The organism is Flavobacterium omnivorum (assembly GCF_900099915.1).
GTDB lineage: Bacteria > Bacteroidota > Bacteroidia > Flavobacteriales > Flavobacteriaceae > Flavobacterium > Flavobacterium omnivorum.
In genome coordinates this window covers 1-57,671 of record NZ_FNDB01000008.1, presented here as the reverse complement: position 1 = coordinate 57,671, position 57,671 = coordinate 1, and the positions used below count along the sequence as shown (strand labels likewise).

The window sequence follows — 57,671 nt, the reverse complement described above, 5'->3', positions numbered from 1 at the left end:
GATAATCGCTCGCGTATCCGTCATAAATCCTTCTAAAAGCTTGACAGGATATTGATTGATATTGAATAAAGGTTCCTCTTGTGGCAATCCAATCACAGGAGATGCAAACTTGTTCCGAATGCTATCACCAATATCCCCGTTCCACAGCTGATCATCAATAATTACAGAAATTGTGTTGATTTTACCAGTTGTTTTACGTGGCACTAGATTATTCTCTTTTTTACAAGAAAATAAAAGCAGAGAAACAAAAAGAAATAGAAAATGGGCTTTATTCATTACGATTCGATTATAAAGTAAAACCCAAATTTATAGAAGTTAATTGATTTATCCGTTAATTTTTAACTTCATTCCAGGCTTGATTTCTTCACTGCTAATACCATTCCATTTTTTTAAGTCAGAAGTGGTTACGCCTGGATATTTTTTGGCTATGCTAAATAAAGAGTCTCCTTTTTTGACATAATAATTAGAAGGTGATTTTTTAGAGGAAGCCGTTATATTTGATTTACTCTTGAAGGAATTGACAGTGGCCTTGTCAGTGATAATGGCAATTTCATCTTTGGCAACAATTAATGTTTTTCCAATAGTAATCGTATTGTTTGGCAACTTATTCCACTGTTTTAAATCCACGACGGAAGCTCCAAATTTACTAGCAATAGCTCCTAAATTATCTCCTTTCAAAACTATATATTCAACATCTTTGCGCTCTGGGTTCAAAGCTGATTCTGGTTTTGACTCCAGTTCGTTATTCACTATTTGCAAGGAAGCCCCTATTTGAACTGCATCGCTCGTAAGCCCATTCCAGGTTTGAAGATCTGCTACTGTAACATCATATTTAGTCGCAATGCTCCCTAGATTATCTCCTTTTTGAACCAAATAAGGTTTTACTTCCTCCGTTGCAGAAGTACTTGAAGCACTATTTACTTTTTCTTCTTTATTATTTTTTGTTTCGGCGGCCAAGACCATTTGGCTTTTTAAGATGCTATTATTTTCTTTAGGTTCTGCTGTTGTTGATTTAATTAAAGGCTGTCCTGCACTAATCTTCAAGTTTTTGCCATAGGCAAGCGCGTTACTATTAAGGTTATTCCATTTCTTTAGTTCGGAAATAGAAACACCATATTTAGAAGCAATGCTAGTTAGATTATCGCCTCGTTTTACTTTATAGTACGCTATTTTACCAGCTGTATTACTTTGATTAAAGGTAATTGGAGTATTTTTGACCACTGCTTTTGAAGTTTGGAACGGTCGTTCTCGCTTTTCCAATTCATGTTGTGTGTACGCATAAATCTGATCCTCATTAGACGCAAAAACAGCAATTTTTTCTTGAGGTAATCTTAAATAATGATTTTGGTCATGATAAAACGGAATCACATTCAGTTTATAAGATGGGTTTAGTACTTGCAACTGAACTACGGGAACATCCAACAAATCAGATATTTGTTTGAAAGTCATTTGCTTCTTAATCATTATGGTATCTGTAGCAAAATGTTGCACAGTGGCTCTGTTAGGAACAATTCCGTGTTCTTTATGGTATTCATAAATATACATCGTTGCTAAGAAAGCCGGAACATATCCTTGTGTTTCTTTAGGCAGATTTTTTCTGATGTTCCAATAATTTTGCTGACCGCCGGATCGTCTGATTGCTTTTGAAACATTCCCAGGACCTGAATTATAGGACGCCAAAACCAAATCCCAGTCACCAAATATCCGGTACATGTTAGTCATATATTGAGCCGCGGCTTCACTGGCTTTCAAAGGATCGCTGCGTTCATCTACATAGGAATCAATCTTTAACCCATATTGTTTTCCGGTTTGATACATAAATTGCCATAATCCGGTTGCTCCCATTCTAGAAACTGCTTTAGGATTTAGAGCGGATTCCACAACAGCTAAATATTTTATTTCTAAAGGGACATTTTGTTTGGCTAAAGCTTCTTCAAACACAGGGAAATAATACTCTGAAACCGCCATTAAACGTTCAAAGGATTTTTTTCGATACTTCAAAAATGATTTGATGATGTTTTCTAATCCTTGATTGTATTCAATGTTGAAAGGCGATTTCGCATCCATTGCGGCCAATCTTTCTTTGAGAAGTTCCGTTGACAATTCATACTCAATTTTCTCATCGATATTGACATTCTTAATATCATCCGAAATGGAATTGTACAAATCTAAATTAGTTAATTCCTTCATCCACAAGCTATCTACGCAGGCGGCTAAATCGTCTTTTACGAACGTTTTTTTGATGGAATCTAAGTAGGATAATTTTGTTTCGAATCTTGAAGTTTCTTTATTTTCGAAACTTTCTTGAGCAAACAATTGCGACGATAACAGCAGCAAAAGTGATAATGTGGTATTTTTTATATTCATATTTTTACGATCAAAGACCTATATTACAAATGATTACAAAGCTTGTTTTTACAAACTTAATAGGTTTAAACTAAAAATTTCTTTAAATATTGTTAAAAATGCAATCTTAGATGCATTTGTGAATAATTAACGTTGATTTGAAAGGTAAAACCGCTTTAAAAAAATAAAATACTTAAATTTCACAAAAAAACCTCAGCAATATATACTATCGCTAAGGTTATTCGTTTAATCCTGATTACCGTTTTTTTTATTTTTAATTAGTACCAATAAAACGGTTTATAATGATTTTCCAATACAAGAATTAGTCTAAAATAGCAGCAATTCCAGGCAAAGTTCTTCCTTCCAGCATTTCTAACATCGCTCCTCCACCGGTAGAAACATAGCTCACTTTATCTTCCAATCCAAATTGTTTTACTGCCGCAACTGAATCACCTCCGCCTACAAGAGAAAAGGCTCCTTTTGCAGTAGCTTCTGCAATAAAATTACCCAAAGCAATGGTTCCGTTTGCAAAATTCTCCATTTCAAAAACACCTAGTGGTCCGTTCCAAAGGATCGTTTTAGATTCCATAATCACTTTTTTGAAGTTTTCCAATGATTTTGGACCTGCATCCAAACCTTGCCAACCGTCAGGAATTTCTTTTACATCAACGATTTGTGTTTCGGCATCATTTGAAAATGCGTTGGCAGCAACAACATCAACCGGAATGTGAATTTGAACTCCTTTTTCCTTAGCCAATCTCAAGATTTCCAATGCCAATTCTTGTTTGTCATCTTCACAGATGGAATCTCCAATTTTACCACCTAATGCTTTTACAAAAGTAAAAGTCATTCCACCACCAATAATCATGTGGTCTACTTTATCAAGAATATTTTCAATCACCGTAATTTTCGAAGACACTTTAGATCCACCAAGAATTGCCGTTACTGGTTTTTCACTGTTTTTCAATACTTTGTTCAAGCTTTCGATTTCTTTGGCCAATAAAAATCCAAAACATTTTTCTGTTGGAAAGAACTGCGCAATAATTGTAGTTGAAGCATGTGCTCTGTGAGCGGTACCAAAAGCATCGTTTACATAAATATCTCCAAGTGACGCTAATTCTTTGGCGAAAGCAACATCACCCGCTTCTTCTTCGCTATGGAAACGTAAATTTTCCAATAATAAAACTGCACCAGGCTGCAATTTTTCAGCTGCTTCTTTGGCTTCAGCTCCAATACAATTTGATACAAATTGAACAGGAACTCCCAAAATTTCGGAAGTCGTTTTTAAAATGTGTTTCAAAGAATACTTTTCTTCAACGCTTTTTGGTCTGCCTAAATGCGACATCAAAATCACGCTTCCTCCTTGCGCAAGAATTGCGTCTATCGTAGGTTTTGCTGCTTCGATACGAGTGGCGTCAGTTACTTTGAAATTTTCGTCCAATGGCACATTAAAATCAACACGTATTATGGCTTTTTTACTTTTAAAATCGAAATCATTTAAAGTTTTCATCAGTATGTCTTTTAGTTTATTTTTTTTGAAAGAGTAACAAATATAGAACTTTTAAATTATTAATAAATTAGAGAAAACCATATAAAATAAATTTTAAGCAACGAAATCGTTGTAAATTAATAAATAATGCTTCTTTTTAATACTTTATGTGTTTTTTGTTCGAAATAAAGACAAATTAAATTTCAAAAATAAATGCGTTAATTGCCACTTCACGACACTTGCTAGTGGTGAAACTTTGCTTGCTAAAATTTTAGACTAAACCATTTTCTACTATCTTTGCTTCATGCAATTTTCAGAAATTTTAGGACAAGAACACATAAAAAGTCATTTGACAAAAAGTGCTGATTTGGGTAGAATACCACATGCACAATTGTTTGTTGGCCCTGAAGGAAGCGGTACCTTGCCTATGGCGATTGCGTATGCGCAGTACATTATTTGCAGCAATCAAAACGCGGAAAACTCGGGATCAAATGAAGCGTGTAACATCAAATTCCAGAAAATTTCACATCCTGATTTACATTTTATATATCCAACGGTAAGCACCGACGAGGTAAAAACCAAACCTAAAAGCATTGATTTTATAACGGAGTTTCGTCAGTTTTTAGAGCAAAATCCCTATGGAAGTTTGTTTGATTGGTACCAACTGCTGGGTGTAAAAAACAAACAAGGCGAAATCAGGGTCGATGATGCTCAGGAAATCTTGAAATCACTAGCGTTGAAATCTTACGAAGGCGGATACAAAATAATGATTATTTGGATGGCCGATAAGTTGAATATTGCCGCATCTAATAAATTGCTGAAATTACTAGAAGAACCTACGGACAGAACGGTTTTTATCCTGATTTCAGAAAACGAAGAAGATATAATTCAAACCATTCGTTCCCGATGCCAAGTGTTGCATTTTAATGGATTAAGCGAAAAAGTAATCGCAGAAGCTTTAGTCTCAAAAGAAAATATAGAATCAAAAACCGCCATAAAAATAGCGCATCAGGCACAAGGAAATTTCAACAAAGCATTACAATTACTGCAACCGGACAGCGAATCCGTTTTTTTTGAAAAATGGTTTGTCGATTGGGTTCGGGCTGCTTTTAGAGCTAAAGGAAACGCCGCAGCAATTCAGGATTTGATTCAATGGAGTGAGCAAATTGCTGGTTTAGGAAGAGAAACCCAAAAGAAATTTTTACATTTTTGTATCGACATGTTCCGACAGGCATTGCTGCTGAATTACCAAACGCCAAGTTTAGTTTACATGGAACCGCAAGTAGAAAAGTTCAAGCTGGAGAATTTTGCGCCTTTTGTAAATGGCAATAACATCAATGCTATTTTTAAAGAACTTTCGGAAGCCATGTATCACATTGAGCGCAACGGAAATCCCAAAATTATTTTAACTGATTTATCAATAAAACTAACCCGTTTAATTCACCAAAAATAAAAAAATGAACAACATTACTTCAATTTTGATTTTAATTTTCCTAGCCATTACTTTTCTACAATCCGGTTATGACAAACTGTTTTATTGGAAAGACAATGTAGATTGGTTAAAAGGACACTTCGCTAAAACACCATTAAAAAATCAAGTACCACTGGCTTTACTAAACATTTTAATTTTAGAATTAATTTCCGGGATTTTATGTGTGGTGGGTTGCATCGAATTACTGGTAAACAATGGAAGAATATTTGGTTTCTACGGAGCTGTTTTTTCTTGTGTCACGCTATTAATGTTGCTATTTGGTCAAAGATTAGCTAAGGATTATGATGGCGCGAGAACCATTGTCATCTATTTTATCCCTGCGATATTAGCCGTATATTGGTTGAATTAAAAATAAAAAGTTTCCGCATACAAAACAACACTATCCTCTTACATAAAAATATGACTCCAAAACATCCTTCTGAATCCTTAACGACACTAACTGATTTGGTTTTGCCAAGTGAGACTAATCCTTTGAATAATCTTTTTGGTGGCGAATTATTGGCCCGTATGGATCGTGCAGCCAGCATTGCGGCAAGAAGACATTCCCGAAGAATTGTGGTTACGGCATCTGTAAACCACGTAGCCTTTAATAGAGCCATTCCACTAGGAAGTGTGGTTACGGTCGAAGCCAAAGTTTCGCGCGCTTTCAAAAGTTCGATGGAAATATACATTGATATTTGGGTGGAAGACCGCGAATCTGGTAATAAAACCAAAGCCAATGAAGCGATTTACACTTTTGTAGCCGTGGATGATACCGGCAGACCCGTTGAAGTGCCCCAGATTGTTCCAGAAACCGAACTGGAAAAGCAACGTTTTGAAGCCGCACTGCGACGCAAACAATTAAGTTTAGTTTTGGCCGGAAAAATGAATCCGCATGACGCAACCGAATTAAAAGCATTGTTCATGTAGCAACATTTTAACGTGTTATTTTTATTTTAAAATATTCTTGAAAGAGAAAATTTACATTAAAAAAAGAAGTATTTTTACGAAAACAAATATTCTCACACAATTGGAATTTTCAGGATAATTAGTCATCCTGTCAGTTTCTTACAGTTATAAAATAATACAAATAGATGAAAGAAAAGGTAAAAGAGAAGATGAGTACAGAAAAAGAATCTAAATTAAAAGCGCTACAACTTACGCTGGATAAACTAGACAAAACCTACGGAAAAGGTACCGTAATGAAAATGGGCGATAAAGCCATTGTCGAAGTAGAAACTATTTCTTCAGGATCTTTAGGAATCGATTTAGCCTTAGGAGTTGGTGGCTATCCAAGAGGACGAATCATTGAAATATATGGTCCGGAATCTTCTGGAAAGACCACATTGACACTTCACGCTATTGCTGAAGCTCAAAAAGCAGGTGGAATTGCAGCTTTTATTGATGCAGAACATGCTTTCGATAGAAATTATGCAGAGAAATTAGGTGTGGATATCGAAAACTTAATCATCTCACAACCAGACAATGGAGAACAAGCTTTAGAAATTGCAGAGAACTTGATTCGTTCTGGAGCAATTGACATTGTTGTAATTGACTCGGTTGCTGCATTGACTCCAAAAAGTGAGATTGAAGGTGAAATGGGAGATTCTAAAATGGGATTACACGCCCGTTTGATGTCTCAAGCATTGCGTAAATTAACAGGAACCATCAGCAAGACAAACTGTACTGTTTTCTTTATCAATCAATTAAGAGAGAAAATCGGAGTAATGTTTGGAAATCCAGAAACAACAACTGGAGGAAATGCATTAAAGTTTTACGCTTCGGTTCGTTTAGATATCCGTCGTTCTACTCAAATTAAAGATGGTGATAACGTACTTGGAAACAGAACCAAAGTAAAAGTGGTGAAAAACAAAGTGGCTCCACCGTTTAAAATCGCTGAATTTGACATCATGTACGGAGAAGGAATTTCAAAAACTGGAGAGATTTTAGATCTAGCTGTCGAATTTGAAATCATCAAAAAAGCGGGATCTTGGTTCAGTTATGGTGAAACCAAATTAGGTCAAGGTCGTGATGCGGTTAAGTCTTTAATAAAAGATAATCCAGAATTAGCAGATGAATTAGAAGGAAAAATTAAAGCACATATCAAAGAATTAGCTGCTTTGTAAATCCAACTTACTTGTAAAAAAAAGATGCCGAAATAAATTATTTCGGCATTTTTTATAGCCTAAAATGAAACCTTCCTAAAGCTATATTCTTAAAAATAAATTAGAATCATTTACGCTTTTTGATTCAAAATCAAATCATAAAAAAACAAAAAAAAGAGTTATTAAACAAAGAAAAAAAATAATTCCTAAATATAGCCAGCAACTTAAAAAATCAGAAGAAGCTGTCCTCTTTGGACAGCCTTTTCAATAAAAATAGACATAATGCAGCTTTTTTGCAAAATCAAACCTTTAAAAAACAATAATTTAGTATTTTAATACTGCTTGCATTCAACTAAAAATTAATTGCTAACGCAACCTTTTAAAAAAATTGTATCTAAATAATAAATCTTCTTACCCCATTTTGTGTAAAATGGGCTTTATTTACTTAAAAAATGAAAAAAATGAAAAAATTTATCACACTCACCCTATTTCTATTGACATTTATATCTTGCAGTACGGACAATGATCTTCCTAACTACACGTACGAAGTTCTTCCTGTAGCAAGCTATACATTGCCTCAAAGTTTCAAATTAGGAGAAACCTATGAAATAAAATTGAAGTACCAGAGACCTTCAGATTGTTATTCTTTTCAGGGAATCTATTACGATAAGAATTTAAATATCCGAACTATTGCCATTCAGTCAGCCGTAAACAAGGACCAGGTGTGCACTCAAGTCCTTCCAGCAGAATCAGAAGTTTCTTTTAATTTTTTCGTAACCAACACTGGTTCCTATATTTTCAAGTTTTACAAAGGAGAAGACGCTAATGGTGTTAATATTTTTGAGGAAGTGGAAGTTCCTGTTACTAACTAATTTTTGACTAAAATTGTGGGGTTAGACCAATTAATTACTGACTGTAAAAAAAACTGCCCTAAAGCACAAGAACAACTATACCAGCTATTTTCTAAAAAACTATTTGGAGTTTGCCTAAAATACTCCATTAACTATGCCGACGCAGAAGACAATTTACAAGATGGTTTTTTAATTATTTATGACAAAATAAAACAATTCAATTTTAAAGGCTCTTTCGAAGGTTGGGCAAAGAGAATAATAATTAACAATGCCCTTCAAAAATTTAGAGACGTTCGGTTTATGGAGATAGTAGATGACACTGTTACTGACGAAGAAGTTGAAATCGATGATGAGAACATCTCTATTGATTATTTAATGCAGATTATTCAGGAATTGCCAGATCAATACCGCCTGGTTTTCAATCTTTACGTCTTGGATGGGTATTCCCATAAAGAGGTCGCAGAAATGCTTAAAATAACCACTGGGACAACTAAATCCAATCTCGCCAGAGCTCGGATGATTTTAAAAGAAAAAATTGAAAATTATTCCCGAATTAAAACAAAGTAGGCGACAAAATGAACGATAAAAAAAATATAGACCGGTTTTTTCAGGAGCAATTCAAAGATTTTGAATCCAATCCGAATGAGCAAGTTTGGAAAAATATCCAAACAGCTTTGAATGAAAAGAAGAGCCGAAAAGTACTGCCGCTCTGGATAAAATTCTCCGGCATTGCAGCGACTTTTCTTATGGGGATATTTGCATTAAATACTATTATAAACGACAAAATTAAAACTAATAATCCAGTGGTTATCGAATCAAAAGTTCCAAAGACCAACGTAAATGAAAAGGAATCTATCCCTAATAAATCCATAAAAGAGCAACCTTCATTTGACACAAAAACAACTCCTCAAGTAGTCGAAAATACGAGTAAAACAAAGCAATCAAACGAAAAAGAGAGTATAAATACTACTGGATTTAAAATTAATTCGAACAAAGAAAAAAATCAAAAGGAAGCTGTTGTTTATTTGCAAACAAATAATTTGTCGCTAAAACATCCCGCAACAACGCTTGAAAACCAAAAAGCTAGAGCTGTCACCAAGGCAAAAACAGACGACCTATTTGAGAAAAGCCAACAACTACAGCTAGAAAAAACGAGTATAACTGCCCTTGAAAACACTAGAATTGCTTTACTAAACACTAAAAAAGAACCCTCAATTGCTAGTGCAATTCCAAACGAATTAGATGAAATTCTTAAAAAGAAAACCGATCAAAAAAAAGAGGTTGTAAAGATACCCCAGCAGGACAAATGGCAAATTACACCTAACATCGCGGCTGTTTATTTGAACTCAAATTCAGGTGGTTCCGCTATTGATGCACAATTTTCAGAAAACCAAAAAACAGCAGAAAACAGCTTAAGTTTTGGCGTAGGAATCCATTATGCCGTTTCTAAGAAAATAGCCTTGCGTTCTGGGATAAACAAACTTTCATTGGGTTATAACACAAATAACATTATATACTCAACAGGCTTGACCAACAATAATCTGGCGAATATTGCTTACACTTCAACTGCTTTAATAGAAATTAATAATGAAGCTACTTTAAGCATGTTATCTACGTTCGAAAAAGATATACAAAAAACAAATACGGGTGCATTAAACCAGAAAATGGGCTATTATGAAGTTCCTTTGGAACTTTCATATTCCGTTTTAGATAAGAAGTTTGGAATTAATATTATCGGAGGAGTAAGCACCTTGTTTCTTAACCAAAATAAAATATCGCTGGTATCAGAGGAAACGAATCTAAAATTAGGTGAGGCCACTAATTTAAACCAAATTCATTTTAGCACTAATGTTGGTTTTGGATTTAAATACAAAATTGTAAAGTCGTTCCAAATCAATTTTGAACCCATGCTCAAGTACCAAGTTAATACGTTTTCAAGCAATTCTGGCAACTTCAAGCCATTATTCATTGGTTTGTACTCTGGAATCAGCTATGGCTTTTAATTGGATCAGAATCGAAAGCTATGAGTTGATTGTGTATGATGTCGCGCACTTCTTCACGAATTTCTTTGCGGTCAACACCCGTTTTTCCTAAAGTTTCTACGTGTGAATGCATTTTGACACGCATAATTCCTGGGCTTCCGCTGAAGAAAGTATAGGAAAATCTCTTTTTGTTATCGGCAAAAGTAATGGGAACAATAGGAATTTCATGTTCTATCGCCAAGCGAAAAGCACCGTCTTTAAAAGTATCCAATACTACGGATTCATCATCCGGAACGCCACCTTCGGGGAAAATACAAATGCTTAATCCTTGATTGATTCTTTTTTGAGCGCGGTTAAAAACTTCCAGTCTGCTCTTGGAAGAACTTCTATCCACTAAAATACAGGTTCTTTTATAGAAAAATCCAAACAAAGGAATTTTTGACAATTCTTTTTTACCCACAAAAACAAACGGATTTCTTGTTAGGGCAAGCATCAACATAATATCAGCCATTGAGGTGTGATTGGCAACAATCATGTAACTTTTTTGGTATTCCATCTCTTGGCTTTTATCTATCTTATAATAAAAACCCATACCGAAAAGAATGAATTTTGCCCAGATACGAGCCATCTTAAAAAAATAAGGATAGCCGTTTTCCGTTAAAATAGACAATACCAGAAAGGGAAACATCACCAATATAGGAATGGTCATTAAAATATAAAACCACACCCGCCACAGTACCCAAAAAATAATTTTCAATCCTCTCATAAGTTCAAAAGTAAGAAATCAGAAGTTATCATGAGTATAAATTTTCGATGTTTTTTTAAACATAAAAGTCATATACGTTTTTAAATTGTCGGTTAATTTTATTTCGGTTTTTCAAATTCATTACGGTTTTATCGACTTATATGACTTATGACTCAAAAGAAAATTTTGCGAATGCTAGTTGGAAATCGTTGATTTTTAAAATTTGCGAATTTGCGGTAAAAAATGAAAAACTTTACGAACTTTGCGTGGAAGAAAAAAATACAATGGCAAAAATACTTACAGGCGTTCAAAGTACTGGAACACCACATTTAGGAAACTTACTTGGCGCAATCATTCCCGCAATAGCATTATCGAATAAACCTGAAAACGAATCGTTTCTTTTCATTGCTGATTTACATTCGATCACGCAAATAAAAAACGGTGAAACCTTACGAAACAATACGTACAGCACTGCTGCCGCTTGGTTGGCTTGTGGTTTAGATGTAAACAAAGTAGTTTTCTACAGACAATCAGACGTGCCACAAACAGCGGAATTGTCTTGGTATTTAAGTTGTTTTTTTCCATTCCAACGGTTGACATTAGCGCATTCTTTCAAAGACAAAGCAGACCGTTTAGAGGACGTTAATGCCGGATTGTTTTCCTATCCAATGCTTATGGCTGCTGATATTTTATTATATGATGCGGAATTTGTGCCCGTAGGAAAAGACCAATTGCAACATTTAGAAATCACTCGCGATGTGGCTTCCCGTTTTAACCACCAAATGGGAGAAACTTTTGTAATTCCAGAAGCGATTGTACAACAAGACGGCTTACTAATTTCAGGAACCAATGGTGGAAAAATGAGTAAATCAGCCAATAATATAATCAATGTTTTTCTAGACGATAAAGCCTTGCGCAAGCAAGTGATGAGCATAGAAACCGATAGTACGCCGCTTGAAGATCCTAAAAATCCAGAGACGTGCAATGCTTTTGCTATTTACGCCCTTTTGGCAAATGAAGAACAAATAGCATCCATGACTGCCAATTATTTAGGTGGAAATTATGGTTACGGACACGCCAAACAAGCCTTATTTGAGTTGATAACAGAAACATTCAAAACCGAAAGAGAAAAATACAATTACTACATCAATAACCTTGTTGAAGTAGATGCGCTTTTGAAAATTGGTGCTGAGAAAGCTTCGGCAGTTGCCAATGGCGTTTTAGGAAGAGTGAGAGAAAAACTGGGGTTTGAGGTGTAATAATAACTATAAATTAACCGCAGATTCGCAGATTATGAATACTTAAAATCTGTAAATCTGCGGTCTATTATCATTTATATCGCCTCAAACAATTTCCCTGGTAACGGTCGTATCACGCCTTTCAATTCCATATTCAACAGCATTCCTGAGATTTTGTAGATGGGGAAATCACAACGCAAAGCAATAATATCCATCAATTCTTTCCCTGTTTTTAAGAGGTAATCATACACTTTTTGTTCATCATCATCAAGAGTGACAAACAATTGTTTTTGTACCGGTTTGGCGTCTTTCTGAATATCCCAATTCAGGATATACACTAAATCTGCAGCGCTCGTCAAAACATTTGCTTTTTGGGTTTTGATGAGATTGTTGCACCCTTGGCTGTATTTATCCGTAACACGTCCCGGAACCGCAAAAACATCACGGTTGTAATCATTTGCCATATTCGCCGTAATTAAAGATCCGCCTCTATCCGCTGATTCAATGACAATCGTTGCTTCACTCATTCCCGCTACGATACGGTTTCTTCGAACGAAATTTTCTTTATCGGGATTTGAGGAACTCCAAAACTCCGTCATAAAACCACCATTTTCTTCCACTTTAGCTACATATTTTTTATGGGTTTTCGGATATATTTGGTTCAAACCATGCGCTACCACGCCTATCGTTTGTAAGTTGTTTTCCATTGCCAGTTGATGCGCCACAATATCGACGCCATAGGCAAAACCGCTTACGATTATTGGATCGAGTGGCGCTAAATCTTCAATCAATTTTCGGCAGAACTCCATTCCGTAAGACGTGATTTGGCGCGTTCCAACAATACTAATTATTCTTCTGTTTTTTAAATTGATATTTCCAGAGGTAAACAATAAAAGAGGTCCATCAATACAATGTTTCAGTCGTTCTGGATAATTTTCGTCTTGAAAGAAAGCGACATTAATTTCATTTTCTTTTATAAATTCCAATTCATGAGTTGCTTTTTCAAAAACCGATTTATCTTTTAAATTTTTCAGCAAAATGGAACCCACTCCATCAATTCCAGCAAGTTGCGCAGCCTCAGTATTAAAAACGGCTTCTGCAGAGCCAAAATGAGTCAGCAGTTTTTTGGCCATGATGTCTCCCACGCCCTCTATTCTTTGCAATGCCAATAAATAAAATAAATCCTGCTCTTTCATGCTAATTATTTGAAGGTGAAATGTATAAATTTTTATGCGGATTGTTAATAAAAATTGTGAATAAAATTTTGATAACTATTTTCGTTGTATAACTTTGTAATTATGAAAATCGAACTATACATCGCGCAGCTTTTATACCGTTATCAATGTGTAACCGTTCCGGGTTTCGGAGCTTTTTTGACCGAAATTCAATCGGCTAAACTAAACGAAAGCTCGAATTCGTTTTCTCCTCCTAAAAAAATGATTGCTTTCAATGCGAATCTAAAGAACAATGATGGTTTATTAGCCAATCATATCGCTTTAGCGGAGAAAACATCATATGAATATGCCGTAAGCGCGATTCAATACGAAGTTTTTAATTGGAAAAAAGCCTTAGAAGAAAACGAACTTTTTTCTATAAAAAATGTTGGAGATCTTCGTTTGAACGCAGATAAAAACATTGTTTTTACTCCCTACGATCAAACTAATTATTTGATAAGTTCTTTCGGGTTGGCTCCTTTTGTTTCTCCACTGGTAAAAAGAGAAAACTTTGAAAAAGTAGTAGAAGCTATTGAAGAAAAAGCAACCATCACAATGGTTCCTGAACATAGCAGAACAGCGAATCCGTATTTAAAATACGCCGCTATTATGGTGTTAGGATTAGGAATCGCAGGTAGCGTAGGTTATCCAATGTACCAAAACCAAATCGCCTCAGAAACGATTCTGGTTAAAACTGCCGTTCAAAAACAAGTACAAAACAAAATTCAAGAAGCTACTTTCTTTATCGAAAGTCCTGTTCCAGCGGTAACTCTCGCTGTAAAGTCGACTGCCGAAATAAAAATGCCGTACCACATTATGGCAGGTGTTTATAGAGAAGAGAAAAACGCTAACAAAACGTTGCGCATTTTAATGCGTTTAGGATATGATGCTAAACGTATCGCTCCTAACAAAAACGGATATTTCCCTGTCTTATACGGAAGCTACGCTACTTTTTCAGAAGCGGAGAAAGCCAAAAAAGAAATTAATGAAAAGCACAATCCAGAAGCTTGGATTTTGATTCAATCCTTATAAAAACTAAAAATCCCTATTCTTACCGAATAGGGATTTTTAGTTTTAGCTATTAGTGGTCTTAATTCAAACTCGCTTTATACATCCTCGCTTCTTCCCAAGAGAATTTTTGTCCGTGTTTTTCCATTAATGCATTAAGTGATTCTTCGCGGTATCCTGCAAAAGCGGCTGCCAAATCCTGTAGTTTATCCTCAGGCAAAACGGCTGAAATGGCTACTGCTTTGGTTTGTATCAACTTGACGAAATGCGAATAAATGGTTTGTTTGGTCAGCACTCTGATAGTTGCAATATCCGCAATTGATTTCTTATCTACCCACAGTTCGTAGGTTTCCTGAACGGTAGATTTCTTGGGTACGGTTGTTTTTGCTTTTTTTGAAGTGTAGCGCTCCACGTCTTTTTCGTCATCAATCAAGATGATGTTTAGTTCTTTGAATTGATTTTGAATCGCTTCCGTTTTACGGCTGATGTAATTTTTTATATCTGAAGACGTCAATTTCTCTTTCGAAATGGTTTCTCCAGCCACAACGGTTTCTATCAATAATTTGGCTTTCATTAATCGCAACACGGCTTTGGTTTGTACCTCTTCCAAAAAAATCAATTCGTCATAAAACATTTTAGCTTTTTTGATGCGTTTTACTTCTTCAATTTTCCAAAGAATTTCAAAAACTAAGTCATCCATTGGCTTCAAGAAATAACTAAAAGCCGCTTGAATCCGTTCCGAAACATGATTTAAATCAACTGTTTCAGGAGCAAAAAGCTTGTTCAATTGCGAAATGAATTTTTTGGATGGATCCAAAAGCTGATCTACTTGTTCCGATTGCTTTTTAGCCCAAACCCCATGTTTGGATTTCCCTGAAACTTCAGAGCTTTCGTTGTAACTGAATCGGTGATTGCGCCATTCTTGAGCCAAGTCACTCCAATCAAACGTGTTGACCAAATAGTTATGAATAAAATTTTTGGTTTCAAAATTCAACGCATTGGCTAAAAACGAATCCGATGCTTTGTTCAACGCATAATCCATCACATCCTGATCGTTTGAAATACCATTCATGCGCAGCGGAGAAAGCAAAATAAGCCCTTCTAACGAGCGTAAACGCGATAATGCAACGTATGCTTGTCCAGGCAGAAAAACTTGCGAAACATCAAGTGCAGCTTTGTCAAATGTTAATCCTTGGCTTTTGTGCACCGTAATCGCCCAAGCTAACTTAATGGGATAATGCACAAAAGTACCTAAAACCTCTTCTTCTATTTCCTTTGTGGTTTGATCTACCTTATAACGAATATTTTGCCATTCGTATTTTTCAACTTCTATAGTTTTGTTTTCTTCGGGGAAATGAACCAGGATTTCTTGGCTTCCCAAAGATTTGATAATCCCCATTTTTCCATTAAAATAGTGCTTGTCAAAGGACAAATCATTTTTCACAAACATGATTTGCGCACCCACTTTTAACTTCAACTCTTGTTCCACGGGGAAAATTTTATCTGGAAAATCACCTGTTATTGCAGGATTATAGCATACTAATTTTCCTTCCAGATCTTGTAAAGCCTGAGCATTCATGGAATCGGCTTTGTTGTTGTGTGTGGTTAATGTAATGTATCCTTTGTTTGCTTTTAAATCAAAATCGGGTTTTACGTATTGGTTTAATGTTTGAATATCTTGTAGCGAAATCTGGTTGTTGCGCAGATTATTCAAAACTGAAATAAACGTATCGTCGGTCTGGCGAAAAATCTTGGACAATTCAATATATAAAGGAGGATTTTGCTGCACGACATGCGAATGGAAAAAGAATTTTCCTTTGTAATAGGTTTTCAGCGTACGCCATTCCTCATCCCGAATTACCGGTGGCAATTGCAATAAATCGCCAATATACAAGACTTGAACACCGCCAAAAGGAGTATTTCTTTTACGTACCGATTGCATCATGTAATCCATGGCATCGAGTAAATCAGCACGAAGCATACTGACTTCATCTATAATCAACAATTCCATATTTCGAATCACCGATTTCTTTAAACCACTCATTTTGAAATGCCTACGCAACGTAGCTTTGGTTTCAAATTTGGTGCTTTCAGAAAATTGGGGCGATGAATTATCTGGAATAAATCCGCCAAAAGGCAGCTGAAACATCGAGTGAATTGTGACACCTCCCGCGTTCAACGCAGCAATTCCCGTAGGTGCTACAACTACCGTGTTTTTATGCGTGGTTTGGATAATTTCCCGTAAAAGGGTGGTTTTTCCCGTTCCTGCTTTCCCGGTGAGGAAAACAGATCGTTGGGTTTGATTGATGAATCGTAAGGTGTAAGCGGCGGCTTCTGAGATAGTTTGCATTAGGCGTGTATATATAAAGCTAAAGTATTGAATTTTAGGAATACATTTTATAGTTTACGAAACTATTTGTCTGTTGAATTGGTTTGATTAGCCACGATAGCAACGGAAATCCTCGAGGTTTGGCAAGTGATTTTTTTCTAGCCAGAAAAGAGCGACTGCAAGAAGCTCCTTTTATGGTGTAGAAAAAACAATTGCTAACCAAGAGATATTAGTGTATAGCGGGAAATAGCTTCAAAAAAAAAAGCCTTCAATCTATAGATAGATGAAGGCAGCTTTTTGAATTAATAGAAAATAAATTATTTCTTAGCTTCTGCTTTTTCTTCTGTTTTAGCAGGTGCTTTATATTTATCGTTCAATCCTTTGATGATTTCTTTTGTGATATCAAATTTGTCTTCAGCGTATAATATTGATGCTGCGTCACCTGTTCCGTAGATGTAGGCATATCCTTTTTCTTTTCCGTACGCTTTGATGAATTTTTTCACGCCACTTACCAATGAATCCATTTCTTTTCCGCTTTCAACCTGTAATTCCTGAGATAATGCTTGTTGTGCATATCCTAATTGTTTTTCTTTTTTTTGCAATTCAGCTCCTTTTTTTTGCGCCCATTCTTGCCCATTAGCTTGTGCTTGCGCTTGAAAACTGGCTGCTTCTTGTTTAAACCTTGCGATTTCTGCTTCTAGCTGTCTGCCTTTTTCCTCTGCTTTTGTTTTGTATTTTGCTTCAAGGTCTTTTGCCTCTGTATATTCTTTCATTAATTCAGAAGTGTCTACGTAAGCTGTTTTTACTTCTTTAGCTGCTTCGGCTGGTTTGTTGCAAGCAAATAGAGAAATTGATAATGCGATAATTACTAATGCTTTTGTACTCATATTTTTAATATTTCTGTTTTGGTATTCGTGAATCTTCGATTTCATTTTGGTTAATTTCTAATATTTAAGTATTGGTGACAAAAATATAAAAAAATAGATAGTATTGACATAAAGTTTGAAAAATGCTACTTTTTTATGATATAAGATTTTATTATTACAATTAATGAATGGATAATGAACGTCTATTAAAAACAACCCTCATATCTTTTAAATAAACGAATTAGTTTAAAAGTTAGACAATCACATTCAATTACATTAAAAAATACGCTTAAATGCACTTAAAATGATTTTTGATTGTTTTTTAGGATGTAAATGTGTGAAGAATACTCAAAATTCTTCTTCGCTTCCCAATTCGACTGCAATCCGACAAAAAAAGCTTTTATATAATTCATTTTACCGGTTTTGTATTTTTCCGAAAGTAAGCTCACATAAAATGAGTCGAATTTCATAGGAAGCACTTTTTCTAAACTCATTGCTTCTTTTTCGAAAAGCATTTTTATAGCCGTTTTAGAAAAATGCCAAAAATGAATTGGCACATCATAAGCGGCCCAAAACTTCCCGTAATGTTTTGCGTCGAAAGATTTGAAATTTGGAACAGCAATGATCAACGTTCCGTTTGGTTTTAATAATCGTTTCAATTCTTTGATTTGGTTTTCCAAATTTGGAACGTGTTCCAAAACATGCCACATCGAAATCACATCAAAAGACTGATTTTCTAATTCGCTAGTTTCTCCAACAAATGAAACCCCTTTCTTTTTCGCAATCGCTTTTGCTTTTTCACTTGGCTCCACTCCTATCGTGTGCCAACCATTTTCTTTGGCCACAGATAAAAAATCTCCAGTTCCTGCACCAATGTCTAAAACACTTCCTTTATTCGGTAGCAAAGAATTGATTAAATTCAACTTATTTTTAAGCGCAATGCTTTTTACAAAATGATATACTTTTTCAAACAAAGACCTTTTGCTATCTGTGTGCGAAATGTAATCCACACTTTCGTAGTACTTTCCTAAATTTTCTAAACTGGGTTGCGGAGTCGTAATCAGCATGTCCAATTTTGCATCATGATACAAGTCGAAAATTTCCTGAGAAACAGAATAATCTTTAACGGTTAAAAAAGGCTGTTGGTTTGAAATGTCCATATTGTTAGTTTTCAGTTTCCAGTCGCAGTTTGCAGCTGAATCCCTTTAAATATAATGCAAATTTGATTTTGTTTCACGTGGAACGTCTTGTAAAGTATTCGTTTTTTTACTGAACACTGAGACTATGAACTGATTCCTTTCTCAACGTCCCATATAAATCAACAATACCGAAACATCACTTGGAGATACCCCACTAATCCTTGAAGCTTGAGAAATGGTCACCGGACGAATCTTGCTTAATTTTTGTTTTGCTTCAATGGACATGGACTTGATTTTCTCATAATCAAAATTCTCAGGGATTTTTACATCTTCCAATCGAAGCAGTTTATCCGCATTGTTTCTTTCTTTTTCGATATAACCAGAATACTTTACCTGGATTTCGGCTTGTTCCAGAATTTCTTGGTCTACATCATTTGCTGCAACATACGCAGCAACTTTTTCAAATTTCATCATGTCATCCAAATCGATCTGCGGACGCGAAAATACTTTAAACATTTTATCTCCTTGCGTAATTAAAGCCGTAGCTTTTGATTCTAATATAGGATTTGCTTCTGCAACCGAAACGCTCGTTTCTTTGAAGAAAGCAACCATCTTTTCAGATTCATTTAATTTGTGTTCCATTCTACGTAAACGCGCTTCTGATGCCAAACCTATTTCATGTGACATTGGCGTTAATCTGAAATCGGCATTATCCTGACGCAACAACGTTCTGTATTCTGCACGAGACGTAAACATTCGATAAGGTTCTTCTGTTCCTTTGGTGATTAAATCATCGATTAAAACACCAATATACGCTTCGTCTCTTTTTAAGATTAATGGTGCTTTTTCATGTACTTTTAAATGTGCATTTATTCCAGCCATCAATCCTTGAGAAGCTGCTTCTTCATAACCGGTAGTTCCGTTTATTTGTCCGGCAAAATACAAACCTTCAACAAGCTTTGTTTCCAAAGTGTGTTTCAATTGTGTGGGCGGGAAATAATCGTATTCGATTGCATAACCCGGACGAAAGAATTTTACTTTCTCAAATCCTGCAACGGAACTCAACGCTTTGAATTGAATATCCTCAGGAAGAGAAGTTGAAAAACCATTTACATAAACCTCACATGTATTCCATCCTTCCGGTTCCACAAATAATTGGTGTCTTTCTTTATCAGCAAAACGATTAATTTTATCTTCAATCGAAGGGCAATATCTTGGTCCAAGACTTTTTATTCTTCCATTAAACATTGGAGAACGATCAAAACCTTCTCTCAAAATATCGTGGACTTCAAGAGACGTGTATGTCATGTGACAAGATCTCTGATGAATTAACGGAGTAGTTACATCCGAATAAGAAAATTTATCCGGCTTGGCATCTCCTTTTTCTTCATTCATTTTGGAATAATCCAAAGAACGTCCATCTACTCTTGGAGGAGTTCCCGTTTTCATTCGGCCAGATTCAAAACCTGCCGCTACTAAATCTTCAGTAACTCCATGCGAAGCACTCTCGCCTGCCCTTCCTCCACCAAATTGCTTTTCGCCAATATGAATCAAACCATTGAGGAAAGTTCCATTGGTCAACACAACCGATTTAGATCGGATTTCTAACCCCAGCGAAGTTCGGATTCCTTTTATTTTTCCGTTTTCAATAATCAAACCTTTCACCATCTCCTGATAAAAATCAAGATTTGGAGTTCCTTCCAACATCATTCTCCATTCCTCAGCAAAACGCATACGGTCACTTTGAACACGTGGCGACCACATGGCTGGACCCTTAGATTTGTTCAGCATTTTGAACTGGATTGCAGTCCTATCCGAAACAATTCCTGAGTATCCTCCAAGCGCATCAATCTCTCGCACAATTTGTCCTTTGGCAATTCCGCCCATCGCTGGATTGCATGACATCTGCGCAATATTTTGCAAACTCATGGTTACCAATAAAGTTTTGGATCCCAAATTTGCAGCAGCAGCAGCAGCCTCAGATCCGGCATGTCCCGCACCAACAACAATTACATCATATTCCTCTAAAAACATCTTCTTGTATAATTTATACCCATTTTGAAGGGTTCTGATTTTGTAATCTATATTTTGTTCCACGTGAAACAATAAACAATTTATATAATTAAAATTCCATCCTGTTCCACGTGGAACACAACGAAAACAGCGACGCATCAATTCCTACAGTTCCACGTGGAACAATGCGATTTTTTCATCTTCTTTGTTACGCATCAAAAGCTCTTCAGATTCTCCTTTGTCTTTGTAACCACAGTAATGTAATATCCCGTGAACTAAAACCCGCTTCAATTCGTCTTCAAAAGATACATTAAAATCGGCTGCGTTGTCTTTTACTCGTTCAACCGAAATAAAAACATCTCCACTAATTTCATTTCCCATCGTGTAATCAAAACTAATAACATCTGTTAAGGTATCATGATTGAGGTATTCTAAATTTATCTTATGGAGGTATTTATCATCACAAAAGATATAGCTTATCTCCCCTTCTTTCTTCTTTTCTGAAATGATAACTGCAGATAACCAAGAAGCAATCGCTTCTTCGTTGTCTAAATTAAAGTCGGTTTCGTAATTAAAATTGATCATTTTTTATTAAAATATTCTTGAACCTTTTGATTAAAATTCGAGCGCAAAGGTAAGGATTGTCTATTTAATATTTCTATGCTATTCAAATAATCTAATAAACCAGCTGGCAACGCATTAGATTGATTGTTAAACTGCTTTTTGTTAGTCTCAGATTGACGTTTATTTTCCTGTCCCTGTTGCTGAATGGCAGAATTTAATTTCAATAATTCCTGTTTTACATTCAGTATCTTTTGCAACGTTTCACTCTTAAAACCTTTATTCAACAATTGCTTTTCAATTTGCTTCATCTGTTCCAAAGCGCTTTGTCCATTACCACCCAATCCTACTTTGTTCAATTCGTTTTGCAATGCTTCACGTAATTGCTTTTGCTCTTTATAAATTTCCATAATAGCTTGCGCATCACCTTCGCCACCCTCACCCTCTTGACCTGATTCGCCAGGTTTTCCTTGTTTTCCGTTTTGTCCTTTTTGACCGTCACCAGGCTTCTCTCCTTTCTTGATTCTCTCTTTTATTTTATCGCCAAGACCTTCTTGTTTTTTAATAATATCCGGCAATTGCATTCCTTGACCTGGCTTTGGTTTTCCGGAACCCATTCCTGACATTTGCATTTGCATATTGTTAAGCATATCACTAAGAAAATCTGCTAATTTGTTAGCCGCAGAAATGGTATATTGTTGATGCGACAAACCTTTTGGTACTTGAGCATCTGTTAAACTGGACAAAGACTTATCTACGTTGTAAACTACATTGCCAATCTCTTTAGTAATATCCTCCGCAATTTTAGGATTACGCAACGACATCGCAAACAAACTATCATCAACATGCTTGAACTGTTGTTTTAAATCCTGCTGGATTTTGATGTTTTTATTGAATGCCGGAGAACCTGATTTGTGCTTTTTAAATTGATTCATCAACTCTTCTTGTGACAAAGAAAAAGCCAATAAGTTGTCCAATATTTGTCTCATCATTGCAACATCTTCTTGCAACTGTTCCATCTCACCTTGCTCCAAAGTTTGTGCCATTTTTTGTGCCATCTCTTTCATCTTTTTAGAAGCACTTTTTTGATTATTTTTAGCTTTATCTTTCTTCTCTTTCTTCAATTCCTCAGAAGCTTTCTTTAAGTCTTCATCAATACTTCTTTCTTTAGCATCGTCTTTTGGTAAATCCAAAGGTGATTTTAATTCCTTATTTTCTTTATCTAAAACATTTAAATCTTCTTGAATTTTGTCAAACTCCGCATTGATGTCTTCTTGTTTGTCCAATTTATTTTCCTTTTCATCATTCGATAATTTATCTTGCTTTTCAGAAAGCTTGTCCAGTTTGTCTCCTAATTGTTCAGCTTTCTTTTCTACATAAAATCGCTTAGTCAACTCTACCAACTGTTCTAAATTCTTAGTTTGGTTTTTACTGTTTTGTTTGAACTTATCCAACTTAGACAATAAATCTTCATTTTGAATTTTATCGTTCAGTTCTTTCAGCACGTCTAAAAGGTTTTGATTTTTCTCCAATTCTTTTTCCGCTTTGTCCATTCGTTTTTGAAGTTCTTCTTTTAATTCATCCTTTTTATCGGTTTTGAATTGCTCCAAATTATCGTTCATTTTTTTAGTGAATTCCTTCATCATTTCATCCTGTTTCATTTGCCGTTTGATGAAATCATTTACTTTTTGCTGATCTTTGAAATCCAGATTTTCTTTTTCTTTTCCGGTTTTTTGCAACTTTTCCATTTCAGAAATTTGTTTGTCTTGGTTTTTTAAAGACTTCTCTAAACTGTTGATGTTGTCATTTTGCTGTTGCAATATCTGATTTTCCTTTTCTTCATCTGTCGAAACACGATTAGAAAAAACAGAAGACTTCGTGCTTTTAAAATTATGGATTGCATCATTATCAAAAACTTCAAAATAATAATCATAAGACACGCCTTGCTCTACCGGAAGATTACTTGGAAAAGAAAACACGAATTGATCAAAAGCACTTTTATTAATAACAATTGTTCCACGTTTAGCAGTTTGTGGTTTCTCTCTTTCGTAATAAACAATCTGCAATTTAGACAAGCCATAATCATCCGAGATTTGACCTAAAACATAGTTCTTAGACACCTTTAAACTGTCCGGTGCGTTGTTCACATTGATCGCTGGGAACTGATCTTTGACAATAGTAAGCTGATAATTGAGTTTTTCGTAGTTTTTTACCTTATCATTTGAAGTAAGAATTTGATAATCTGTATTTTGAACTATATTTTTAGATAAAACAAAAGCGTTTTCTGTTTTCGAAAAAGTAGCTTTAGAAATTCCATCCATCCACTCCACGTTTTGTGTCGCTTGTGTATTTATTTTCCAAGTCACACGCGTTCCTTCCGGAATAACCGCATTTCCTGTTCCTTTGATTGTTTCCTGTTTTTTATTCAAATACGATGGGAAATTCAATTGCATTTCAAAATTAGCAATCGATGGAACGGTTATGACTTTCAATTCATAATCAGCTGAAGAAATCGCATTTCCCTCCACGTGGAACAAAATATTTTCTGAAGGCTTTGCCATCTTAAATTGAAACTCTCCCGCTTTAGTCGATTCCATAAAATAACTTTCGTCATCAATAAAAATCATCGCATTCTCTGGAACTACTTTTCCCTCTGTTTTAAGGCGAAGGATAAAATCCTTTCCTTGTTCGGTTTGTAAATTTGAATTAAGAACTACAAATTTAAATGGAGCAGGTGGCAAAAAACTCGAATTGAAGTGCACTACTCTATTCAAACTTTGAGAAATTATAGTACTGTTTCCCGAAACAAAGAAAAACGCCAAGAGCAGTATTGGAATAACTGCTAAAGGAAAATACTTTTTGTTACCCGTGTAATTGATAGCATTTCCAAAAGGGATTGCCTGCAACGTATTGGCTTTTTGTTCAATGGATGCCACTAATAATTCTGATTTGACTTGCTGGTCTTTCAAATTAGCTAATTGTAAAAAGTTAGTCAGCTTATCACTCACTTCTGTAAAATGATTTCCAATAATTGTAGAAGCCTGATTGTAATCGATTCCTTTTTGAAGTTTAAATAATTTAAAAATGGGGAACAAAATAAAACGAAACAACAAATACACTTCTACTCCAACAAAAGTCCAAAACAAAATGGTTCTTCCCATTGGCTTGAGCCAAAGAAAATATTCGACAAAAAGCGTAAATAGAAAATACAACAATCCTAAACCGATAAAGAAAATAGTTCCACGTATCAGTTCGTTGGTATAAAACTTCCTGATGAAAGCTTCTAATTTTTGATAAATAAATTGCTGATTTTCCAAAATTTATACTTTGTTTTTTGTAACCAATAAAAGTAATAATTTATATGAAATGAACATCAGAAATAAGTACTCTAAATACAAAACTTAATATGTGAATTACACATGAACGATGAAAAACAATAAATAGCTACATGTGAATAAAGAAATGTTAAAAATCATCAAACTCATTAATCTTACATTATCTCATTTTCAGATAATCCAATTGAGTAATCGAATTTGTATCTTCGCAAAAAATTTACAGCAATGTCTAAACAAGTTCGGGTGCGTTTTGCACCAAGTCCAACAGGACCTTTACATATTGGCGGAGTTCGTACCGCATTGTTCAATTATTTGTTTGCCAAAAAAAACAATGGCGTATTCTTCCTGAGAATTGAAGATACGGATCAAAACCGTTTTGTTCCCGGTGCCGAAGAATATATCATGGAAGCGCTGGAATGGTTGGGAATTGCGCCAGATGAAACTATTGGTAAAAATGAAAAATTTGGTCCATACCGTCAAAGCGAAAGAAAAGATTTGTACCAACAATACGCTACTGAATTAATCAATTCCGGAAATGCGTATTATGCTTTTGATACAGCAGAAGCTTTGGATGCAGCAAGAAAATTAGAAGAAGAACAAGGAAAAACATTTATATACAACCATACTAACAGAGAAAAACTGGACACTTCACTAGTGATTTCTGCAGACGAAACTGTTAAAAGAATTGCTGCTGGCGAACATTATGTCATCCGTTTTAAGACTCCTGTGAATGAAACGTTGCATTTGCATGACATTATTCGTGGTGATGTAAAGTTTGAAACGAATCTTTTGGATGATAAAGTGTTGTTTAAAAGTGACGGAATGCCAACGTACCATTTGGCTAATATTGTGGATGATCATTTAATGGAAACATCTCACGTAATTCGTGGTGAAGAATGGTTGCCATCAATGCCTTTACACGTTTTATTATACAGAGCATATGGTTGGGAAGCTCCAGAATTTGCACATTTACCATTGATTATGAAACCAGTTGGTAACGGAAAATTATCCAAACGTGATGGTGATAAAATGGGATTTCCAGTATTTCCATTAGATTGGAAAACAGCAGAAGGCGTTTCATCAGGCTATAGAGAAAAAGGATTTTTCCCGGAAGCCGTAATCAACTTTTTGGCTTTGTTGGGATGGAATGACGGCACGGACAAAGAAATATTTTCATTAGAAGAATTAGTAGCAGCATTTGACTTGAACAGAGTTCATAAAGCTGGAGCTAAATTTGATCCAGAAAAAAATAAATGGTTCAATCACCAGTATTTAATCAAGCAGGAAGATGCAACTTTGGCGAAAGCCTATGCTCCTATTTTGGCTGAAAAAGGCATCTCCACTGCGCTCGATTTGACAGATGGAAAACTTATAAAAATAGTTTCTTTAATCAAGGAACGCGCACATTTTGTTTCTGAATTTTGGGAAATGAGTGATTTCTTTTTTGTAGCTCCAACCGCTTACGATGAAAAAGCAAGTAAAAACTGGAAAGCAGAAACACCAGCCTTGATGCAAGAATTAATTTCTGTTGTGGAGGAAATTACTGATTTCACTTCAGTAAACATCGAAACGATAGTGAAATACTGGATGACGAAAAATGAAATTGGAATGGGGAAAGTAATGCAACCTTTTCGCTTGAGTTTAGTTGGTGCACTGAAAGGTCCTCACCTATTTGATATCGTTGAAGTCATTGGGAAAGAAGAAACGATTAAGAGAATTCAAAAAGCAATAGCGACTCTTTAAACTAATAAAGCTTCTAGCCTTCAAAAGGCTAGAAGCTTTTTACTTTATAAACTTCAAAAGTTATAAATTTTACAAATAAATAATCAAATTCCCGTTTAGTATTCCAGGATTTCCCTTGAAATTGACTCCTAAATTCTTGTTGTTTAAGTTTTCAAGCATGTTATTGACTCCATATTGATACGAAACATTAGCTCTGAGATGACGAACACCAAACGTGATTCCAACCGTTGGATAAAAATTAAAATTAGAAATCTCCCTAATATCTTTGGCTAGCAAAGTTGTACCAGTAATGACATTGTTTTCATCAGAGTTATCTATATTTAATTTTCCATTTACTTGAACAATTGGGCCAAACTCAATACTCAAATGATTTTCAACAAGTTCATAACTTACTTGTAAAGACACTTGAGCTGACGCCAATTTATAATTAACATCTTCCTGTGCCAAAGTAAAAGTGTTTGTTGCAACAGAAAAATTATTCTCACTAAATTGAATGTTATACACCATGTCCCAATTATTATAGAAATTTCCCCGCATAGAAAGTCCCACATTCCAACCCAAGTCTGGTTTCGCATAAAAATTGTTAGTATTTAAGGAAAATTGATTGCCTCCAAAACTAATTCCAATCCTATTTGAATCCCTATATCTGTATTGGGAAAAGGCGGATACAGATACTAAAATAAGAAATAGGACAAGTGTTAACTTTCTCATATAATTAAGATTTACGAGGACAAACCTAAAGTTTTTTTGTAAATTGTGAGATAAATTTTAACTAAAAACAAAAAAAATTATGAATATTACGTTAATTATCCTACTGGTCTTTGGATTATTTATCTTACTATCCTCCTTTTTTACAGTAAAACAGCAAACGGCTGTAGTTGTAGAACGATTTGGTAAATTTTTAAGTATCAGACAATCAGGCTTGCATCTAAAAATTCCTTTAATTGACAGAATTGCTGGACGCGTCAATCTAAAAATCCAACAATTAGATGTTATCATTGAGACAAAAACCAAAGACAATGTTTTTGTAAAACTTAAGGTTTCCGTTCAATTTATGGTTATCAAAGAAACCGTTTATGATGCCTTTTATAAATTAGAATATCCACACGATCAAATTACTTCTTATGTGTTTGATGTAGTACGTGCTGAAGTTCCAAAATTAAAACTAGATGATGTCTTTGAACGAAAAGATGATATAGCCATCGCAGTAAAAAGAGAATTAAATGAGGCCATGACTACGTATGGGTATACCATTATCAATACTTTGGTAACGGATATTGACCCGGATATTCAAGTAAAAAATGCAATGAATAGAATTAATGCTGCTGATAGAGAAAAAACAGTAGCTGAATTTGAAGCAGAAGCATCCAGAATTAGAATTGTAGCCAAAGCGGAAGCGGAAGCAGAGAGCAAACGATTACAAGGACAAGGTATTGCGAACCAAAGAAGAGAAATTGCTAAAGGTTTAGTAGAAAGTGTTGATGTTTTGAACAGAGTGGGTATAAACTCCCAAGAAGCTTCAGCATTAATTGTAGTAACACAACATTATGATACATTACAAGCTATTGGCGCTGACGCAAATTCCAATCTGATTTTATTGCCTAATTCTCCACAAGCCGGAAGTGACATGCTCAACAATATGATTGCATCTTTTAGCGCTTCCAACCAAGTAGGTGAAATGATGAAAAATAAAAATGGGAAAAGAAGTACTCGAAAAGAAGATACTACCGATTATCAATTGCCAGAAACCCCAGAAACTCCAGATAATGAGGAATAAATACTTTAATAATCATAAAAAAAGAGGCTTAAACGCCTCTTTTTCTTTTTGCAAACCAATTTTTGACAAATGGAACTGCTTTGTTTAGTAGAAAAGGCACCGCTGTAGAGACGAGAGCTCCATAAGGAATTGCAGCACTGTAACTGCCTATTAGGTCGCTTACAATATTTTGTGGTGTAAAACTTTCTTTTGTTTTCTTTACTCCAAAAACTAATTTTTGATAACTAATCTCTTTTTCAATTTTTAAAATTTCTAATTCTCTATCTATTTGAGCATAAGAGGAATATTTTTTGGTTTCCATAATTTATTCGTTAAAAAATATTTCAGAAAATTTCTCGAGTATTGGTCCTTCAATAACTTTATCTTTAATTAAAAACAAGAGAATTGTAACCACGAGGTAGATTCCGCCAATTATTAAAAATCCCAAGGGATAACTTTCTAAAGATTGACCTATAGCCATGGCTCCTGCGATGGAGAAAAATAATAAAACCATAGCCAAACACAAAAAAATCAAAGAAAATTTGAAAATCATAGTGGTCGATTTCATCGCAACTTTAAAACCCCATAATTTATAATAAGATACATTACTTTGTATATAAGCATGAATCTGGTCTTGAATTTCCTCTGTATTCTCTTTTAATTCTTCAAAAGCCATGTAGTTCGTTTTAAGATTTAGTAAATGGGTAAAACCATATTATTTTTGAAGTTTAGCATTTTGCCTTTTTAACTCCGCTAATTTTTCTTCTAAAAAAGAAATTACCTCTTCAGTTTTGTGACTCATATTGGAAATCATATCCTCGTATGTTTCTTCTAAATCAAATTTAGCAGATGTCAACTTATCATTAAATTGCGAAGAGACCGTGTCAAATTTATTTTGCAAATCGTTTTTGGCATCATCATAACCATCTTTTAATTTTTCTCTGGTTTTTGAACCTTTATCTGGTGCATACAAAATTCCCAATCCAGCTCCAATAACTACTCCAGTTAAAACGGCAACTAATGTATTCCCTGTAGTATTCGACATAATTCTAAAGTTTAAAAGTTTGTTTCATAAAGATACAGATTTATTAACAACATCCCGTTAACAACTCGTTAAAGTGCAAATTTATAGGTCAAAAACCAAATAAAAGCGTGCTAAACCACCTATATTTTAATTTTATACTTATTTATATAAATTCAAAAAAGCAAGCTTAAAATCAACTTATGCGCTTCGTTTTTAATTGGAAAATAATATGAAAAAACCAATTGTTATAAGAATTTTAAATAATAGAAAAAGCCCTCTAAAAAGAGAGCTTTTAATTGATAAAACCTATACTTATTTGTATAACTTATATTTTAAGATTGTTTAATAATTGCAGTACTTTTTCATTTTTCTCCTTTGTTTTTAACTCTATAAGCTGATGCTCCAAAAGACTAAAATGATTCAAGTCATTTTGTAAATTTTCAATGGCCAAAATTCTAACGGCACACAATTGACTTTTCAATGACATAGAATATAATTTAGTCAACGCCTCTTCTTCGATATCTTTTACTTTTACTTTATCAGAATAATGTAAAATCAAATTAGAAAACAACAAGGAGTTATTGTCATTCTTAACATTTTTGACGATGGTGTGAATAATTAAACTGTAATTGTCGATACTTTTTATGTTAGCAACAATGGTGTTTAAAATCAAATTGGCATTATTTTCGTCTTTTTCCTTCACATATTTATTGATTTCCTTTTGGGTATTCATCAATACATTTTCTTCTTTCTTGCCTTTTTCTTCCCACGCGTCTTTTAAACCTACGGTTTTATTAAAGATAATTTTGATTTCGGTTGAATCTTTATCCACATTGAAGTAACCCAAGCGTTGAAACTGGAATTTGTCCCCCGATTGTACCGAAGCTAAACTTGGTTCTACAAATCCATTTACAATTTGTAACGAGTTAGGATTCATAAATTCCAAGAAATTTTTCTCCTTATGACTGTCTGGTGCTTCATCAATAAACAAGCGATCATAAAGACGCACTTCGGCTTCTAAAGCGTGTTGAATTGAAACCCAATGCAGGGTTCCAGCCACTTTTCGTTGACTCGCTTCACTCCCACTCCCACTTTGACTGTCTTCATCATAGGTTACATGAATCTCCGTAATAGTTCCCGCAGCATCTTTTATAACACTTTCTCCTTTGATTATATAGGCATTTTTAAGCCTTACTTCATGTCCTAAACTCAGGCGAAAAAATTTAGGGGGAGCTTCTTCTAAAAAATCTTCCCTTTCAATGTATAATTCTCTTGAAAAAGGAACTTTTCTAAATCCTGCGCTTTCGTCTTCCTGATTATTTTCGGCTTCTAACCATTCTTCTTTATCTTCCGGATAATTAGTGATTACTAATTTTATTGGATCTAAAACCGCCATCACTCTTGGAGCAGTTTTATTTAAGTCTTCACGCAAACAAAATTCCAATAGCGAGAAATCAATGATATTTTCTCTTTTAGCAACACCAATAATATCACAAAACTTACGTATAGAATTCGCCGTATAACCTCTTCTTCTCAATCCTGAAATCGTTGGCATTCTTGGATCATCCCAACCATTTACGATTTTTTCTTGAACCAATTGTAATAGTTTTCGTTTACTCATTACGGTGTAATTCAAGTTCAAACGGGCAAATTCATATTGATGTGGTCTCACTTTTGAATCATCATAAATTTGATCCAAAAACCAATCGTAAAGTTCCCGATGCATCACAAATTCAAGTGTACAAATAGAATGCGAAATTTGTTCGATATAATCACTTTCGCCATGCGCATAATCATACATTGGATAGATATTCCAATCCTTCCCAGTTCTATGATGCTCACGGTGTAAAATACGATACATCAATGGATCACGCATCAACATATTAGTAGATTTCATATCTATTTTAGCACGTAAAACATGACTTCCTTCTGGGAAATCGCCATTTTTCATCCCTTCGAATAAAGTAAGATTTTCTTCCACTGACCGGTTTCTATAAGGACCGTCAACTCCAGGTTGTGTTGGTGTTCCTTTTTGAACAGCCATATCTTCTGACGATTGACTATCAATGTAGGCCTTTCCGTTCTTAATCATGGCAAGAGCCCAATCGTATAACTGTTGAAAATAATCAGAAGAGTATAATTCTTCGGTCCAATTAAAACCCAACCATTTTAAATCTTCTTTGATGGCGTCTACATATTCCTGCTCTTCTTTGGCTGGATTAGTATCATCAAAACGAAGGTTTACTGGCGCATTGTATTTTAATCCTAAACCAAAATTTAAACAAATCGATTTAGCATGTCCAATGTGTAAATACCCATTAGGCTCTGGCGGAAAACGAAAACGTAATTTATCTTGAGGAAAACCGTTTGATAAACTGTCTTCAATAATTTGTTCTATAAAATGGAGTGATTTTTCTTCAGTTGACATTTTTTTGTTTTATTTTAGCAAAGATAAAAAAGTTTACAGTTTTCAGTTTACAGTTTACAGTTTTCTTTAGAACTGAATTCAGTACATGATTACTCTCACTAAAATAGTTAAGAAATGGGCATTATAAAACTTAAAAATATCAGAACGTACTCCTATCACGGTTGTTTGATTGAAGAAGGTAAAATTGGTTCTGACTACACCGTAAATTTAGAAGTTAAGACCGATCTGAGAAAATCCAGCCTTTCGGATGATTTAAAAGATACAGTGGATTATGTACTTTTGAATACCATTGTTGTAGAAGAAATGGCTATTCGTTCTGATTTATTAGAACATGTAGGACACCGAATTGTGACACGAATTTTTGAAGAAATTCCTGAAATTTCCAGAATTATTGTAGCAGTTTCTAAACTAAACCCTCCTATTGGTGGTGATGTTGAAGCAGTTACTATAGAAATGGAGGAGTATAGGAGTTAGCATAAAAATATTTTTTAAAACTTTTAAACTTTATACTTTAAAACTCTAAACTTTTTAAGTACTTTTGCCGTCCATTCAACGATGGCGTCGTGGCCGAGTGGCTAGGCTGGGCTCTGCAAAAGCTCCTACTCCGGTTCGAATCCGGACGATGCCTCTAAAAGAGATACAGAAATGTGTCTCTTTTTTTATGTCAAATTTTTAGAAAAAATTAAGTAAAGATAAGGTTCGAATCCGGCCCGAAGCTTCGGGAGATGAATCTAAAAGAGATACAGAAATATGTCTCTTTTTTTATGTCAAATTTTTAGAAAAAATTAGTAAAGTTAGGGTTCGAATCCGTCCCGAAGCTTCGGGAGATGACTCTAAAAAAGATACAGAAATGTGTCTCTTTTTTTATGTCAAATTTTTGGGGAAAATTGGATAAAGTTATGGTTTGAATTCGTCCCGAAGTTCGGGAGATACCTCTTTAACTTTCCAAGTAATTTGGATGTTTATCTATGTCACATTTTAATAAAAATTAAAAAATTTCTAATTTAAACCATTAAGAAATTAAGAAAAATTAAGTCTAAATCCTAATAAAACTCAATTTCTCCTTGGTTTAAAAAAAACTTAAACGACTTAAATGTTTAAATAAAAAAAGCCCTGAATCTAAATCAATTAGAGTCAAGACTTTTACTATTTTATAAAAAATAGTATTAATTATCTATTTTATCAAATGCTTTTTTAACCATTTCTTTTTCTTGAGGAAACCATCCTTGCGTAATTAAAACCATTCCGAAAACCATCATTACCACACTAATTCCTTTTTTAATTTTTAGAATATTTACTGGTGTTAGTTTTGTTTTTAATTGCTTCGCCAAAAGTATTTTTATACAATCAACAAACAAATAAGTTCCAATAACTGCAATAAAAAAAGTGACCATTCTGGAGGTTTGCATTTCGAGTTTTGGGCCTACAGAAATGATAATTGCCAACCAAAAACCTAGAACACCAATATTAATGATATTCAATAGAAATCCTTTGATGAAAAGGCTTATATAGTTTTTTTTGACAATTTCCTTGTCGATAATATCCGTATTTATTTTCTGTTCTTTTTTTAACTGTAGGAAGGAAATTATACCATAAGCCAACATCAACACTCCACCAAAAATGAAAAGAGCCGGTTGATCTTTTAAACTTTGAATCAATCTATAACTTCCTAAATACGCAATTCCTATAAAAACAATATCCCCTAAAATAACTCCTAAATCAAATACCAAAGCCGCTCTAAATCCTTTTATAATACTTGTTTCCAGTAAAATAAAAAAAACAGGACCAATCATAAAACTCAAGAAAATTCCCCAAGGAATACCAGCTAAAATGTCGTTTATCATTAAAAATTTAAATTTATTACGCTAAAATCTAAACCAAAGTACTACTATTTTTCTAAAATCGTACCGCCAATGAATACTTCTTTGTTAATCTGTTTAGGTTTACCGTAGATAAATATAGAGCCACCAGCACGAACTTTTGCATCAACTAAGGTAGATGCATGAATTTCAGATTTTCCTCCTGCAGCAACGCTTATTGTGGTTTGTGAAGTCTCTAAATCCTTAGCGTTTAAAATTCCTCCCGAAGTAATTACAACATCTTGATTTTTCGCTTTTCCTGATAAAGTAACTATTCCACCAGCATTCGCTTTGATGTTTACTTTGTCAACATCTATTTCTAATTTTATTTCTCCTCCAGATTTTGCATTTAAATCTAAGCTTGTTTGTTTGAAATCTTCTTCGCTGGATACATAGCTTCCCTCGCTCACAGCAATACTTTCGAGGTTTTTAAAATACAATTTAACCGTAATATCATCTCCAGATAATAATTGTGGAAAAGGCATTCTGATTTTTAATTCGCCATTTTTATTGACCGTTTCCACTTCGTCAGCGCGTGCTCCGGTTACTACAATCTTGTTTTCTGAAGCTTCAATTAATTTGACATTGATTTTATCAAAAACTTTAACTTCATCAAAATCTCCTAAGTTTCTGGTTACTTGAGCGTTTGTAAATTGACTTAAAAATACAAAAGCAATAATCACTAATCTTTTACTCATATTTCTAATATTTATTTTTTGATATTCGTGAATCTTTGATTTCATTTTTTTTTATTTTAACGGTTCTTCAATTCTTCTTAAAAAATTAAAATCCAGTTGTTTTTTAACTAAATCGGCATTTTTTACTTTAACGTAAATTTCGTCTCCTAATTGTAATAATTTTCCAGAAGTTGCGCCGGTTAGTGCATATTGTTTTTCGTCAAAAGTGTAATAATCATCTTTTATATCTCTGATTCTACACATTCCTTCACATTTATTCTCGATGATTTCAACATAAATTCCCCATTCGGTCACACCGGAAATTACGCCTAAAAATTCCTCATCCTGATGATCCTGCATGTATTTTACCTGCATGTATTTGATAGAATCCCTTTCAGCATTCGTTGCTAAACCTTCCATGGTTGACGAATGCAAACATTTTGTTTCATACGTTTCTTCATCAACTGATTTTCCTCCGTCCAGATAATGCTGCAGCAATCGATGCACCATAACATCGGGATAACGACGAATTGGTGATGTAAAATGCGAATAATAATCAAAAGCCAAACCGTAATGTCCTATGTTATCCGTAGAATATTTGGCTTTACTCATACTTCTTATTGCAAGCGTATCAATTAAATTCTGCTCTTTCTTACCATTTACATCTTCCATTAATTTATTCAAAGCTTGTGAAATAGAACCTTGTTTAAAATCAATTTTATGTCCAAACTTGGCAATAACAGCTTGCATTGCAAAAAGTTTATCCTCATTTGGCTCATCGTGAATTCTGTAAATGAACGTCTTTTTTTGTTTTCCAATATATTCCGCTACTTTTCTATTGGCCAAAAGCATGAACTCTTCAATCAGATGATTAGCATCTTTCGAAACTTTAAAATAAACGCCTTGAGGTTCTCCGGCTTCATCTAAATTGAACTTCACCTCTACTTTATCAAAAGAAATCGCTCCTTCAGCCATTCTTCTTTTTCTAAGAATTTTGGCTAATTCATCCATTTTTAGCGTCGCAGAAACAATTGCTGCTGAAACTTGATACGAACTTCCTGTAATCGAAATTTCTTCCGGAATCACATCATCTTTAGTTTCTATGATGTACTGCGCTTCCTCGTAAGCAAAACGCTGATCCGAATAAATTACAGTTCTACCAAACCATTGATTCACTACTTGAGATGTTTCAGTGATTTCGAATATGGCCGAAAACGTATATTTTTCTTCATTTGGACGTAATGAACACGCAAAATTGGATAATACTTCGGGTAACATTGGTACTACTCGATCCACTAAATAAACCGAAGTTGCTCTTTGATACGCTTCATCATCCAAGATTGTTCCTTCTTGAAGATAATGCGAAACATCGGCAATGTGAATACCTATTTCGTAATTACCATTTTCTAGTTTTTTGAATGAAAGTGCATCATCAAAATCCTTCGCATCTTTTGGATCAATGGTAAAAGTCAACGTATCTCGCATATCGCGACGTTTGGCAATTTCACTTTCTTCTATCGAAGTATCAATTTTTTGTGCAAACGTTTCCACTTCAATAGGAAATTCTGACGGCAAACCGTATTCAGCAAGAATTGCATGAATTTCTGTATCGTGCTGTCCTGGTTTCCCTAAAACTTTTATTACTGAACCAAAAGGACTATCGGCTCTGGCTGGCCAATCTTCAATGTGAACCAAAACTACATCGCCCTGCTCCGCCTCGCCTATTTTATCCTTTGGAATAAAAATATCAGTGTACATTTTTGGATTTGCTGTAGAAACAAAAGCAAAATTAGCTTGAATGTCAATAACACCAACAAAATCAGTTTTATGTCTTTCAAGGACTTCAATTACTTCACCTTCTGGTCTTTTTCCTTTTCTACGATTGTAAACATAAACCTTGACAATGTCTTTGTCTAAAGCGTGGTTTAGGTTATTTGTAGGAATAAAGATATCTTCTTCCATATCAGGACAAACAAAATAAGCTGTTTTACGTCCTGTCATGTCAATCTTACCTTCGTAATACTCTTTACTTTCAGCTTTCACTAAGTATTTACCTGGTTCTGACTCTATAATTTTATTTTGCGAAGCCAGAATTTTCAAATCTTTGATAATTTGATTTCTGCTTTCGGTATCGTCAAGCTCTAGCTTTGCTCCTATTTGTTTGTAGTTGAATGCTTTATTAGCACTTTGCGATAATATTTTTATAATTTTTTCAGAGAAATCTTTCCCTTTTTTTATCGGCTTTCTTAATCTTTTACTCATAAATCTGTTCTTAAAAGTCTAAAATTACAAAATACTAAACTGTTATCAGTAAAGAGAGCACAGTTTTAAAGAAAATATAACTTTACAGAATAGTTGTATCTTTATAAAAAGTATCAAAAATGGAAGAATTTCAAACCATTGCAATTTTCAATTATTCCCATGAAATTGTAGTTATTAAGCATTTGCTGGAGCAGGAAGAGATTAACTATTTTTTTGAAAACGAAACGTTGGTTTCCATTGATCCTTTTGGCAGTTTCGCCTACGGTGGAATCAAACTCAAAATTCATTTCAACGATTTTGAAAAAGTTCAGGAATTATTAGACAACCTAAACAACAATTTGAAAATCGTTTGAAACTGAAATCAATTTTTTGACTTTAATTTTTTTGAAAGTTGTCAACATATATTAATATAATAAAAAAGAAAAATTAAATTTAAATTATTTTTTGGTTGTTATTATAGCTTGTTAATAGTGGCAATAAATTTATTTTAAAACGCATTGAAATCAAGTTTAAAGATGTTATTGTGAGTTATCAACATACTTATTTTATTATAAACTCTTAGTTTTAAAGTGTTTTTATATTTTAATTAACAATGGTTGATAACATCAAAACTATTAATTTTGTAAATAACTCACACTACCCTTTTTTGTTGATAACCTACTTTTTAATATTGATAACTATTCTAAAATCTTATCAAACTAAATTAGGTTTTAAAAAACAGGTTTTGGATTACTTATTTTTATTTAAGTACCCAAATAAACTTCTAAAATTCTATCCGAACTTATCAACATTTGATGTTAACTTAAAGTTAACTGAATATCAAGCAATTAGGTTTCACTATTAACAATGTAAATTTTTAACATTTAAAGTATATAATTTATATTGATTTACAGCTATTTATAAAGATAATCCAATTGTTGATAACTGCTAATTGTATCACGGACTGTTAGTTACAGCTTTGGTAATTTACATTGTTTATGATACCTAAATAAAATTGAAAAATCTATCAAAGAAGCGAAATTTAAATTTCTCATGCTAGATTACTTTATTTAAATTTGCAGCACACAACTTAAAACATATTATATGAAAATCTCCATAGGAAACGATCACGCAGGACCGGATTACAAAAAAGCAATCGTTGAAATGCTTGAAGCAAAAGGACATGAAGTAACGAATTATGGAACTGATTCAACAGAAAGCGTAGATTACCCTGATTTTGGTCGTCCAGTGGCTACTGATGTCTCTGAGGGAAAAGCTGATTTTGGAATTGTTATTTGCGGAAGCGGAAATGGAATTGCCATGACAGTCAACAAATACGCAAAAGTAAGAGCTGCTTTATGCTGGACAAAAGAAGTTGCCGTTTTAGCACGTCAGCATAATGATGCCAATATTATTAGTATTCCTGCTCGTTTCACTTCAATTCCACAAGCGGTAGAAATGGTAGAAGCCTTTTTAAACACGGATTTTGAAGGTGGAAGACACCAAAATAGAGTAGATAAAATTTCTTGTTAGAATTTTTATTGGCTTAATTTACATCAATTCAGTCAACGCACTGACTGAATTAATGTAAATTCAGTCACTACGTTGACTGAATTACTATTTTTTGATTATAAAATATACGATTCACTGCGTTACGAAGGACAGGAACTACGCGCGTTTTATTTTAAGTGGAGTGAAACTAAAAAATCGAAAGTTCCCGCTGCTTTCGCAAAAGCATATCCAGAGGCTACTTTTGAAGTAATCAATAGGAGTAATTTTTTAGATTTTATAACATAGAAATATACCAAAAAAACTTGGAGTATACCAATTATAAAAAACTTCCTTAAAAAAGATATTTTTGAAGTTTTATGTCGGAAAATTAGCATCGCTAATCCAGAACCAATTGTTCCACCGATTGCACTTGAAAACAGTAAATTTCGTTCTGAAATGCGTCTTTTTTGCTGAATAGCCAGCTGTTTGTCAACTTCTATTATTGAAAAAGCAACTAAGTTAATAAGTGGAAAATACCAAAATAAAAAAGACATAAACAGGGGATTTTGAACCAAAGATAACCTTTAACAAGAATAAATGCGAACAAAATTTAATAGTCTAAATAGAAGAGGATCCTTTAAACTATGACTCATTTGGTATAATTCAATTTTTTTAAAAGCATAAAAAAATAGTTTCATAAAACATAAATTCCAATCTTGAAAACATAATTTTTCGAGATTGGAATTTCATTTTGTGATTAATCCGATTAAAAATTTAGAAGTCCTATTCATCAAAATTTAAATTGGTAGGTTCTATAATTTTTTCTGATTTTTCAATTTTCTTTCCGGTTGTTTCCACGGAACTATCTACAATTTCGAAACTCAAATTATCAAACCAGATTTTTCCTGTTCCTCGCACTAATGCACCGTATGAAATTTTTGAAGCAGTTGCAGGAACATCTACTACAATTTCATACTTTTTCCAGTCATTTGTGCCAATTATGGGGCGGTTATTCATATTATCGAACGATAATATTTGTTGAGAATTGGCTTTTTCAACTCGCAACCAAAAACAAGCTTTACCAGCAACATCTTTTGTTTTCACATAGCCGGAAAGTCGGATTCTTTTACCAAGATATTTTTCGGCAGCAAAGCTCTGCATAAGTGTACCAAATCCCGAAATATTAGGCATTATGGATTGAATAGTTGCGGCATTTTTCCCGTCGTAACCGGCTCCTTTTTCGACTCTCATGTCATAACTGTTTGGATCACTTCCGGATTTAAACCAACCAGATGGTAATTCAAATGACAAAAATGTTAAGGCTAATCCAATTAGCAAAAAACGTTTAATAGTAGTAGTTTCCATTTTTGTGAGGTATTAATTGTTTACTTACTTTTCATAGTTAGCAGGATTTTAATATCTGTAAATCAGGGACTTATAAAATTAGTTAAAAATTTAGTAATCACAACATTAAAATTTAATTATATTTTCAACAAGCTTAAAATTGGTTAAAAAACAATGTATTTTTGTTTTCCATTAAAATCTATATCCGCCTAATAAGGTCAGCATTATGACAAACATCGATTATATCAAAAAACATGTTGCTACTGCAGCTATAAACATTCAAAATACCGTTCAATTATTACAGGAAGATTGTACCATTCCGTTTATTTCTAGGTATCGGAAAGATAAAACCGGTAATTTGGACGAGGTTTTTATTGAGCAAATTGCCAAATTCCAGAAGGAATATGAAGTGATTGTAAAACGCAAAGAAGCGATTTTAAAATCGATTCTGGAACAAAATGCACTTAGCCCAGAATTAGAGAAAAAAATCCAGCAAAGTTTCGATTTACAGGAATTGGAGGATTTTTATCTGCCTTTTAAAAAGAAGAAAAAAACAAAAGCGGATACTGCCCGAGAAAACGGATTAGAACCGCTAGCCAAAATTATTATGGCGCAAAATAATGATGATGTCGATTTTATTTCGACAAAATACTTGAACGAAAATATTATTAATGAAGATGCAGCATTGCAAGGCGCCAGGGATATTATTGCCGAATGGATTAATGAAAATATTTATGTTCGAAAGCAACTCCGACGATTGTACGAACGCAAAGCCACCATTACCACCAAAGTTGTAAAAACGAAAAAAGAAGACGAAGCAGCACAGAAATTCAATCAGTATTTCGATTGGTCAGAACCGTTGACTAAAGCACCTTCGCACAGATTATTAGCAATGCTTCGTGCCGAAAATGAAGGTTTTATTAAGTTTAAAGTAGAAGTAGATATCGATGAAGCGTATGATATTATTGATGCATTAGTTTTAAAAAGTCAAAACAAAACTACGTCGCACGTACAATTAGCAATCGAAGATTCGTATAAACGATTACTCAATCCGGCTATTTCTAACGAAGCTTTACAAGAAGCTAAAGCGAAGGCTGATGCCAATTCGATTCAGGTTTTTGCGAATAATTTAGGGCAATTATTATTAGCTCCGCCTTTGGGTGAAAAACGAATTCTGGCCATTGATCCAGGATTTAGAAGCGGTTGTAAAATTGTTTGTTTGGACGAAAAAGGGGATCTATTATATAACGAAACTATTTATCCGCACGCACCTCAAAAAGAGGAAGCGATGGCAATGAAAAAAATCCGTTCGATGGTGAATTCCTATAAAATTGACGCGATTTCAATAGGAAATGGAACGGCTTCGAGAGAAACCGAATTCTTTATCAAGAAAATCGCTTTTGATAAACCGGTTCAAGTTTTTATCGTTTCAGAAGCGGGAGCATCCGTGTATTCAGCTTCAAAAATTGCCAGAGACGAATTTCCTAATTATGATGTGACGGTTCGAGGTTCAGTTTCTATCGGAAGACGTTTGAGTGATCCTTTGGCGGAATTGGTAAAAATTGACCCGAAAGCCATTGGCGTAGGCCAATACCAACACGATGTAGACCAAACCAAACTCAAAGAAGAATTAGACAATACGGTGATTCGTTGCGTGAATTCAGTTGGAATTAACATCAATACTGCGAGCAAGCATTTACTGAGTTATGTGAGTGGAATAGGAGAGAAGCTTGCCGAAAACATTGTGAATTATCGATCTGAAAACGGTCCTTTTACAGATCGAAAACAATTAAAAAAAGTGCCTCGTTTGGGTGAAAAAGCGTATCAGCAAGGCGTTGCTTTTATCCGAATTTCGAATGCAAAAAATCCGTTAGATAATTCAGCGGTTCATCCCGAAGCTTATGGAATCGTCGAAAAAATGGCAAAAGACTTGAAATTGACTGTGCATGATTTGATTGCCAACAAAGAAAAAACAGCCTTAATTAAACCAGAAAATTACATTACACCAGATATAGGATTATTGGGATTGAAAGACATCATCAAAGAACTCGAAAAACCAGGATTAGATCCAAGAAAATCAGCTAAAGTATTTGAATTTGACCCGAATGTAAAAACGATAAAAGATGTAAAAACAGGAATGGTTTTACCGGGAATTGTCAATAACATTACCAATTTTGGTTGTTTTGTGGATATTGGAGTCAAAGAAAGCGGTTTGGTTCATATTTCCCAACTAAAAGCAGGTTTTGTCAGCGATGTGAATGAGGTGGTAAAATTACACCAACATGTTACCGTAAAAGTGGTGGAAGTCGATGAGGATAGAAAGAGAATTCAGTTGACGATGGTTATTTAACGAGGAACCAAAAAAATTGATTAAATTTGAATAGTAAAAAAATCAATTATGGAAGATTGGCAAAAATATATCAGCATAAATCCAGAAATCAGAAGTGGTAAACCTTGTGTTTCGGGCACTAGAATTACCGTTTCGGATGTGTTATCTTATTTAGCCGCAGGAATGTCGATGGAAGAAATTATTGTAGATTTTCCAGCCTTGGATAAAGAAAAAATCATTGCCACACTTTCATTTGCAGCTTATCGGGATAAGATAACTACAATTGCTTTTGCATCATGAAGTTATTATTAGATGAAAATTTGTCTTGGCGAATGATAAAGCAGCTTACGCCAATTTTCTCAGAAGTTGTTCACGCAGCAGAATTAAAAATTAAACAACCTGCAGATGATATTTCAATTTGGGATTATGCTAAGAAAAATGGATTTACAATCATCAGTAAAGACGATGATTTCGAGAAAATTGTACTTTTAAGAAAAGCACCACCCAAGCTAATTTATCTTAAAACATATAATTTAGATACTAAAAAATTAGTCGATTTGATTATGGAAAATAGCGACAAAACAATCAAATTTATTAATTCTGATGAAAACGACATTTTCGAAATTTATTCCAATTAGTTTAAAAATAAAGTTCTCAACTAATGATAATTTAAATCATAAAAAAAGGCTTTTCAAATTATGAAAAGCCTTTTTTTTATTTTGTTTCTTCTTCTTTTTTATCAGCTGGCTGACCGTCTTTAGCAGCGTTTTTGAATTCTTTGATTCCGCTTCCTAAACCTTTCATCAATTCCGGGATTTTTTTACCACCAAAAAGTAATAAAACAATCGCTAATATAACAAGGATTTCTGTAACACCTAATCTTCCCATGATTGAATAATTTATTGCCGAAGCAAATTAGTAATAAAACTGCAGACAAAGGTATATAGAATTAGTTAACCGAAAATCATTTTGATGCATTTATTTGGTTTCATAAGCGTTAAAAATTTGCTAAAAATAAATTTACGTTAAGAACAGTGACGTCAATGCAAGGGAATACAATCAATGACAATAATTGTTATATTTGTTCAATAATCAATTTAGATGTCCAAGAAAAGACAAAAACGCAAAGTAATAAAGGAAAACCTATTCAATAAAAGGCGTTTAATAATTTTAAACGAGGATACTTTTGAAGAAACTTTTTCGTTGAAACTTACCTTAATGAATGTTTTTGTGGTAGCTACTTTAGGAGCTATAATTATTACAATTGTCACTATATTTATCATAGCTTTTACCCCGTTACGAGAATTTATACCAGGATATTCTTCTTCAAAATTAAAGCGAGATGCACTGGAACTCGCTTTAAAGTCAGATTCATTGTCCAAAGCCCTACAGCGCAATGAAGCTTATATTCAATCAATTCAGAAAGTGTTAACCGGTGAATTAGAATATGCAAAATTCAATAAAGATTCTATACTTTCGGTTGCAGATGAAGTTGTACCGCCGGTTAATTTATCAGCCTCAAAGCAAGAATTGGAGTTGCGAAAAGAAGTAGCGGAGGAAGATAAAAATGCAATCTCAAACGCCGTTAAAAGAAAAAGCGGAGACCCGAAATAAACGTATCTTTCCATTTTTAAAGAATAAAATCAAAATGTCGATAAAATCAATTGCAGCAAAAATATTTGCACAAAAAATATACAAGAAAACACAACTGTGGGCTACTAATCCTATTGTAACTCAAAAAAAGGTGTTGCATGAATTAATAATAGCTGCAAAAAAGACTCAATTTGGCATAGACCATCATTTTGAAACGATAAAAAACGAGAAGGATTTTGCAAAACAAGTTCCAATACGCGATTATGAAGCGTTGAAACCGTATGTAGATCAAGTAGTGAAAGGTGCCGAAAATATTCTTTGGAAAGGCAAGCCCCTTTATTTTGCTAAAACTTCTGGAACTACTTCGGGAGCAAAATACATTCCGCTGACTAAAGAATCCATGCCTTTTCATATTGAGGCGGCTCGAAATGCAATTCTTCATTACATTCACGAAACTGGAAAAGCTGATTTTGTTGACGGGAAAATGATTTTTTTGCAAGGAAGTCCATTATTAGAGGAAAAAAACGGAGTTAAATTAGGTCGCTTGTCTGGAATTGTAGCCAATTTTGTTCCGAATTACCTTCAAAAAAACCGAATGCCCTCATGGGAAACGAATTGTATCGAGGATTGGGAAACCAAAGTAAATGCAATTGTCGAGGAAACCTTTGATAAAAACATGACGGTCATTTCAGGAATCCCTTCTTGGGTGCAAATGTATTTTGAAAAATTGCATCAAAAAGGAGGGAAGCCAGTGGGTGAAATCTTCAAAAATTTCAATTTGTTTATTTACGGCGGCGTCAATTATGAACCGTATCGCGCAAAATTTGAAAATCTTATTGGACGAAAAGTAGACAGTATCGAGTTATTTCCGGCCTCGGAAGGCTTTTTTGCCTACCAAGATTCACAAAAGGAACGCGGCATGTTACTGCTTTTAAACTCCGGAATTTTTTATGAATTTATAAAATCGGATGAATTCTCTAATGAAAAGCCAAAACGTTATACGATTGGCGAAGTAGAATTGGGAGTGAATTATGTTTTGATAGTTTCTACCAATGCAGGACTGTGGGGTTATAATATTGGCGATACCGTTCAGTTCACCAGTTTAAAACCGTACCGAATAATTGTATCGGGAAGAATCAAACATTATATTTCGGGTTTTGGAGAACATGTAATTGGTAAAGAAGTGGAAAGTGCGTTACAGGAAGCAATTCTTGGAACTACCATTCGAATCAATGAGTTTACCGTGGCACCACAAATCACTCCAGCAGAGGGATTGCCGTATCATGAATGGTTTATTGAATTTGAAAACGAACCGGAAGACAGCGTATCTTTTGCGGAAGCGCTGGACAATGCCATGCGAAAACAGAACATGTATTACGCTGATTTGATTGTGGGCAAAGTGTTGCGAAAAGTGGTGGTTACCAAAGTCGTTAAAAACGGTTTTCAGGACTATATGAAATCGATTGGCAAATTGGGGGGACAAAATAAAATCCCGAGACTTTCTAATGATAGAAACATTGTGGATTTGTTAAAAAATAAATAAATGTCTTACCTTTGCAGGTTAGAAAATAAGTAGAAAATGAAAGAAACAAAAAATATATCACGTTCCAGAGCGCAAGAATCATCTGCAGCAATTGAAAAAATGTACATTACGATGCGTCACCTTTTCAATAGGGGATTTTACAAACCTATGGGAATTTCAGGGGATACGTTACGAGAAGCATTATTAGCACTGCGACCAGAAATTTATGGGAATATTGCCGAAGAAAAAGTAGAATTGAACGGGCTTTTATATGTTATTGAACGACTTCCGCTAGGAATTGAAGAATGTCGTTTTATCAATTTAACTTCGGAAGAAGGGTATTCTAAATCGCATTTTCAGGCGATTGTACCTCCAAAAAGACGTCGTAATTGTTACCGTATCGATGAGGAACAAATGAATGTGGAGATTACAAGAGGACGCTCTGATATTTATGATATTCTGACGCATTTGACTTTCATTTTCATCGAATCACACAAAATTAGAAACCGAGTTTTACTGGATGATGCCGGCGAAGTTTCTCGCGACTGGTTCAAACTGGAACAAGCAGTTTCACAAAAGAAGAAACTGACTTTGGTAGAAAAAGAGAAAGCCATTTCGCATGCCGCCAATATTCTGGGAAGAACATTTGAGGAAGTATTGGATATTTATGATGCTTTTGGTTCAGCTGCTGCGCCAGATCGTTTCTTGCATGTCATCTTTTGGTTGGGAAAACTCGCCATTGAAGAAATTGTAGATGATAACAAGAGAACAATCACCTTTAGTCCTATTTTGAGAGAGCGTTTGGGTCACCACATTCACGGGGAAATTTGGGCTACCAACATCAAGGAAGTTTTGAAAGAAAACCAACTTTTAGACCGACCAATTCACGTAATCAGTGCGAACATGCACAGTGTGATGAACTCTATTTTTGCAACGGAAGTTTTGAAAACCAAGTTCAAAGACAAATCGGATTTCTTTATTTATGAGGAATTGAGTAAGTCCGGTGCGAATGCGGTTCGAAACCAAGTGGAAGAAGTTGCGTTGAAATGCGGAATGATTTCGTTGCCGGATACATCAGGAACAAATATCGATGTGCAAATTTTTGATACTGCTAAAATGGATTGGGCAAAAACGTCATTTCCAAAGGCAAATACGGGAGATAAAAAACCAGTGCTTATTGTTATGGATTACGCGTTTGGAGAACAAGCGTATGAAACCATTGACGAGTTGTTGAAACCGTTTAAAAAAGACATTTTATTAAATGTGGAATCGGTTTCTATCATGGGGAAAGCTGGAATTCTGGAAGGTGGAAAAGGGGATATTATGATTCCAAATGCACACATCAATGAAGGAACGGCGGATAATTATTTTTTCGAAAATGAATTAACAGCTGCAATGTTTGAAGGAAACGACATTGCTGTTTTTGCAGGTCCAATGGTTACTGTATTAGGAACGTCATTGCAAAATAGAGATTTATTGAAGTTTTTCCATGAATCGACTTGGGGAATTATCGGATTGGAAATGGAAGGTTCTTATTATCAAAAAGCGATTCAATCGGCCTCCAAAATCAGAAAGAGTGTACCTCATGATGTTAAGGTAAGATATGCATATTATGCCTCTGATAATCCTTTGGAAACCGGAAGCACATTAGCTTCAGGAGGACTAGGAACTACGGGTGTAAAACCAACCTATTTGATTACCATTAAAATATTGGAACAAATTTTCAACGCAAAATAATACTATAGATGAGTCCAAACGTGCCCAATAATTCACAAGAACAGGAAATAGATTTAACTCAAATTTCAAAAAAAATAGGCGATTTTGTACAAGATTTTAATACTTTCTTATTCAGATGTATTGGGTTTTTTGTCAAGAATGTACGAGTAATTTTGATTTTGTTTGTAGTTGGTCTTGCCCTGGGACTTTTTATAGACCAGAGAAATAAGAATTATAAAAGTGAGGTTATTGTAGCTCCTAATTTTGGTAGTACGGATTATTTATATGCAAAAATTGATTTATTAGCTGCTAAAGTAAAGGAAAGAGATACTTTTTTTTTAAAAGCAATCGGTATTCTAGAGCCAACTAAAATAACAAAAATTTCTATTGAACCCATTGTCGACGTTTATAGTTTTATCAATAACAGCGACCAAAATTTTGCACTGCTAAAGTTAATGGCAGAAGATGGAGATTTAAAATCCATTGTGAAGGAAACGACCACCAGTAAGAATTATACTTTTCATACTATTACTTTTTTAACAAAGGGAATAACTAATAATGAAAAGGGGATCCAACCGATTTTAAACTATTTAAACACGAGCGATTACTATACAAAAATTCAGAAAGCGTCCGTGATTAATATTCAAGAAAGGATAAAGACCAACCAGGGAATTGTTTCTCAAATAGACGGAATCTTAAACGAGTTTTCGAATGCTACAGCTGGAAACAATCAAAAAAGTGATAAATTGGTTTACTACAATGAAAATACGCAATTGAATGATGTCATTAAAACGAAAGAATCATTGCTTACAGAAATTGGAAACTTAAAAATTAAGTTGTTAACTTCGGATAAAATAATAAAAGAGAATAGCACCGCTATAAATATTGAAAATACAGCCTCTATTAATGGCAAAATGAAATTAATACTGCCGTTTTTATTTATTTTTATTTTCATTTCTATTTCATTTTTCATCGCTTTTTATAAAAAGCAAATGTTTAAGGCACAACAAATAGCAATATAATTTGAACTTTAATTGTAATCTATGAAAGGAATAATATTAGCAGGAGGATCAGGAACTCGTTTGCATCCACTGACGTTAGCCGTAAGCAAACAATTGATGCCTATTTATGATAAACCCATGATTTACTATCCACTATCATCCTTAATGTGGGCAGGAATTAGAGAAATACTTATTATTTCTACACCGCATGATTTACCACTATTTAGACAATTGCTTGGTGATGGGTCTAACTTGGGCTGTCGTTTTGAATACGCTGTTCAGGAACACCCAAACGGTTTAGCAGAAGCCTTTATCATAGGCAAGGATTTTATTGGCAAAGACAAAGTGGCCCTGGTTCTAGGAGACAATATTTTTTACGGAACGGGTTTGTCTGATTTACTGCAAGCTAATAATGATCCTGAAGGCGGGATTATTTATGCCTATCATGTGAATGATCCAGAGCGTTATGGCGTAGTTGATTTTGATACTAATGGTAAAGTACTTTCTATTGAAGAAAAACCTTTGGTACCTAAATCGAATTATGCAGTACCAGGAATTTATTTTTATGACAATGACGTTGTTGATATTGCAGCCAATATTAAACCGAGTCAACGCGGAGAAATTGAAATTACAGATGTGAATAAGGAATATCTTAGGAGAGGAAAACTAAAAGTTAGTATTCTGGACCGAGGAACAGCTTGGTTTGATACGGGAACATTTAACTCTTTGATGCAGGCATCCCAGTTTGTACAAGTTATTGAAGAGCGCCAAGGACTCAAGATAGGCTCTATTGAAGAGGCTGCTTATACCATGGGGTATATCGATGCCGAACAGTTAAAAGCAATAGCACAACCGTTACTAAAAAGTGGCTACGGCACGCATTTGCTAGATATTATTTAAAATTAATTATGAAATTTATACCTACTACACTCGAAGGATGTTATATTATAGAACCTAAAATCATAAAAGATGAAAGGGGCTATTTTATGGAAAGTTTCAACGAGAATACCTTTCAAGAAGGAGTCCATCAAGAAGTTCATTTTGTTCAGGACAATCAGTCCTTTTCAACTAAAGGCGTACTTAGAGGGTTGCATTATCAAACTGGAATTCATGCACAAGCTAAATTAGTACGCGTTTTACAAGGCGAAGTTTTAGATGTTGCGGTCGATATTAGACCGGATTCTTTGACTTTTGGACAGCACATTTCAGTGGTACTTTCTGGCGAAAATCAAAAGCAGTTTTTTGTACCAAGGGGTTTTGCACATGGATTTTTAGTATTAAGTGACACCGCCACGTTCTTTTATAAATGTGATAATTTTTACAACAAGGATTCAGAAGGAGGAATTAGCTATAACGATACTCAACTCAATATAGATTGGCAATTTCCGGTATCAGAATTAGTTATTTCTGAAAAGGACCACTTGTTACCAACCTTACAGCATGCGAAATGCGCTTGGTAGTGCTTGTAACAGGTGCGAATGGACAATTAGGACAGTCCCTTCGATTTGTTGCCGATAAATACCCTCAAATTGATTTTGTTTTTTGTGATTCTAAAGCACTCGATATTACTGTAAAAGTAGCAATAGCGTCCGTTTTCAACACAATTAAGCCTGATTTTTGTATTAACACAGCTGCATATACCGCCGTTGATAAGGCCGAAAGTGAGCCAGATAAAGCGATTGCAATCAATTTGACCGGTGCTAAAAATTTAGCGGAGGCCTGTAAAGAGTTCAAAGCCAAATTAATTCATGTTTCTACGGATTTTATCTTTGATGGAAATGCAACAACACCTTACACCGAAGACGCAACTCCCAATCCAAAAAGCGTTTATGGGCAAACTAAATTAGACGGAGAAAAAGCTATTCAAAGCATTTTACAAGACTATTTTATTGTAAGAACATCTTGGGTTTATTCGCAATTTGGGAATAATTTTATGAAAACCATGTTGCGATTGGCCACAGAAAGAAACGAGCTAGCAGTGGTTGATGATCAAATAGGAACACCTACACATGCGGTGGAATTAGCGAATGCATTGGTACAGATTATTTTGTTTACTAATAAAAACCCAGAAATGAACACCTTCGGTATTTACAATTTCAGTAATGAAGGAGCATGCAGTTGGTTTGATTTTGCTCAAAAAATATTTGAAGTTAATCACATCAAAATTGATTTAAAACCAATACCAAGTTCTAAGTATCCAACCCCTGCGTACAGACCTCGATACAGTGTTTTAGATAAAAGCAAGATCAAAAAGACATTTGATATTGAAATTAAAACATGGGACAAAACAATTTAGGCTAAGGAAACAGAACTAATTTGAAAGTAAATGTGGAGAAAAATATACCTATCATTCAGTAATGAAGTAGCACATAACTTCTTTTATTTTAGTGTTATTAAGTTTACCAATATACTTTCAAAGTATATCTTGTTGGGTTATTTAATAAGGACTTTAGGAGAACAAGGCTATGGCATTCTTACTTGGGTTGATTCATTTACGCAATACTTTTTAATATTGGTTAATTTTGGGTTTGATATGTATGTGGCAAAATATATTGTTGAAAACAAACAAAATAAGGCTAAGATAGACGAAATTATTTCTGCCATTTTAACCATAAAAACAGGATTATTTGTCTTTGGTTTTTTACTGCTGGGGTTATTTTCTTTTAATGATGAAATAGCAAAAGTTGCCCATCTGCTATTTTTTATGTTACTGATGGGAATTGGAGAAATTTTATTTCCAATTTGGTATTTTCAAGGAATCGAAAAAATGAAACCCATCGCTATCGTAAGTGTTATTTCCAGATCTTTATTGGTTATTCTTACGATACTGTTTGTAAAAAATGCAAATCATATCGTAGTCTATATATATATTTTGGTAGTTTCGAACTTAGTTTGGGGAGGGTTGGGATTTTATTTTTTGAAAAAAGTATCCAACTTTAAATTCATAATCGTTCCCCTAGCGACGCTGAAGTTTTACCTAAAAGAAGGCTACTTATTTTTTTTAGGACGATTTTCAACACTTTTTTTAAATTTTGGCACTATCTTTTTAATTGGTTATTTCTGTTCTAAAAATTTAGTTTCCGGTTTTGACATAGCTTCTAAAATTATTTTCGCTTTTATTTTTCCTTTTGAAGTCATTCAACAAGCTGTTTTTCCATCCATTGTGCGTACAAGGAATAAACTATTTTTACAAAAACTAGTTCTTTTTACAATCTGCAGTGCTTTGTTCTTTGCAGGAAGTATTTATTATTTTTCCGAAGAATTAATGATGTTTTTTGGCGGGATTCCTATGGGGAAATATGCCTATTTACTAAAATCATTGGTAGTATTGATACCAGTAATCAGTAGTTCCATCATCATAGGAAGTTGTTCATTAGTAGCTTTTGGGGCATTAAAACAATATAATTACGCTCTTGTTTTTTCTTGTTTGATTTATATATTTGTAGTATTAATGCTGTACTTTATGGGACAAATGAGTTTTAAAAATTTAGTCAGCCTTCGTGTTAGTGTAGATATAATCATGGTTTTACTTATTTTTTATTTTGCTGTTAAAAAGAAAACGTTATTGTAATTAGAACATAAAATAAGATACAGGAAACGATATTAAAAGGTGACGATTATAATGTGATTTAATAATGAAAATTAAAAATAGCTACTATATTTGTATAAAATCTGAATTAAAAAAAACTAAAAAATGAAAAAGTATATTTATTTGATATTTGTTTTAGCATTGGCAGTATCCTGTAAAGAGGAGGAAAAGAAAGCGGATTCTTTCAGTCTAAAAGAAATTGTAAACAAACAAAAATATCAAATGGAACTCTATCAAGTAGAGGCTAATGAGTATACTTTAGTAGTTTTAAACCGGTTAACAGGAAAGGTATTTGTAGGAAAGAATGCTTCTGGATGGTATGAAGCTACAAATGCTGAAAGTATTCCAGTTTACAAAACACCAACGTATTCTATTGAAGTATTCAAAGGACCAGAATCGAGTCCTCAAATTTCCTTAATGGACGAGAAAGAGGGCGAGCTCTATATGTATATTGTAGGACATACAGCCAATTTTTACAATACAAACGCTGCAATTAAAGCGCTTGAAAGAAGCTAGTATTTCCAAAACATAGAATGATGATCGTAATTTTATTTTTTTTGTTCTTGCTGGTAGGGATGCTCTATTGGAAGCGAAAAATATTTTTGCTGTCTCCTGTTGATGTTTTTGTGTTATTTTTTATTGGGGTTTTAGTTTCAACGGTTCTATATCATAATTTCTATCCTAGTCATGAGAAATTTAATTTTTTTCAATTTGATTTTATTGGAAAAAATAAGTTTAACCGAGCCTTTTTAGTTTACATAAAAATGCTTTTACTGTTTTTAATAGGCGTTTTTTTATATTCCTTTTTGAATAAATCGTATTTTACTCTAGCAAAACAGCGGATCAAAATCATAAATGTTCAAAATATAAATCTCAATACTAATCAAATTTCCATCGTAATATTTGCGATAGCTATTGTTTGTATCGTTTTGGTTTACATTGATTATGGTTCAATGCTGTTTTATCGAGTCGAATATATCCCTAAGGACAATTCAATTTTTAAAATTATTTATCAAAATTTATTTATTGTTCTTTGCCTATTGTCAGGTACGCTTTATAGGCAAAATAGATCTCTTGCTTTAGCGGCTTTTTTTATTGCGATGACCGTTGGGATAGGAGTGGGGAGTAGGTCAGCAACAATTTATTTAGTAGCATTTGGATTGAGTTATTCAGTGTTTTTGAATCATGAGCGTGCCAAAAGATTTTTTGTTTTCTTTATTCCTTTTGTTATTGTTTTTTTTGGGTATAATATTTCGCTGCGATTGGAGTCCAATACACATGGGCTTATTCCCTATTTGAAGGCAACGGTTTCTAAACCGGAGATTCTGTTCAAGTATACAATCATGAATATTTATTATACGTTTATTTTTGGATTTTATGCAACTTCGGAGACTATTCACGTTTATAAAAACGCTTCTATTAGTAATTTAGTCACCGTATTAAACCCATTACCTGGAAGGTTGACAAACTGGTATGCAATTGCCTCAAAACTCAGGATAAATGAAATTGCTCCCTATACAGCCATAGGTGAACTGGCTAAATATCCACTTTTTAGTATCTTTTATTATTCGCTATTGGGTTATTATTTTGCGGCGGTAGATTTTTTTATAAAAAGTCAAGTCCTTCATAAAAAATATTTTTGGGCAGTACTCCAATTTTTAGTATTAGCTTTATATGTAGTTCATAGTTTTGAATACAACCTAAGATCTTCCCATCGTTTTATCTACTATTCGATGGCACTTTATATGCTTTATTTTATTTTAAAAAGAGTTAAAATTAAAATGCCTCTTAAAACAAATTCTAGTAATTTTCAGAAACAATGAGCATGAAGATAAAAGATTTTACACTTGAAAAAGTAGGGCCTTATGTTGCTTTTTTTTGTGGTTTATTTGTGTTATTGCCTTTTAAAATAAAGCCTTTAACGGTATTTGTTTTTTTTGTCTGGAGTCTTTTTTCACTTTTTAAAAACAGAAAAAACATTAAAATTGAGATAAAAACACTAATTATATGTGGTATTTTCTTCATTGGCTATGCAGTCAGCCTACTTTTTTCGGAAAATATTCAAAGGGGTTTTACAATTTTAATTCGTTGTATTCCCATTGTCCTGATTCCGCTTGGATATTCTTTTTTGACCCTAGAAACAAAAATTATTTTTAATAAAATATTTCGTAAAACGGTTATTGTTGCGGCCAGTATCTACTCAAGTCTGCTATTTATTTACTTATTCCAACTGGGTTATTTTAGTCAAAAACTGGATTTGTATACTTACTATTCCTTTATAACTTATGAATTTTGGGGTTTGAATGAACATCCCATTTATAGCTCAATCTTTTTTTCAATTGCCTTGTTTTTTATTTTGATAGAAGGTTTTAGAAACAAAATATTAAACTTTTTTTTGTTTCTAATTTTAATTTTTGGACTTTTAATACTAGCTAGAAAAGGTGTAATCGTTTCCTTTTTTATTTTATCCGGTATTTTATTATTCCTCAAAAACGACAAGAAACAGACCGCTAAATTGGTCTTTGTTTTTATTGGACTATTTTTAGTATCACTTTGTGTTACCGAAATCAGAAGTCGTTTTTTAGAACTATTTGACACTAGTAAAGTGGTAAATAACAAGGAAACCTCCTCTGGAATTAGGTATATTTTATGGAATACAAGTGAAAAAGTAATTAAAAATTCAAATTATTTAGGATATGGTGTAGGAGATGCCCAAGAAGTTTTAAGCAAAAAATTAGCTTTGGATGGATATGCAGTTTTATCTAAAGAAAATTATAATGCACACAATCAATATCTTCAAATAGGATTAGCTACTGGCGTTATTGGTATTCTTTTGTATTTATTTTCAGTAGCTTATTTATTTCGAAATTTTATGAAGCGAAAAAATGCGGAAGCAATCGTCTTTTTATTATTTTTTATTTTTGTTTTTCTTTTCGAAAGTGTTTTGGAACGGCAAAACGGAATAATTATTTACTCCTTTATTACAAGTATGTTTATTTACACTTCGGAGTTTGATAAAAACATTTCAAAATGAGACAGAACTTGCTTATCATTGGCCCTTTTCCAGGTCCACCAAAAGGAATCAGTTTGTCCAACGAAGTTGTTGCAAATGGCTTAGCCAAGAGGGGTTGGAATGTAAAAAAAATAAATACGGAACTTTCAGATGCTGTTAATAGCGCCATCGGTACTTTCTCATTTGAGAAGTTGAACTTTCTAAAGACTTATTTACAGAGTTACAAAATTTTCCCAGCCGATGCCGTTTATATCACTATTGGGATTACATTTTTTGGCGTCCTAAAATATGCCCCTTTCATCATTTTGGCGAAAATTTTAAACAAGAAGATACTCCTTCATTTGCACAGCAACCACCTAAAAAAAGAATATCATTCGTTACATGGAATAAAAAAGACTCTTTTTTTTAAAATCATTGCTTCATTCGATACAGGAATCGTACTTTCTACTTCATTAAGAGACAACTTGACTCCATTTATTGCGGAAGAGGCTGTTTATGAATTGTATAATTTTGTAGAAGATAAATTATTGCTTTCTGAGGAAATAGTGTTACAGCAAAAAGATTTTTCCACAATTCGACTTTTCTTCTTAAGTAATTTATTAGAAGAAAAAGGGATAAACCTGTTGCTTAAAGTGATTAAAAGATTGAATGAAGAAGGTCTATTTATAGAAGTTAAAATAGCAGGAAACAAGATTAAAGACAACAATGTAGATGGGTTACTAGCAGATTTAAGTAATGTGTCCTATCTAGGAATTGTCTCCGGAACCGCCAAGCAAGACTTGTTGATTTGGGGAAATGTTTTTTGTCTACCTACCTTTTTCAGTATGGAAGGACAACCTATTAGTATTTTAGAGGCAATGGCTTTTAATGCCTTAATACTGACTACAAAACATGCCGGAATTCCCGATATTTGTTCAGAGGAAAACGCTGTATTTTGTATCGAAAAAAGTGAAGAAGATCTGTATTTAAAATTGAAATTCACAATTTCAAATTGGGAGGAATTACAAAAAAAAGCAATAGCAAACGGAGTCTATGCTAGGCAGAGGTTTACTGAAACCAAATTTCTTACTACTCTAGAAAGTATCATTTTAGAAACAATTAGGAAATAAACGGCAACTATGAAAATTACTATAATTGGCCATAATTATTTCCCAGAGGACAGCGGGATTGGTTTATACACAACTGGTGTGGCGGAATTTTTGGCGCTCAAACACGAAGTTAGTATTATAACTGGCGTTCCTTATTATCCGCAATGGAAGGTTCATGCTGAATATGTTAATAGCCCCCTTTTTTCGAAAGAAACGATCAACCACGTCACAGTATATAGATTCAAGCAATACACACCCGCAAAACCAACCTTTTTCAAAAGAGTCCTTCAAATGGCTCATTTCCTTGTGGGTTCTGTTGTTAATGTTTTAAAAATCAAAAAATCGGATGTGATTATTGTCGTTATGCCTTTCACAGTTTCCATTATTTTAGGTTGGTTTTTAAAAATAAGTAAGGGAGGGATGTTATGGATTCACATACAGGATTTTGAATTTGATGCTGCCTTGAAAACTAAGGTACCGTCTAAGCATCAGATCATCTCTAAGATTTTATTTCAAATTGAGAAATGGACATTAAACAGAGCGGACTGTAATAGTACGATCAGTAAAGGCATGATGATCAAATTAGCGCAGAAATCTAACGTTGATCGAATTTACTTTCCAAATTGGATCGATTATTCTATGATAAATCCTGAAACTGCCCAAGAGAATAAGGTATTTACTAGTTCTACTACATTCAACATCCTTTACTCAGGTAACATTGGTGAAAAGCAAGACTGGGATTTCTACATGCAGTTCGTAACAGCAATGCAGATGCATCCTGAATTCCATTTTTATTTGGTTGGTGAAGGCGCAAAAAGAGAGGAAATTGTGCAGCAGTTACAAATCCTAGGTAATTTCACCTATTGTCCGCCAGTACCTTATAATCAGTTAAATAACTTGTTGTGTCAGGCAGATGTTCATGTATTGTTTCAAAAACCAGAGTTCAAAGATCTAGTAATGCCTTCAAAAATTTTAGGAATGATGGCAAGCGCAAAGCCTTCCATAGTTACTGGCCACGAAGATTCTGAAATAAAGAGCAATTTTGAGCATTCTCAAGGTGGGTTTTATATCCATGAAAACAGTATTGAAACGGTAAAACTAGCACTACTCCAATTAAAAGAAAATCCCAAAACGGGAAAATTAATGGGCTTAAGAGCAAGACAATACGTGGTAGCAAATTTTGCTCTCGAAAGTGTATTACCACAGTTCGAGAAAGATTTGATAAAAAAAGCAAACAATTTTATTGATTTATTTTAGAGAATATAGCGTCAACTTCCAGCTGTTCTCCTGTCTTTGTATCATAGAATCTATTTTCTAAAGCTTGTAAATGGAACCCTAAATGCCACAATTTAGCTTCCATTTCGTGATAAAATGTACCATATTAATAGTTGTAAAACCTCATAATCAGTAGGCATCTTTAATTAAACAATAGAAGTAAAATAGTAGTGTTAAACAGGATATTGTTTTAGGTTTTATTTTATCTTGCACTATTAAAATTAAGTTAAAACAAGCACTAGATAATTAAAAAATAATGAGGTATTCTACACTGATCAAACAGTTATTTATTGTTGCAAAGTCTAAATGGGCTTTACAGTTAGTTCAAGGAAAACTCTTTTCCATAGCTTCATTTGAAGTTGTTTCTAATTTAAAAAAAATGGTGCCCCAATTAGATAATATTATTGATGTTGGTTCTAATTCAGGCCAATTCTCTAAAGTCGCTAGCCATTTTTATCCTAATGCAGCAATAAACGCCTTTGAACCATTGCCAGACTTGTATTTAAAAATCGAAAAATTATTCGATTCCAATAAAAAAATCAAAACGCATAACCTTGCTTTAGGAAACGAAGTGGGAGTGATTAATTTCAACAAAAACAAATACGGTCATATTAGTTCTATATTAGATATCAGCTCGGACAATATTCACTACCCAAAACAAGAGAATGACTTGTCGCAGATTAAGGTAGAAATAAAAACGCTAGATTCTCTTTTATTGACAAATAGTGTAAAGGCTGAAATTACGTTGTTAAAATTAGATGTTCAAGGTTATGAATTAGAAGTCTTAAAAGGGGCTGAAGAATCATTAAAAAACATAGATTATATAATAATTGAAGCTAATTTAGAACAACTTTATACAAATCAACCTTCATTTACTGAAATGAATACTCATCTCATGAGTAAGCATTTTGAACTCTCTGGAATGCTTGATTTCAATTTAGGACATAAAAACAAATATATTGAAGTTGATTTATTATATAAAAAAACCATTGTTGTCCGATAAAAAAGAAGCCAAATTAATGGCTTCTTAAAATAATCGTAATTTAGAGTTGCAAAATTCAAATAACGATGGGTAAAAATAAGTATTTTTCGACTAAGTCTGTTTTCGGACAGCTGATTTCTTTAATAGATGATTCAATGGTTCAGAAAGCTGTTGAGAAATATGATTCAGACAGATATGTGAAAAGTTTTAAAAGTCAAGATCATTTATTTAGTCTGGTTTTTTGCTGTTTAGAAAAATGCAATTCATTGCGCGAAGTTGCTCAAGGAATGCTTGGTTTGTCAGGTAAA

General features: G+C 33.9%; 54 protein-coding genes and 1 tRNA gene (1 of these 55 running past the window's edge). 33 read left to right on the top strand and 22 right to left on the bottom strand.

What is annotated here, in order from left to right:
* The 3 genes from BLS90_RS09670 to BLS90_RS09660 all read right to left on the bottom strand — a co-directional run.
* On the bottom strand, positions 1-276 hold the start of the coding sequence (locus BLS90_RS09670) for a DUF4837 family protein (RefSeq protein WP_091257443.1). It extends 708 nt beyond the left edge of the window; 276 of the gene's 984 nt are visible here — the first part of the coding sequence; its start codon is at positions 274-276; its stop codon lies beyond the left edge, outside the window.
* 48 nt (positions 277-324) lie between these two features.
* Positions 325-2,367 (bottom strand): LysM peptidoglycan-binding domain-containing protein, encoded by a 2,043-nt coding sequence (locus BLS90_RS09665; protein ID WP_091257442.1) that lies wholly within the window; start codon positions 2,365-2,367, stop codon positions 325-327.
* Between the two features lie 301 nt (positions 2,368-2,668).
* Positions 2,669-3,856 carry a phosphoglycerate kinase gene (locus BLS90_RS09660; protein ID WP_091257441.1) on the bottom strand — a complete coding sequence of 396 codons (1,188 nt, stop codon included), beginning with the start codon at positions 3,854-3,856 and terminating at the stop codon, positions 2,669-2,671.
* A gap of 283 nt (positions 3,857-4,139) precedes the next feature.
* Here BLS90_RS09660 and BLS90_RS09655 point away from each other — a divergent pair, with 283 nt between their 5' ends.
* The 7 genes from BLS90_RS09655 to BLS90_RS09625 all read left to right on the top strand — a co-directional run bounded on the left by BLS90_RS09655 (position 4,140) and on the right by BLS90_RS09625 (position 10,265).
* Positions 4,140-5,288: a DNA polymerase III subunit gene (locus tag BLS90_RS09655; protein WP_091257440.1), complete on the top strand. Its 1,149-nt coding sequence runs from the start codon at positions 4,140-4,142 to the stop codon at positions 5,286-5,288.
* A 4-nt stretch (positions 5,289-5,292) separates the two neighbouring features.
* Positions 5,293-5,676, top strand: coding sequence for a DoxX family membrane protein (locus BLS90_RS09650; protein ID WP_091257439.1), 384 nt, complete (start codon positions 5,293-5,295; stop codon positions 5,674-5,676).
* A 50-nt stretch (positions 5,677-5,726) separates the two neighbouring features.
* A complete protein-coding gene (locus tag BLS90_RS09645; protein ID WP_073353352.1) occupies positions 5,727-6,236 on the top strand; it encodes an acyl-CoA thioesterase in 510 nt (169 codons plus the stop codon).
* A 188-nt stretch (positions 6,237-6,424) separates the two neighbouring features.
* Positions 6,425-7,432, top strand: a complete 1,008-nt coding sequence (recA, locus tag BLS90_RS09640) for a recombinase RecA (protein WP_091257505.1) — start codon at positions 6,425-6,427, stop codon at positions 7,430-7,432.
* Positions 7,433-7,872: 440 nt separating this feature from the next.
* Positions 7,873-8,283, top strand: a complete 411-nt coding sequence (locus BLS90_RS09635) for a hypothetical protein (protein ID WP_139171407.1) — start codon at positions 7,873-7,875, stop codon at positions 8,281-8,283.
* A 15-nt stretch (positions 8,284-8,298) separates the two neighbouring features.
* Positions 8,299-8,829 carry an RNA polymerase sigma factor gene (locus BLS90_RS09630; protein ID WP_091257504.1) on the top strand — a complete coding sequence of 177 codons (531 nt, stop codon included), beginning with the start codon at positions 8,299-8,301 and terminating at the stop codon, positions 8,827-8,829.
* A gap of 8 nt (positions 8,830-8,837) precedes the next feature.
* On the top strand, positions 8,838-10,265 hold the full coding sequence (locus BLS90_RS09625) for a hypothetical protein (protein WP_091257437.1): 1,428 nt from the start codon (positions 8,838-8,840) through the stop codon (positions 10,263-10,265).
* Here BLS90_RS09625 and BLS90_RS09620 read toward each other — a convergent pair.
* On the bottom strand, positions 10,249-11,010 hold the full coding sequence (locus BLS90_RS09620; RefSeq protein WP_091257436.1) for a lysophospholipid acyltransferase family protein: 762 nt from the start codon (positions 11,008-11,010) through the stop codon (positions 10,249-10,251). The genes BLS90_RS09625 and BLS90_RS09620 overlap by 17 nt on opposite strands.
* 263 nt (positions 11,011-11,273) lie before the next feature.
* Here BLS90_RS09620 and trpS point away from each other — a divergent pair, with 263 nt between their 5' ends.
* Positions 11,274-12,248 carry a tryptophan--tRNA ligase gene (gene trpS / locus BLS90_RS09615; RefSeq protein ID WP_091257503.1) on the top strand — a complete coding sequence of 325 codons (975 nt, stop codon included), beginning with the start codon at positions 11,274-11,276 and terminating at the stop codon, positions 12,246-12,248.
* 74 nt (positions 12,249-12,322) lie between these two features.
* Here trpS and dprA read toward each other — a convergent pair whose 3' ends face one another.
* A complete protein-coding gene (gene dprA, locus BLS90_RS09610) occupies positions 12,323-13,423 on the bottom strand; it encodes a DNA-processing protein DprA (protein ID WP_091257435.1) in 1,101 nt (366 codons plus the stop codon).
* A 102-nt stretch (positions 13,424-13,525) separates the two neighbouring features.
* Here dprA and BLS90_RS09605 point away from each other — a divergent pair, with 102 nt between their 5' ends.
* The gene (locus BLS90_RS09605; protein WP_091257434.1) at positions 13,526-14,473 is read left to right on the top strand and encodes an HU domain-containing protein; all 948 of its coding nucleotides are present in this window, start codon (positions 13,526-13,528) and stop codon (positions 14,471-14,473) included.
* 58 nt (positions 14,474-14,531) lie between these two features.
* On the opposite strand, the gene BLS90_RS09600 is transcribed toward BLS90_RS09605, so the two are convergent.
* The 6 genes from BLS90_RS09600 to BLS90_RS09575 form a co-directional block, all read right to left on the bottom strand.
* On the bottom strand, positions 14,532-16,799 hold the full coding sequence (locus BLS90_RS09600; RefSeq protein WP_091257433.1) for a helix-turn-helix domain-containing protein: 2,268 nt from the start codon (positions 16,797-16,799) through the stop codon (positions 14,532-14,534).
* 296 nt (positions 16,800-17,095) lie between these two features.
* Positions 17,096-17,710: an OmpH family outer membrane protein gene (locus tag BLS90_RS09595; protein WP_245705081.1), complete on the bottom strand. Its 615-nt coding sequence runs from the start codon at positions 17,708-17,710 to the stop codon at positions 17,096-17,098.
* Between the two features lie 233 nt (positions 17,711-17,943).
* Positions 17,944-18,804, bottom strand: a complete 861-nt coding sequence (locus tag BLS90_RS09590; protein ID WP_091257432.1) for a class I SAM-dependent methyltransferase — start codon at positions 18,802-18,804, stop codon at positions 17,944-17,946.
* A 141-nt stretch (positions 18,805-18,945) separates the two neighbouring features.
* Positions 18,946-20,817 (bottom strand): tRNA uridine-5-carboxymethylaminomethyl(34) synthesis enzyme MnmG, encoded by a 1,872-nt coding sequence (gene mnmG, locus BLS90_RS09585; protein WP_091257501.1) that lies wholly within the window; start codon positions 20,815-20,817, stop codon positions 18,946-18,948.
* Positions 20,818-20,961: 144 nt separating this feature from the next.
* Positions 20,962-21,381, bottom strand: coding sequence for an rRNA maturation RNase YbeY (gene ybeY / locus BLS90_RS09580; protein ID WP_091257431.1), 420 nt, complete (start codon positions 21,379-21,381; stop codon positions 20,962-20,964).
* On the bottom strand, positions 21,378-24,674 hold the full coding sequence (locus BLS90_RS09575; protein WP_091257430.1) for a coiled-coil domain-containing protein: 3,297 nt from the start codon (positions 24,672-24,674) through the stop codon (positions 21,378-21,380). The genes ybeY and BLS90_RS09575 overlap by 4 nt, the downstream gene beginning before the upstream one ends.
* Positions 24,675-24,917: 243 nt before the next feature.
* Here BLS90_RS09575 and gltX point away from each other — a divergent pair, with 243 nt between their 5' ends.
* Positions 24,918-26,435 (top strand): glutamate--tRNA ligase, encoded by a 1,518-nt coding sequence (gene gltX / locus BLS90_RS09570; RefSeq protein ID WP_091257429.1) that lies wholly within the window; start codon positions 24,918-24,920, stop codon positions 26,433-26,435.
* A gap of 69 nt (positions 26,436-26,504) precedes the next feature.
* Here the strand turns inward: gltX and BLS90_RS09565 are convergent, their stop codons facing one another.
* Positions 26,505-27,146 (bottom strand): outer membrane beta-barrel protein, encoded by a 642-nt coding sequence (locus BLS90_RS09565; protein ID WP_091257428.1) that lies wholly within the window; start codon positions 27,144-27,146, stop codon positions 26,505-26,507.
* Positions 27,147-27,225: 79 nt separating this feature from the next.
* On the opposite strand from BLS90_RS09565, the gene BLS90_RS09560 reads away from it, so the two are divergent.
* Positions 27,226-28,212, top strand: coding sequence for an SPFH domain-containing protein (locus BLS90_RS09560; RefSeq protein WP_091257427.1), 987 nt, complete (start codon positions 27,226-27,228; stop codon positions 28,210-28,212).
* 28 nt (positions 28,213-28,240) lie between these two features.
* On the opposite strand, the gene BLS90_RS09555 is transcribed toward BLS90_RS09560, so the two are convergent.
* The 4 genes from BLS90_RS09555 to BLS90_RS09540 all read right to left on the bottom strand — a co-directional run bounded on the left by BLS90_RS09555 (position 28,241) and on the right by BLS90_RS09540 (position 31,643).
* On the bottom strand, positions 28,241-28,513 hold the full coding sequence (locus BLS90_RS09555; protein ID WP_073353773.1) for a DUF6327 family protein: 273 nt from the start codon (positions 28,511-28,513) through the stop codon (positions 28,241-28,243).
* Positions 28,514-28,516: 3 nt separating this feature from the next.
* Positions 28,517-28,867: a phage holin family protein gene (locus BLS90_RS09550; RefSeq protein ID WP_091257426.1), complete on the bottom strand. Its 351-nt coding sequence runs from the start codon at positions 28,865-28,867 to the stop codon at positions 28,517-28,519.
* 39 nt (positions 28,868-28,906) lie between these two features.
* On the bottom strand, positions 28,907-29,236 hold the full coding sequence (locus tag BLS90_RS09545; RefSeq protein WP_091257425.1) for a YtxH domain-containing protein: 330 nt from the start codon (positions 29,234-29,236) through the stop codon (positions 28,907-28,909).
* A gap of 304 nt (positions 29,237-29,540) precedes the next feature.
* Entirely contained in the window at positions 29,541-31,643 is a 2,103-nt protein-coding gene (locus BLS90_RS09540) for a glutamine--tRNA ligase/YqeY domain fusion protein (protein WP_091257424.1), read from the bottom strand.
* A 114-nt stretch (positions 31,644-31,757) separates the two neighbouring features.
* Here BLS90_RS09540 and folB point away from each other — a divergent pair, with 114 nt between their 5' ends.
* On the top strand, positions 31,758-32,117 hold the full coding sequence (folB, locus tag BLS90_RS09535) for a dihydroneopterin aldolase (RefSeq protein ID WP_066078942.1): 360 nt from the start codon (positions 31,758-31,760) through the stop codon (positions 32,115-32,117).
* A gap of 83 nt (positions 32,118-32,200) precedes the next feature.
* Positions 32,201-32,271, top strand: a tRNA-Cys gene (locus BLS90_RS09530).
* Positions 32,272-32,809: 538 nt separating this feature from the next.
* On the opposite strand, the gene BLS90_RS09525 is transcribed toward BLS90_RS09530, so the two are convergent.
* Genes BLS90_RS09525 through rnr form a run of 3 tightly spaced genes read right to left on the bottom strand, consistent with a single transcriptional unit; the run spans position 32,810 to position 36,441 of the window.
* Positions 32,810-33,487, bottom strand: a complete 678-nt coding sequence (locus tag BLS90_RS09525; protein ID WP_091257423.1) for a LysE family translocator — start codon at positions 33,485-33,487, stop codon at positions 32,810-32,812.
* A gap of 44 nt (positions 33,488-33,531) precedes the next feature.
* Positions 33,532-34,245 carry a head GIN domain-containing protein gene (locus BLS90_RS09520; RefSeq protein WP_245705080.1) on the bottom strand — a complete coding sequence of 238 codons (714 nt, stop codon included), beginning with the start codon at positions 34,243-34,245 and terminating at the stop codon, positions 33,532-33,534.
* A 6-nt stretch (positions 34,246-34,251) separates the two neighbouring features.
* Positions 34,252-36,441: a ribonuclease R gene (gene rnr / locus BLS90_RS09515; protein ID WP_091257422.1), complete on the bottom strand. Its 2,190-nt coding sequence runs from the start codon at positions 36,439-36,441 to the stop codon at positions 34,252-34,254.
* 119 nt (positions 36,442-36,560) lie between these two features.
* Here rnr and BLS90_RS09510 point away from each other — a divergent pair, with 119 nt between their 5' ends.
* Complete coding sequence (locus tag BLS90_RS09510) at positions 36,561-36,794, top strand: hypothetical protein (protein WP_091166467.1); 234 nt, start codon at positions 36,561-36,563, stop codon at positions 36,792-36,794.
* 730 nt (positions 36,795-37,524) lie between these two features.
* The gene (gene rpiB / locus BLS90_RS09505) at positions 37,525-37,953 is read left to right on the top strand and encodes a ribose 5-phosphate isomerase B (RefSeq protein ID WP_091257421.1); all 429 of its coding nucleotides are present in this window, start codon (positions 37,525-37,527) and stop codon (positions 37,951-37,953) included.
* 146 nt (positions 37,954-38,099) lie between these two features.
* Here the strand turns inward: rpiB and BLS90_RS09500 are convergent, their stop codons facing one another.
* Complete coding sequence (locus BLS90_RS09500) at positions 38,100-38,465, bottom strand: DUF1294 domain-containing protein (protein ID WP_091257420.1); 366 nt, start codon at positions 38,463-38,465, stop codon at positions 38,100-38,102.
* Positions 38,466-38,694: 229 nt separating this feature from the next.
* The gene (locus BLS90_RS09495) at positions 38,695-39,276 is read right to left on the bottom strand and encodes a hypothetical protein (protein ID WP_091257419.1); all 582 of its coding nucleotides are present in this window, start codon (positions 39,274-39,276) and stop codon (positions 38,695-38,697) included.
* 205 nt (positions 39,277-39,481) lie between these two features.
* On the opposite strand from BLS90_RS09495, the gene BLS90_RS09490 reads away from it, so the two are divergent.
* From BLS90_RS09490 to BLS90_RS09480, 3 genes are read left to right on the top strand one after another with little or no spacing between them, the layout of a single operon-like run.
* Complete coding sequence (locus tag BLS90_RS09490; protein ID WP_091257418.1) at positions 39,482-41,605, top strand: Tex family protein; 2,124 nt, start codon at positions 39,482-39,484, stop codon at positions 41,603-41,605.
* A gap of 48 nt (positions 41,606-41,653) precedes the next feature.
* The gene (locus tag BLS90_RS09485) at positions 41,654-41,884 is read left to right on the top strand and encodes a DUF433 domain-containing protein (protein ID WP_091257417.1); all 231 of its coding nucleotides are present in this window, start codon (positions 41,654-41,656) and stop codon (positions 41,882-41,884) included.
* The gene (locus BLS90_RS09480; protein WP_091257416.1) at positions 41,881-42,222 is read left to right on the top strand and encodes a DUF5615 family PIN-like protein; all 342 of its coding nucleotides are present in this window, start codon (positions 41,881-41,883) and stop codon (positions 42,220-42,222) included. Before BLS90_RS09485 ends, BLS90_RS09480 begins: the two co-directional genes overlap by 4 nt.
* A 76-nt stretch (positions 42,223-42,298) precedes the next feature.
* On the opposite strand, the gene tatA is transcribed toward BLS90_RS09480, so the two are convergent.
* Entirely contained in the window at positions 42,299-42,472 is a 174-nt protein-coding gene (tatA, locus tag BLS90_RS09475) for a twin-arginine translocase TatA/TatE family subunit (protein WP_066075957.1), read from the bottom strand.
* 213 nt (positions 42,473-42,685) lie between these two features.
* Here tatA and BLS90_RS09470 point away from each other — a divergent pair, with 213 nt between their 5' ends.
* The 15 genes from BLS90_RS09470 to BLS90_RS09400 all read left to right on the top strand — a co-directional run.
* Complete coding sequence (locus BLS90_RS09470) at positions 42,686-43,198, top strand: peptidase (RefSeq protein WP_091257415.1); 513 nt, start codon at positions 42,686-42,688, stop codon at positions 43,196-43,198.
* Between the two features lie 34 nt (positions 43,199-43,232).
* The gene (locus BLS90_RS09465; RefSeq protein WP_091257499.1) at positions 43,233-44,720 is read left to right on the top strand and encodes a GH3 family domain-containing protein; all 1,488 of its coding nucleotides are present in this window, start codon (positions 43,233-43,235) and stop codon (positions 44,718-44,720) included.
* Between the two features lie 36 nt (positions 44,721-44,756).
* The gene (locus tag BLS90_RS09460) at positions 44,757-46,436 is read left to right on the top strand and encodes a DUF6909 family protein (protein ID WP_091257414.1); all 1,680 of its coding nucleotides are present in this window, start codon (positions 44,757-44,759) and stop codon (positions 46,434-46,436) included.
* A gap of 8 nt (positions 46,437-46,444) precedes the next feature.
* Positions 46,445-47,437, top strand: a complete 993-nt coding sequence (locus BLS90_RS09455) for a hypothetical protein (protein ID WP_091257413.1) — start codon at positions 46,445-46,447, stop codon at positions 47,435-47,437.
* 21 nt (positions 47,438-47,458) lie between these two features.
* Positions 47,459-48,316 carry a glucose-1-phosphate thymidylyltransferase RfbA gene (gene rfbA, locus BLS90_RS09450; protein ID WP_091257412.1) on the top strand — a complete coding sequence of 286 codons (858 nt, stop codon included), beginning with the start codon at positions 47,459-47,461 and terminating at the stop codon, positions 48,314-48,316.
* 8 nt (positions 48,317-48,324) lie between these two features.
* Positions 48,325-48,876, top strand: coding sequence for a dTDP-4-dehydrorhamnose 3,5-epimerase (gene rfbC / locus BLS90_RS09445; RefSeq protein WP_091257411.1), 552 nt, complete (start codon positions 48,325-48,327; stop codon positions 48,874-48,876).
* Positions 48,864-49,712, top strand: a complete 849-nt coding sequence (gene rfbD / locus BLS90_RS09440) for a dTDP-4-dehydrorhamnose reductase (RefSeq protein ID WP_317039400.1) — start codon at positions 48,864-48,866, stop codon at positions 49,710-49,712. The genes rfbC and rfbD overlap by 13 nt, the downstream gene beginning before the upstream one ends.
* Positions 49,713-49,742: 30 nt before the next feature.
* Positions 49,743-50,987: an oligosaccharide flippase family protein gene (locus tag BLS90_RS09435; protein WP_091257410.1), complete on the top strand. Its 1,245-nt coding sequence runs from the start codon at positions 49,743-49,745 to the stop codon at positions 50,985-50,987.
* A gap of 123 nt (positions 50,988-51,110) precedes the next feature.
* Positions 51,111-51,521 carry a hypothetical protein gene (locus BLS90_RS09430; RefSeq protein ID WP_091257409.1) on the top strand — a complete coding sequence of 137 codons (411 nt, stop codon included), beginning with the start codon at positions 51,111-51,113 and terminating at the stop codon, positions 51,519-51,521.
* A gap of 248 nt (positions 51,522-51,769) precedes the next feature.
* Positions 51,770-52,828, top strand: coding sequence for a hypothetical protein (locus BLS90_RS09425; RefSeq protein ID WP_139171406.1), 1,059 nt, complete (start codon positions 51,770-51,772; stop codon positions 52,826-52,828).
* Between the two features lie 572 nt (positions 52,829-53,400).
* Positions 53,401-54,039, top strand: a complete 639-nt coding sequence (locus BLS90_RS16870) for an O-antigen ligase family protein (protein ID WP_175455462.1) — start codon at positions 53,401-53,403, stop codon at positions 54,037-54,039.
* The gene (locus BLS90_RS09415; RefSeq protein ID WP_091257406.1) at positions 54,036-55,127 is read left to right on the top strand and encodes a glycosyltransferase family 4 protein; all 1,092 of its coding nucleotides are present in this window, start codon (positions 54,036-54,038) and stop codon (positions 55,125-55,127) included. Before BLS90_RS16870 ends, BLS90_RS09415 begins: the two co-directional genes overlap by 4 nt.
* 9 nt (positions 55,128-55,136) lie before the next feature.
* Positions 55,137-56,363 (top strand): WcaI family glycosyltransferase, encoded by a 1,227-nt coding sequence (locus BLS90_RS09410; protein WP_091257405.1) that lies wholly within the window; start codon positions 55,137-55,139, stop codon positions 56,361-56,363.
* A gap of 274 nt (positions 56,364-56,637) precedes the next feature.
* Positions 56,638-57,384 (top strand): FkbM family methyltransferase, encoded by a 747-nt coding sequence (locus tag BLS90_RS09405; RefSeq protein WP_091257404.1) that lies wholly within the window; start codon positions 56,638-56,640, stop codon positions 57,382-57,384.
* Between the two features lie 65 nt (positions 57,385-57,449).
* On the top strand, positions 57,450-57,671 hold a 222-nt coding region (locus BLS90_RS09400; RefSeq protein ID WP_139171405.1), incomplete at its 3' end, for a DUF4372 domain-containing protein.

Excerpts from the sequence above, each read along its gene's own strand:
- rfbA (WP_091257412.1), top strand. The coding sequence starts at position 47,459 with ATGAAAGGAATAATATTAGCAGGAGGATCAGGAACTCGTTTGCATCCA.
- BLS90_RS09430 (WP_091257409.1), top strand. The coding sequence starts at position 51,111 with ATGAAAAAGTATATTTATTTGATATTTGTTTTAGCATTGGCAGTATCC.
- tatA (WP_066075957.1), bottom strand. The coding sequence starts at position 42,472 with ATGGGAAGATTAGGTGTTACAGAAATCCTTGTTATATTAGCGATTGTT.
- trpS (WP_091257503.1), top strand. The coding sequence starts at position 11,274 with ATGGCAAAAATACTTACAGGCGTTCAAAGTACTGGAACACCACATTTA.
- BLS90_RS09550 (WP_091257426.1), bottom strand. The coding sequence starts at position 28,867 with ATGGCTTTTGAAGAATTAAAAGAGAATACAGAGGAAATTCAAGACCAG.
- BLS90_RS09410 (WP_091257405.1), top strand. The coding sequence starts at position 55,137 with ATGAAAATTACTATAATTGGCCATAATTATTTCCCAGAGGACAGCGGG.
- BLS90_RS09520 (WP_245705080.1), bottom strand. The coding sequence starts at position 34,245 with ATGAAATCAAAGATTCACGAATATCAAAAAATAAATATTAGAAATATG.
- BLS90_RS09650 (WP_091257439.1), top strand. The coding sequence starts at position 5,293 with ATGAACAACATTACTTCAATTTTGATTTTAATTTTCCTAGCCATTACT.
- BLS90_RS09525 (WP_091257423.1), bottom strand. The coding sequence starts at position 33,487 with ATGATAAACGACATTTTAGCTGGTATTCCTTGGGGAATTTTCTTGAGT.
- BLS90_RS09540 (WP_091257424.1), bottom strand. The coding sequence starts at position 31,643 with ATGTCAACTGAAGAAAAATCACTCCATTTTATAGAACAAATTATTGAA.
- BLS90_RS09460 (WP_091257414.1), top strand. The coding sequence starts at position 44,757 with ATGAAAGAAACAAAAAATATATCACGTTCCAGAGCGCAAGAATCATCT.
- BLS90_RS09660 (WP_091257441.1), bottom strand. The coding sequence starts at position 3,856 with ATGAAAACTTTAAATGATTTCGATTTTAAAAGTAAAAAAGCCATAATA.
- BLS90_RS09435 (WP_091257410.1), top strand. The coding sequence starts at position 49,743 with ATGTGGAGAAAAATATACCTATCATTCAGTAATGAAGTAGCACATAAC.
- BLS90_RS09405 (WP_091257404.1), top strand. The coding sequence starts at position 56,638 with ATGAGGTATTCTACACTGATCAAACAGTTATTTATTGTTGCAAAGTCT.
- BLS90_RS09590 (WP_091257432.1), bottom strand. The coding sequence starts at position 18,804 with ATGGACATTTCAAACCAACAGCCTTTTTTAACCGTTAAAGATTATTCT.
- BLS90_RS09555 (WP_073353773.1), bottom strand. The coding sequence starts at position 28,513 with ATGGAAACCAAAAAATATTCCTCTTATGCTCAAATAGATAGAGAATTA.
- folB (WP_066078942.1), top strand. The coding sequence starts at position 31,758 with ATGGGCATTATAAAACTTAAAAATATCAGAACGTACTCCTATCACGGT.
- BLS90_RS09415 (WP_091257406.1), top strand. The coding sequence starts at position 54,036 with ATGAGACAGAACTTGCTTATCATTGGCCCTTTTCCAGGTCCACCAAAA.
- BLS90_RS09510 (WP_091166467.1), top strand. The coding sequence starts at position 36,561 with ATGGAAGAATTTCAAACCATTGCAATTTTCAATTATTCCCATGAAATT.
- rfbC (WP_091257411.1), top strand. The coding sequence starts at position 48,325 with ATGAAATTTATACCTACTACACTCGAAGGATGTTATATTATAGAACCT.
- BLS90_RS09545 (WP_091257425.1), bottom strand. The coding sequence starts at position 29,236 with ATGTCGAATACTACAGGGAATACATTAGTTGCCGTTTTAACTGGAGTA.
- dprA (WP_091257435.1), bottom strand. The coding sequence starts at position 13,423 with ATGAAAGAGCAGGATTTATTTTATTTATTGGCATTGCAAAGAATAGAG.
- BLS90_RS09620 (WP_091257436.1), bottom strand. The coding sequence starts at position 11,010 with ATGAGAGGATTGAAAATTATTTTTTGGGTACTGTGGCGGGTGTGGTTT.
- BLS90_RS09495 (WP_091257419.1), bottom strand. The coding sequence starts at position 39,276 with ATGGAAACTACTACTATTAAACGTTTTTTGCTAATTGGATTAGCCTTA.
- mnmG (WP_091257501.1), bottom strand. The coding sequence starts at position 20,817 with ATGTTTTTAGAGGAATATGATGTAATTGTTGTTGGTGCGGGACATGCC.
- BLS90_RS09470 (WP_091257415.1), top strand. The coding sequence starts at position 42,686 with ATGTCCAAGAAAAGACAAAAACGCAAAGTAATAAAGGAAAACCTATTC.
- BLS90_RS09665 (WP_091257442.1), bottom strand. The coding sequence starts at position 2,367 with ATGAATATAAAAAATACCACATTATCACTTTTGCTGCTGTTATCGTCG.
- BLS90_RS09455 (WP_091257413.1), top strand. The coding sequence starts at position 46,445 with ATGAGTCCAAACGTGCCCAATAATTCACAAGAACAGGAAATAGATTTA.
- BLS90_RS09605 (WP_091257434.1), top strand. The coding sequence starts at position 13,526 with ATGAAAATCGAACTATACATCGCGCAGCTTTTATACCGTTATCAATGT.
- BLS90_RS09480 (WP_091257416.1), top strand. The coding sequence starts at position 41,881 with ATGAAGTTATTATTAGATGAAAATTTGTCTTGGCGAATGATAAAGCAG.
- gltX (WP_091257429.1), top strand. The coding sequence starts at position 24,918 with ATGTCTAAACAAGTTCGGGTGCGTTTTGCACCAAGTCCAACAGGACCT.
- BLS90_RS09600 (WP_091257433.1), bottom strand. The coding sequence starts at position 16,799 with ATGCAAACTATCTCAGAAGCCGCCGCTTACACCTTACGATTCATCAAT.
- rnr (WP_091257422.1), bottom strand. The coding sequence starts at position 36,441 with ATGAGTAAAAGATTAAGAAAGCCGATAAAAAAAGGGAAAGATTTCTCT.
- BLS90_RS09500 (WP_091257420.1), bottom strand. The coding sequence starts at position 38,465 with ATGTCTTTTTTATTTTGGTATTTTCCACTTATTAACTTAGTTGCTTTT.
- BLS90_RS09655 (WP_091257440.1), top strand. The coding sequence starts at position 4,140 with ATGCAATTTTCAGAAATTTTAGGACAAGAACACATAAAAAGTCATTTG.
- BLS90_RS09565 (WP_091257428.1), bottom strand. The coding sequence starts at position 27,146 with ATGAGAAAGTTAACACTTGTCCTATTTCTTATTTTAGTATCTGTATCC.
- BLS90_RS09645 (WP_073353352.1), top strand. The coding sequence starts at position 5,727 with ATGACTCCAAAACATCCTTCTGAATCCTTAACGACACTAACTGATTTG.
- BLS90_RS09625 (WP_091257437.1), top strand. The coding sequence starts at position 8,838 with ATGAACGATAAAAAAAATATAGACCGGTTTTTTCAGGAGCAATTCAAA.
- BLS90_RS09490 (WP_091257418.1), top strand. The coding sequence starts at position 39,482 with ATGACAAACATCGATTATATCAAAAAACATGTTGCTACTGCAGCTATA.
- BLS90_RS09635 (WP_139171407.1), top strand. The coding sequence starts at position 7,873 with ATGAAAAAATTTATCACACTCACCCTATTTCTATTGACATTTATATCT.
- BLS90_RS09485 (WP_091257417.1), top strand. The coding sequence starts at position 41,654 with ATGGAAGATTGGCAAAAATATATCAGCATAAATCCAGAAATCAGAAGT.
- rfbD (WP_317039400.1), top strand. The coding sequence starts at position 48,864 with ATGCGCTTGGTAGTGCTTGTAACAGGTGCGAATGGACAATTAGGACAG.
- ybeY (WP_091257431.1), bottom strand. The coding sequence starts at position 21,381 with ATGATCAATTTTAATTACGAAACCGACTTTAATTTAGACAACGAAGAA.
- rpiB (WP_091257421.1), top strand. The coding sequence starts at position 37,525 with ATGAAAATCTCCATAGGAAACGATCACGCAGGACCGGATTACAAAAAA.
- BLS90_RS09560 (WP_091257427.1), top strand. The coding sequence starts at position 27,226 with ATGAATATTACGTTAATTATCCTACTGGTCTTTGGATTATTTATCTTA.
- BLS90_RS09465 (WP_091257499.1), top strand. The coding sequence starts at position 43,233 with ATGTCGATAAAATCAATTGCAGCAAAAATATTTGCACAAAAAATATAC.
- BLS90_RS09425 (WP_139171406.1), top strand. The coding sequence starts at position 51,770 with ATGCTTTTACTGTTTTTAATAGGCGTTTTTTTATATTCCTTTTTGAAT.
- recA (WP_091257505.1), top strand. The coding sequence starts at position 6,425 with ATGAGTACAGAAAAAGAATCTAAATTAAAAGCGCTACAACTTACGCTG.
- BLS90_RS09595 (WP_245705081.1), bottom strand. The coding sequence starts at position 17,710 with ATGAAATCGAAGATTCACGAATACCAAAACAGAAATATTAAAAATATG.